Source organism: Pseudomonas rhizosphaerae (assembly GCF_000761155.1).
GTDB classification, from domain to species: Bacteria; Pseudomonadota; Gammaproteobacteria; order Pseudomonadales; family Pseudomonadaceae; genus Aquipseudomonas; species Aquipseudomonas rhizosphaerae.
On the sequence record NZ_CP009533.1, the window covers coordinates 4,087,146 to 4,144,816 of the forward strand.

Sequence of the window (57,671 nt, forward strand, 5' to 3'; positions counted from 1 at the left end):
ATACACGTACGATTCTACGGTCTTGATCAAAACACTCCTCAACGTGGCGAGCACGCAATGGGTATTGCGAGATCATCCATGGCTTTATATCCCATGCAAGTCCTCTTGAGTCAGTGAAGCGTTTGGTTTGAGCATTGAAGCCGTATGATTGTTGCGTAACCAAAATTACCTGGAGACCAAGCGCGGAATCTAAGTTTTTGATTAGATTGCTGACGTTCTCTAATAATTCTATATTTAGGGTATCAAAAACTTTTTCGCTGATATCAAAGAAAGGCCAGTCGCTTGCGTCCACCGCAGTTGAGTCTTTAGTAGTGAGGCCCGCTAATGCTGTAGCGTATTTTCTTATTTCTGTGCTGATTTCTTCTGGGATTTGTGGCTCGCCGTTGTCGTCCAACCTCATTCGGTGTCCGAGATGTGATACGAGTACCCGGAAATGGTCGAGGAGGCTTACATTTTCATCAGTGGTTTTATCTGTTGTCGCCGGTTCGGATAAAACTGCTGTGGCAGGGGGAAGCTCCCATTCCGCTGGAAAATCAAATCCCTCAAAGCGTGCAAACCCCCCGTGGCTTCTTAGTGAAGCTATAATCCCCCGTAGAGCAACAGCGATACCAATACCTACAATTCCAGCTCGAAAAATCTTCCACGCAAAAATTGGAGAGAGTTTTTCTTCTTCATCCATCGACCATATGCTTCTGGCAAGGGTCAAGACCCCACTCAGGTCTCTCCTCAGGCCACTGACTGCTGTAGTCGGTGCAGCAATGACCTCACCTATGCTTAAGGGTAGTTTCGTTAGAACCCTGTCGGCGACCGCACGTAGAAATACCGTGAGCTCTGTGACCTCAATATTTTTCTCATAGCGGACGCGCATTCCCGCAGTTTCGGTTTCAGTGGCAAGCAGATGCATTAGCTGCATCTTTGTACTATCTGAGTCTTCCGGAAAATGCTCCAATAACTCAAGCGCACGTTCAACACTTGCCGGAAGAAAACTTGGGGGCATAACGCGCCGCCCTATTTGTGAGTTAGCAAAGGCACCCCTCAGTTTACGAAGTTGGCTTCGTAGCACGTACTGTGACGGGGCGGCAAGCGTTGTCGCATCCAAAGGTATTTCGGATTCGGAGGAGCTAAATTTAGCAATATCGTCGTGCAGGCCTATGTAATCGCTTAGCGCAACCCCGGCTCGCCACAACTGGGCTTCGTATATCGGTATCTCAATGGTTCTTAGGGCCCGCCCACCGTCTCTTACAAATGCTCGGTTTCCTACTTCTCCTTTCGTTACGCCCTCACAAATTAGGTAGCAGTTCCCAGAGGTCATATCTGTGGCAAGGTATGGCCAAGCGGGTATAAGCTCTAAACCATCATTTTGCCTCTCGTATTCAGCCATTATTACCACAATGGCTCTATATAGTGAGGCTACGTGCTTCAATCCCTGAATAGCGGAAGGGAAACCGGTTGACGGTTTCTCAAATACCTCCAACAAAAGATTTTTCGGGACTTCTGAGTTTGATCGAAGTATGGCGGATTGAGGTTGGGCTTCGGTGTTCCATGTGGGTGTAAGCACAACTACGCCCGCAGAGTTTGCACCAAAAAAGTCTAGAGATGTGGTATTGGTTTTAGTTGAATCTATTTCATAGCACTCAAACGAGCTGATTTTTTTGATTTTGTTTTCTGAGGAGCTATCGATCTGGCAAGCAACTATACGTTGCTGATTGACGCCAGGAAGAGGGGGCATGACTAATAGTTTTTTACCAGCTTCTAGAGGACAAAGTAAGCGCGCTCTATTTGAGAGAATCTGTATTATGCTTTCCCGAGGGACTAATGCAACCAAAATCTGAATTGCTAAGCCGGAGTATCGATTCTCTGTTTTTGAGAAAAACTCAAGATCGCTATCGCTGCCATCGGATGGCAGTAAATACCGGAAGAACTCATAAGAAGCGGCGTGATTAGGTCTGATGCTCTTTTCTATAGATTGGAACTGAGTGACATATGAACTCAATGGGTCGGATCCGCTGGACTGATCCGCGAGCATGAAATCTTCTACTGCGGCATGGAACCAGTTGAAGGGTTGCCAGGAGCGAATATACATTGATCGCTCTGCGTAGGATTTAGTTCTACGAACGGGCATTCCGCACGATTTTGACGCTTTCCATTCGAGGAGATCTAGTCTTTTATCTATCTGGTGCTTAAGCGTAGAGCTGCTTTCAAGAGCATGCAGTTTGAACCGCTCCCCAAGCACGGTTCTAGCTAGGAAAGAGATGCGTTTGTGCCGAACGGTATTTTCTAAAGCAGTTAAACCCGATTGGAGGCTATTTTTATGATCTATAAGCTTTTCCAGTCCCTCAAGTGCGAACAGATTCGGTGCCTCCCATCCGAAACTATCCGGGTTTAACTGCCACCCACACTCCTCAGTACATTCCTTCCAATAGCGATCATAAATTTCCCACGCTAAATCTGCCGCATCGCTTGGATCAATGTCAGCTGAGAGGAGGTCGGATGCTACAACGTACCATATTAGCCTTGCTCCCTTTGCAAGCTCGCTAGAACGTAAATCCATAGCTAGGAAGGACGTTTTCACTGTTTGCAAGATTATTTCTATTGGGCTTTTGTATATCTCCCAATTTGATAGCAGTTGCAGGGCAGATTGTCTATCTGAGGGGGGAGTGCCTGACCAAAACTCCCACCCCGCTTCACCATCGCCAGCCAACGGTGGTTCCCACGCTGGACCAGATGCTTCTAAAGCTCGCCCTTGATTTGCATAATCTGCAAATTCCTCAGCAGACATTGGCGGAATAGCGTCAGCTTTCGCGACCAACGCCAGGTCTAAGCTCCGAGTTTTTTGATCAACTAGCTCTCTCAGTTCCTCAAGAAGTACGGAGCTGCTAGCTAGTAAAACTATGTCATCTACATACCTTGCATACCCTAGATGAGTTTCCCCGTCTACATTGTATTTGTTCATCATTTCCAGTGCCGCGAGATCTACTGGAAACAAAGCCACTGAGCCTAACCATGCTGAGATTACTGGGCCTTGAGGAATACCGCGTAAGGGATCTGATTTATTAATTCTCCCGTTATCAGGGCTAAGGTATGGGTAGCCAAAGAGCATGTCGCATAATTGCTCGACAATTATTGCGGATTTGTCCGCTGCTTCATCCGCAGATGCTTGTATTTTCATCAGTTCAGCAAACGCCGGTGCATTATCAGCGACAGTTTCCAGAGCTTGTTGTATAAATGGTTGAATGCTGTCTCTTACGACGTGTCTGCGGATGCGGTCGTAATATCGACTGACATCGAGGCGGATAACATGCACGTAATTTATAGATTTGGCTTGATTTTTAAGGGACTGCATAAAGTCTCGCCAGCAGTCTAGGAACGGACGAAACATTCCCTGATCTGAAGCTGGCTGCCTGCCCTCAATAACCTCCATATCAATTTGATAGGCGAAACTTAGCGTCTGTTCAAGTATAATAGGTTGGGTGTTATCTGAGGGGGTAGATATTCCTGTCGTAACAGTTTTTCTTTCTTCGCGGTAATAGCGGACAGCTGGTATGCACTGGCTGAATGCTGTAACACCGAGAGCGGAAGCATCCCAGCGTTCTGTAAGTAGCTCATTTAGTAAGTACTGATGCGCTATTAAATCCTCAGGTTGAGGCATCACCTTTAATCTCGGCTCTTCTGCGCCGAAGGACCTCGGCACCCATACGGCCTCGAACGGGTCGATGGGTCCATGTATTTCATTAGCCAATCGTTCAGCGAGCAACACATTGAATGCACTTGCCGCAATATCTAACCGCTCCCATTTTGATTCTTCGCAGGGCAACTCTCCTCTTCGTGAGCCCATATAGGCGAGCAGTCGGGCGTGGTTTAGTCTGGTGCCTGAGTTGGTAAGATAACATTCCGATGGAGCGGCTTCAGTCGCAATGTCGACACTTAAAAAATCAATCCATTCTATTTGAGCCGCCGAGTCAAGATCTGTTCGGCCATTTAAAAAAAGGTCGCTTGATTGGAGATGGGGGTTGGCTACAACTTTCCTGAGTTCAGCACGAGTTTTCTCAAATGACCTGTATTTTCGAGAGCGACTGGCACTGTTCCACTTTAGATTTTCAAGCAGTTCGTCGGCATGCACACCAAACTGATTTGCTAGTACTGCTACTACAGGTCCATAGGTGGAAACATCGATAAGTGACTTGGCCTGCGGCGCGGACAAATTTCTCAAATATTCGTCAGGATCTTTTATGCTTGTGTTTGAATGGTCTGCGCTTGTAAGCTGAGCAGTAGTAGGCCATACAAATACCACGTCGAGATTAGCGCCTAAGAATTTTAGTACAGCCTCGGATGCTCCTCTTAATCCCGCTTCATCGCGATCAAAACAAATACAGATTGTCAAAGAGGCTAGCTTTGAAGGGAGCGTGTCGCTAAGCCCTTTCATAATCTTAATTTGTTCTTTGCTAATTGATGTTCCCATTACTGCTACTGCAGGAAATCCCAAGCTTTCCAATCTTAGAGCGTCAAAAAATCCTTCGCAGATATATAAGCGTAGATCTGTTTCGCCTCGCTTAGCCAATGCTCGTAGAGTGGTTGTAGCTTGCTCTATTCTAAAAATAGCTTTGGATTTTGGAAAGTTTTTTGAGAATAGGTATTTTGCTGGTTGCTCATCTACCGCCCGGGCGGCAAGGCCTAGTAGTTTTTTCTGATCGTCTCTTATCGGGAATACGATTCGATCCCCTGAAAAAAAGTCTATATAGTTGTTGTCGTGGATTGACTGTAGATTTAAATAGTAGTTTTGGAACCCCGAGCTTGGAAGGATTTTGCGTATTAGGTTCGCTTCTTCCAATGTTGCTGCTAATTCACGCTTCGTTCCAAAATCTTTTCTTGAGGAAACCTGTTTAGATAGTGAGTTTTTGTGTGCGTATATGAATCCTGCATCTTCCATCAAAAAAATATCAAGCTTGCGATCAGTCACCCAGTTAGCTAGTCGTTGCTTGTCATTGCTTAACAGGTATAACTTATAAGCTTGCGCAAGCCCTGAGCCTTCTGGCTGCTCAGGCTGCATAGCCTTCTGTTTTCTCGCCCTATTTACAGGGGTGGTAGTAGAGTTTGGTGACAGCCACTCTAATGCACCTTTGAAATCGATATGAAGAACTCCCTTCACCAGATCGATTGCATCTCCATGTTCACCGCAGGCAAAGCAGTGGTAATGCTGTCCAGAATTATCTCTGCTCGTATCAATTAGAAGGGAAGGAGTTTTATCGTCATGGAACGGGCACAGCGTGAGCTTGCGCGTAGCTGATTCGCTCCTAAGCGCCATACCCAATCGCTCTGCCACCTTGTCGATTTCGATCTCAAGCAGCAGTTTCTCAACGTTGATACGGGGCATTCCGATTCCTTTCGCTTTGGACCTGAGGGTGGGCAGAGATGCCGCCATAGCCATCATATCTTCATATCTGTCGGTCGCCCATGTCCCCTTCTATCCCTGATTCCGACCTGAAGGTCTATTGTGGTCCCTGTCCTGCCGATCAAGTCATCGTGGTTTGACCTGGCGGCGAACAGAACTCCGTTGCTTACATCTACCCCCCAGGGGGTAAGGTTAAGCGGGCAGAATCGGTTCACTAAGGAGGAACGATCAATAAATCATGGTCACCGGTGTAGTGGTCAACTGATCCCGGACACTGAATTGAGTTTTTCCTCAGCGACCGCAGGCCCTAGCCCTTCGTTGAACTGATGCGGTCGCCGCCAGTTGTATCGCTCCATCAGGAACCGGCCGATATCCTGTTGCGCTAGCACAGCGCTCATGTAGCCCACCGTCGGTATCCATTCAGTCTTTAGGCTGCGAAATAGCCGTTCCATGGGCGCATTGTCATGGCAGTTACCGCGCCGACTCATGCTCTGTGTGAAGCGGTATCGCCATAGTCTTTGGCGGAAACTTCGGCTGCCATATTGGTTGCCCTGGTCGCTGTGAAACAATACGTTTTGCGGCCTGCCACGCTGCTCGTAAGCCATGTCCAGTGCCTTGATTACCAGGTCGGCGTCGGGCTTGGGTGAGAACGCCCAACCCACAACACGGCGGGCACAAAGGTCGATGACTGCCGCCAGATAGTGCCATCGGCCTCCAGCCCAGACGTATGTGATGTCACCGCACCAGACCTTGTTTGGGGATGCGACGGTGAATCCTCGATCAAGCACGTTCGGAATATTAGGTCGCTCCACGGTCGCCTTTTTATAGGCATGCGAACCGGGCTGTTTGCTGATCAGGTTCATCTCGCGCATCAACTTGCGTACCTTGAATTGCCCGATCTGCATGCCGTCCTCTTTCATCATCAGCATGATGCACCGGCTGCCCGCAGCACTTCGGCTTTGCGTAAACAGCTCGTTCACGCGGCTGCGCAAAAACACCCGCTCGGCATCCGGATACCGACGTTTTCGGCAGTACGCGTAGTAGCAAGATTGAGTGACTTCAAAGACCGAGCACAACAGATCAACCGGCTCTTCTGAGCGGAGTTGATCAACTAACGCGAGTGCTCGTGTTCCTCGGCCATCAAGAGCGCGGTAGCCTTTCTTAAGATGGATTTTTCCCGTTCCAGCCGATTGATCTGAGCTTCCAGTTCTTGGTTTTTTTGCTGCTCGGGTGTCAGTGCTTTGCTAGTCGGTGTGGCACCGCCTCGTTCCTGCTGGAGCTGGTTGACCCACCGGTGCAAGGCCGACTCTACCAACCCAAGCGACTGGGCTGCATCAGCGTGGCTGTAGCCCTGGTCAAGCACCAAGCTGGCAGCTTCGCGCTTGAATTCGGGGGTAAAGGTACGTCGTTGTCTGCTCATCGAACACCTCTGTGTGGCGAGCATTCTCGCCTAAATGGGTGTCCGGCTTCATTAGACCACTACACAAGTGCCGGAAGGGGTTTTGACGAGAGTAGCCATGAGAGGGTGCTCCTAGGCGGCTGGCGAACCAGCACTGTACCTAAATTGTACCCTTGGACCATAGGACTGTATCTGAGATGGTCCCGCTAGAAACGCGAAAGCCGCGCAAAGCGCGGCTCTAAAATCTTGGTGGGCCCAGCAGGACTCGAACCTGCGACCAAGGGATTATGAGTCCCCTGCTCTAACCAACTGAGCTATAGGCCCCAGAAGGCCGCCGATTATAGCGATGGATTGCAGGGAGTGCTATCCGAAAAATCTGTAAGGCGCATACGAAGAAAGGTCGCGGCGAAGCGGTCGGGGGGCAGGGGGAGGCTGACGAGGTAGCCCTGGATCTGCTCGCAGCCTTCGCGGGCGAGGAATTGCTGCTGTGCAGCGGTCTCCACGCCTTCGGCGATGACGGTCAGTTGCATGCTGCGGCCCAGGGCGATGATGGCCCGTACGATGGCGGCATCGTGGGGGTCGTCGGGCAGGCCGCGGACGAAGGACTGGTCGATCTTGAGAATGTCCAGCGGTAGGCGCTTGAGGTAGCTCAGTGACGAGTATCCGGTGCCGAAGTCGTCGATGGCCAGCTGCACGCCCAGGCGCTTGAGCTGGTGCAGCACCACCAAGGCTTCCTCGGTCTGGCTCATGATGAAGTTTTCGGTGATCTCCAGCTGCAACGACTGCGGGCGCAGATCGCTGTCGGCCAGAAGGCTCTCGATGCGCTTGAGCAGGTTGGGTTGGCGCAACTGGGCGCCGGCCAAGTTGACCGACAGCGGACCGAACTCGTGGTACAGCCGTTTCCACTCGCGCATCTGCCGGCAGGCCTGCTCCAGCACCCAGTCGCCGAGCTGCAGGATCATGCCGTTCTCTTCAGCCAGCGGAATGAATTGCTCGGGCGGCACGTCGCCGAAATTGGGGTGCTTCCAGCGGATCAGCGCTTCGGCGCCGACCAGGCGATCCGAGTCGATGCTGAATTTGGGCTGGTAGCTGAGGCTCAGCTCGTCGCGCTCAATGGCTCGGCGCAGCTCGTGTTCCAGGGCGATGCGCGTGGTTGCCTGGGTGGTGAGGTCGCGGGTGTAGCTCTCCACACGGTTGCGGCCCTTGGCCTTGGAGCGGTACATGGCCGCATCGGCGTTCTTCACCAAGGTGGCGACATCGCTGCCGTCCTGGGGGTACAGGCTGGTGCCGATGCTGGCGCTGGTGAAGAACTCATGGTCGCCGGCCTGGAAGGGCGCGGCGAAGCAGGCCAGCACCTTGGCGGCGATATGCTCCGCATCGCTGGCCTGAGCCAGGCCCGGCAGCAGAATGATGAACTCGTCGCCGCCCAGGCGCGCCACGGTGTCGATGTCGCGTACCTGCTCCTTGAGGCGCTGGGCGATGCCCTTGAGCAGCAGATCGCCAACGGGGTGGCCCAGGCTGTCGTTGATGTGCTTGAAGCGGTCGAGGTCCAGGAACAGCACTGCGCCCTGGCCGCCAGTATCGCTCTGGTTGGCCAGGGCGGCGGCCAGCCGGCTTTCGAACAGGGTGCGGTTGGGCAGGCCGGTCAGGGGGTCGTGGTGCGCCTGATAGTCCAGCCGCGCCTGGGCGTGCTTGAGGCTGGAAATGTCGGCGAACACGGCGACGAAATGGGTGATCGCTTCTTCGCTGTTGCGCACCGAGCTGATGGTCAGCCAGCTGGGGTACAGCTCGCCGTTCTTGCGCCGGTTGCAGATCTCGCCCTGCCAATGCCCCTCGGCGGCCAGGCGATGCCACATGGCGATGTAGAACGCACTGTCGTGCTGGCCCGAGGCGAGCAGGCGCGGGGTCTGGCCCAGCACCTCTTGCTCGGAGAAACCGGTGATCTCGGTGAAGGCGCGATTGACCATGCTGATGCGTTGCTGGGTGTCGGTGATCAGCACTCCTTCGGCGGTGCTCTCGAACACCGTCGCCGCCAGCACCAGCTTGTGCTGCATCTGGTGGCGCTCGGTGATGTCCCGGACGATCGTCAGCATGCAGGCGTCGCCACCGATCGGCAACGGACGCACCGACACTTCACACAGAAGCACTTGACCATCGATGCGCCGGACGCGGCAAGCGAAGTCGCGGACGAAGCCTTGGCGCTGAAGCTTTTCCAGCAGGCGCTTGCGCTCATTGGGGTCGGCCCAGATGCCCAGTTCGAGGGTCGAACGATCCAGCGACGTCTTGCTCTTGTGGCCGGTCATGATGCTGAAGCCTTCATTGACCTCGATCAGCAGTCCGTCGCTCTGACGGGTCAGCAACATGCCGTCGGGCGACGCGTGGAACGCCTTGGCGAACTTCTCCTCGGAAATCTGCAGGCGTTGCTGGGTCTGCTTGAGCTCGCTGATGTCGCGCACCACCACGACCATGGCCGCCGTGGTTTCCAGCTGGAGCGGCTCGGCCGAGAGCAGCCCGGTGAAGCGCTGGCCGTTGTCGCGGCGGAAGGTCATCTCGAGGTTGCGCACGCTGCCGCCCTGCAAGCGCTTGAGCAGTCGCGGCGCGACGCCGTCCACGCCCCAGATATCGAGCTCGGCTGCGCGCCGCCCGACCACCTGCGCCGCCTTGAGGCCGATCTGCTCTTCGAAGGCTTCGTTGACCTCCAGCAGGCAGCCGTCGCTGAGCCGTGCGATGACCAGAATGTCGGGGCACTGGCGGAACACCGAAGCGAATTTCTGCTCGGACAGGCGCTGGGCTTCTTCGATCTTCTTGGTTTCGCTGATATCGATCATCAGGCCGCGCATCACTGGGCGCAGGTCGTGCTTGATCAGGCTGACGATGTCGCGCACCCACAGGCTGCGCCCGTCGGCGGTGATTACGCGGTATTCAAGGACATGCCCTACGCCTGCGGCGGTCTGCTCCGCACAATAGTCCCGTGCCCAGCGGGCGTCCTCCGGGTGCAGGATGCTCAGCCAGAAGCCAGGCTCCAGCCAACGTTGCAACGGGTAGCCAAGCAAGGCCTCGGCATGGGGCGAGACATAACTGTAGGTGTAGTCGGTGGTGTCGGCTTCCCAGGCGATGGCAGACAAGCTCTCCACCAGGCCACGATAGTGGTACTCGCTGCTGCGCAGCTCATGCTCCAGGGCGATGCGCTGGGTGATCTCCGACGTCAGGCGACGGTTGATGCGGATCACCACGCCCAGGGCTATCACCAGCATGACCAGGCCTGGCAGACCGTAGAGCAGGATGCTGTACCAGTCGCGGGTAGGCGCAGCCTCGACCGAGGTAGCCTCGCTGGTGGTCAATGCGCGGCCGTTCGTCGAAGCAGCCGACACAGGACGAGCGTCGGCCACATCCGCATGCAATGACGTGCGTTCAGGTTGCCCAGGCGGGTAACCCGCAGGAAGAAGGGTGTCGGCGATGGCTGGCCCGGCGAGCGAAATCAGCAGGACAAGTGCCGGCAGTCGATGCATGGCAGCCTCGTTGGACCAGCGCAAGAAGGGCCAGTGTAGTCGGGCGCGACGGCCATCGGGAAGAGGGGGGACTAACAAACTTTCAGGCCATCGATCCATGATGCAAAACCCCCGACAGGGCCGGGGGTTCTGGTGGTGCTCGTCGATGAAGCTTATTCGTCGAGGAAGGAGCGCAGGTGCTCGCTTCTCGTCGGGTGGCGCAGCTTGCGCAGCGCCTTGGCTTCGATCTGGCGGATACGCTCGCGGGTAACATCGAACTGCTTGCCGACTTCCTCGAGGGTGTGGTCGGTGTTCATGTCGATGCCGAAACGCATGCGCAGCACTTTGGCTTCCCGTGCCGTCAGGCCGCCTAGCACTTCGCGCGTGGCTTCCTTGAGGCTTTCCACGGTGGCCACGTCGATCGGCGACTGCATGGTCGAGTCTTCGATGAAGTCACCCAGATGGGAGTCTTCGTCGTCACCGATCGGCGTCTCCATGGAGATAGGCTCCTTGGCGATCTTCAAGACCTTGCGGATCTTGTCCTCGGGCATCTCCATGCGCTCGCCCAGCTCTTCCGGCGTAGGCTCGCGACCCATCTCCTGCAGCATCTGCCGCGAAATGCGGTTCAGCTTGTTGATGGTCTCGATCATGTGCACCGGAATACGGATGGTGCGCGCCTGGTCGGCGATCGAGCGAGTGATGGCCTGACGAATCCACCAGGTGGCGTACGTCGAGAACTTGTACCCGCGACGGTATTCGAACTTGTCCACCGCCTTCATCAAACCGATGTTGCCTTCCTGGATCAGATCGAGGAATTGCAGGCCACGGTTGGTGTACTTCTTGGCGATCGAGATCACCAGGCGCAGGTTGGCTTCGACCATCTCTTTCTTCGCCCGGCGAGCCTTGGCTTCGCCGATCGACATGCGACGGTTGATGTCCTTGATCTCGGCGATGGTCAGGCCGGTTTCCGCTTCCAGCGTGCTCAGCTTCTGCTGGCAACGCTGAATGTCGGCCTGCAGGCGGCCGATGGCTTCGGCGTACTTCGCCTTGCCGTTGGCCAGGGCATCGCTCCAGGTCTGGTCGACTTCGTTGCCAGGGAACTGGCGCAGGAAGTCGGCACGCGGCATGCGGGCATCGCGAACGCACAGCTGCATGATGGCGCGTTCCTGCTGACGCAGACGCTCCAGCGCACCACGAACACGTTCCACCAGGCCTTCGAACTGCTTGGGCACCAGCTTGATCGGCATGAACAGCTCGGCCAGCAGCAGCATTTCGGCGATGCCCTGCTTGCTGTGACGGCCATGCTTCTTCAAGGCTTTCAAGGTGACGGCGAGTTGATCGGACACCGCGCCGAAGCGCTGTTGGGCCACGACTGGGTCGGGACCGCTCTCGGTCTCTTCCTCGTCGTCGCTGTCGCTCTCTTCCTCTTCGTCATCCTTGGCGTCGGCCTTTTCGGCCGGTTTCTCGACTGGCGGCGGCACCTCGGCCGGCGGCGCAATGCCGTCGTCCGGATCGATGTAGCCACTGAGCACGTCGGACAGGCGGCCACCCTCGGTGGTCACGCGGTCGTATTCGCTGAGGATGTGTTCGACCGTGCCGGGGAAGTGCGCGATTGCGCCCATCACCTCGCGGATACCCTCTTCGATACGCTTGGCGATTTCGATTTCGCCTTCACGCGTGAGCAGCTCGACCGTACCCATTTCGCGCATGTACATGCGCACTGGGTCGGTCGTGCGACCGATGTCGGTCTCGACCGCTGCCAACGCGGCAGCAGCCTCTTCGGCCGCCGCTTCGTCGGTATCGGCTTCGGCCAACAAAAGGGCATCCGCATCCGGAGCACTCTCGAATACGTTGATCCCCATGTCGTTGATCATGCGGATGATGTCTTCCACCTGCTCCGGATCTGAAATATCCTCGGGCAGGTGATCGTTGACCTCCGCGTAAGTCAGGTAACCCTGCTCACGACCACGGGTGATCAACTCTTTGATGCGAGATTGCTGTTGCGCTTTTCCGGACATAACACCCTATCCACTGAAGGTCTTGGCGGGCAAAAAACAAGCCGAGGATTATACCCGAGCTAGGACCTCACGCGCCAGTTGAGGTCGGGGTTTGTGCGTGAACATTGCGGCTGAGAAGCTCGCGCAGTTGATTCTTTTCTTCTGCGCTCAGTTCACTCTGTCTTGATTTTCTGAGCAAATGCTCGAGACAACGCTCGCGTTGGCGAGCGGACAAGCTAGTTATAGTGTCGAAAAACTGTTGTTCAAGGTTATCGGCATCGATCAGCCATTCTTTCTCGGCCAGTGCCCGCAGCAATTTGCCCTGTTCGGTGCCGTGCCAGCGTGCGATCAACTGCAGTGAGCGTAGCTTGGGATTCTTCTGCAGGGCTTCGAGCAGTGCCACCAGCAACTGCGCATGCAGCTGTTCTTCGTCGGCAAAGTGGCTGACGTCCTCGACCTTCTCCGCCAATTGCGGGTAGTGCAGCAAGGTGCGCAGCGCGCTCAGCGTGGGCGGCTCGACCGTTACCGGTGTCCGCGGCTGCGGGCGCGGCTCGAAATCGCGCTTGCCCTTGCCTTTCCACGGCTTGTCTTCCCACTTCTTGCCTTCCCACTTTTTGCCGGGGGACGTAGCCGATGTCCATTGTTGCTGTGGTTCGAAGGCGGGCGGTGCGTGAAAGTCACTGAAGTCCGGTGAATAACCGGGCATCGAACCGTAGTCGGCCATCGGATCATGGCTGGGCATGGGCGCCGCGGGAGCGCTTTGCACCAGTTGGCTGACGGCCTCACCACTCAAACCGGTGATCTGGCTCAGGCGGTTGCGCATCAAGGTACGCAGATTGGCGCCCGGCACCTTGTCGATCAGCGGCGCGGCCAGTGTCGCCATGTGCGCCTTGCCTTCGAGCGAGCGCGGGTCGGCCTCTTCGGTCAGTTGCTGGAAAAAATAATCGGCCAGCGGCTGTGCATGTTGATTGATGCGGGCCCGGAAAGCGTCGGTGCCTTCGGAGCGCACCAGGGTGTCCGGGTCTTCGCCTTCGGGCAGGAACAGGAAACGCGCCTTGCGCCCATCCTGCAGGCTCGGCAACGCGGCCTCCAGCGCGCGCCAGGCAGCGTTGCGGCCTGCCTGGTCGCCGTCGAAGCAGAACAGCACGCTGGGCACCACGCGGAACAGGCGTTTGAGGTGCTCCTCGCTGGTGGCTGTGCCCAGGGTCGCGACGGCGTTGCGCAGGCCTTGCTGGGCCAGGGCGATGACGTCCATGTAGCCCTCGACGACGATGATCTCGTCCAGGTTGCGGTTGTGCTTGCGCGCCTCGTACAGGCCGTACAGTTCCTGGCCCTTGTGGAACACCGGGGTTTCCGGCGAATTCAGGTACTTGGGCTTGTCGTCGCCCAGCACCCGGCCACCGAAGGCGATGACGCGTCCGCGGCTGTCGCGGATGGGAAACATCACACGGTCGCGGAAACGGTCGTAGCGCTTGCCCGAATCGGCGTTTTCCACCAGCAGGCCGGCATCGATCATGGCCTTCTGCTGCAGGCTGTCGCTGCTCAAATGCTTGAACAGGTTGTCCCAGCCGGGCGGTGCGAAGCCCAGGCCGAAATCGCGCGCGATTTCGCCGGACAGGCCGCGGCCCTTGAGGTAGTCGACCGCCGCCCGGCGTTGCGGATGGCCCTTGAGCGCCAGGCGATAAAACTCCGCAGCGGCTTCCAGTAATGGGTACAGCGGCGAGTCGGTGGGCTGGCGCGGTTTGCTGTTGCGCCCGCTGTCTTCGCGCGGCACTTCCATGCCGGCAGCCTTGGCCAGTTCCTCGACGGCCTGGGGAAAGTCCAGGTTGTCGTGGTCCATGATGAAGCCAAGGGCGTTGCCACCGGCGCCGCAGCCGAAACAGTAATAGAACTGCTTGTCGGGGCTGACGCTGAAAGAGGGGGTCTTTTCCTTGTGGAAAGGGCAGCAGGCCGTGTAGTTCTTGCCGGCTTTCTTCATTTGCAGACGCGACTGCACCACATCGACGATGTCGGTGCGGTTGAGCAGGTCGTCGATGAAGCCTTGGGGAATCAGCCCGGCCATGGCGTTCTCTTTATCAGCAGCCCAGGAGCGGAAGTGTACCCATTGGAAATCGGTCTGGCAGGTTTTGTAGCGCAGATTTCTATGTCGGAAACGTCTGTACGTTCAACGGCGCCTGTGGCGGCAGTCGAAGGAAGGCGTGGCCAACGGAATAAGTGTGCTCGTCTGCAGCCTTGCAAGGCTCGTCAGAATGACGTGCACGACCTGGCAATGAAGCCAGTTCTGACGGTTGAGGCGGGGTACTGCGGCAACTGCCGGCAGCCCGGCTTTGGGCCGGGCAAGGCAGAAGCTTGCAACGAATGTCTGTGTATTAGTACAGACGAACGGCGCGGCGCTGTTCGCGCTGGACTTTCTTGGCGTGACGTTTAACAGCGGCTGCTGCCTTGCGCTTACGCTCCGAAGTCGGCTTCTCGTAAAATTCGCGGCTACGAACTTCAGCCAGTACACCGGCTTTTTCGCAGGAGCGCTTGAAACGACGCAGAGCTACGTCGAAGGGTTCGTTCTCTTTAACTTTGACGGCTGGCATCCAGAGCTACCTTCATTCATTACCGGGGTCGACATCTCATGGCAAAAGCGCGCATAAGTACGTCGGTTTTTAAGGGTTGCGGATGTTAACCCTTACCCAGCAGGAATGCAAAGCCTCTGATCGAAAAGCGCTGGTCGGTGCCTTGCTCGACGACTATCATGCGCGCCTTCGAATAGAGCTCCACAAGGCCTGGGCCATGCTAGTACTGGGATTGGAAACGTCCTGCGACGAAACCGGTGTCGCATTATACGACAGTGAACGCGGCCTGCTGGCCGACGCACTGTTCAGCCAGATCGACCTGCACCGCGCCTACGGCGGAGTGGTGCCCGAGCTTGCCTCGCGCGACCACGTCAAGCGCATGCTGCCGCTGATCCGCCAGGTGCTGGCCGAGGCCGACTGCGCGGCGACCGAGATCGACGCCATCGCCTATACGGCCGGCCCCGGCCTGGTCGGGGCGCTGCTGGTCGGCGCGTCCTGTGCGCAGGCACTGGCATTCGCCTGGGACATACCGGCCCTGGGCGTGCACCACATGGAAGGCCATCTGCTGGCACCCATGCTGGAAGAACAGCCGCCGCAGTTTCCGTTCGTCGCCTTGCTGGTGTCCGGCGGCCATACGCAGCTGGTGCAGGTCGATGGCATCGGCCAATACGCTTTGCTCGGTGAAACGCTGGACGATGCGGCCGGAGAAGCTTTCGACAAGACCGCCAAGCTGATCGGTCTGAATTACCCGGGCGGCCCTGAAATAGCTCGCCTGGCCAAACAGGGCGTGGCGGGGCGTTTCACCTTCCCGCGGCCGATGTGCGACCGCCCCGGTCTGGATTTCAGCTTCAGTGGCTTGAAGACCTTCGCCCTCAACACCTGGCAGCAGTGCCGCAGCGCCGGCGACGACGGCGAGCAGACCCGCTGCGACATCTCCCTGGCTTTCGAACAGGCGGTGGTCGATACGTTGACCTACAAGTGCCGTCGAGCCTTGAAGCAGACCGGCCTCAAGCGCCTGGTGATCGCCGGCGGGGTGAGTGCCAACCAATCGTTGCGCCAGGGCTTGGAAAAGATGCTGGGCGAGCTGGGCGGCAATGTCTATTACGCCCGTCCGCAGTTCTGTACCGATAACGGCGCGATGATCGCCTATGCAGGTTGTCAGCGTTTGCTGGCCGGGCAGCAGGAAACTCTGGCCATCAGTGTCCAGGCCCGGTGGCCGATGGAGCAATTGCCGGCGCTGTGAGAGCGCTCGGCCAGCTTGTTCAGAAGTGACGCTCGCGGCCAGCGAACAGATCGCGCAGGTTGCCGCGGTGGCGCCAGATGACCAGAATCGTCAGCACGCTCATTGGCAGCAGGGCGTCCGGCCGCTGCCAGGCCAGCAAGGGCAAGGTCAGTGGGGTGGCGATCAGGGCAGCCAAAGAGCTGGTGCGGGTGAGCCGAAAGGTCAGCGCCCAGGCAATCATCGCCAACAGCGCAGCAGGCGGGTACAGGCCCAGCAACAGGCCCGCCGAGGTGGCCACGCCCTTGCCGCCCTTGAAGCGGAAATACAGCGGGAACAGGTGGCCGACCACCGCGCAGAGCCCGATCCAGGCTTGCTGTGCGAGCGTCATCCCCGCTGCCCCGGCAACCAGTACCGGCAGCAAACCCTTGCACAAGTCGCCGAGCAGAGTGAGGATGGCGAGCTTCTTGCCGGCCAGGCGCAGCATGTTGGTCGCGCCGGCGTTGCCCGAACCGCTCATTCGCGGGTCGGGCGTGCCCGTCGCGCGGCTGAGCACGATTGCGAAGGACAGCGAGCCGAGCAGGTAGGCGCCCAGCGCCAGCAACCAGAACATGCTTATTATTTCCAGATATGGAAATCCTTGATTCTAACGGCGCCTGGCGCCCTTGTCGTGCTGCGGAGTGAAGTGCTTGGACAGAGTGTTTATCGAAGGTCTTGAAGTCGACACGGTGATCGGCGCCTACGATTGGGAACGTGACATTCGTCAGTGCCTGCGCCTTGACCTGGTGTTCGCCTGGGACAACCGTCCGGCCGCGGCGGGCGACGACCTGACCTTGGCACTGGATTACGCCACCGTGTCGCAGCGGGTGCAGGCATTTGCCGCCCAGGCTCGCTTCGAGCTGGTCGAGACCTTCGCCGAGCGCCTTGCCGAGCTGTTGATGAGCGAGTTCGACATTCCCTGGCTGCGGCTCAAGGTCACCAAGCCAGGCGCCGTTGCGGCGGCGCGGGGCGTCGGCGTGGAGATCGAGCGCGGATGTCGCTGAATCGAATCTACCTAGGCCTGGGCAGCAACATTGATCGCGAGCGCCATCTGTGCGCAGGGCTCGATGCGTTGGCCGCCTTCCTCGTGGACATGCGCTGTTCGGCTGTATTCGAAAGTCAGCCAGTGGGCATCAAGAGCGGACCGTTTTTCAATCTGGTGGTCACGGCGCTGACCGACCTGCCGTTGACGGAGCTGGATCGGCGGTTGAAATTCATCGAGGCCGACAATGGCCGCTATGCCCCGGACCGCAAGGGCCTGCCGCTGGATATCGACGTGTTGTTGTACGGCGACCTGGTCGGCAACTTCGACGGGCTGATACTGCCGCGTGCCGAAATCCTGAAAAACGCGTTCGTGTTGTGGCCATTGGCGTTGATTGCGCCGGAGTTGGTGCATCCGGGTGCAGGTGTGAATCTTGGCCGGCTATGGCGCGAGGCGAGTATCGACCAAGTGTTGGCACCTGTCCCCTTCCAATGGCGCGGACAGCAGTTGACGCCTGCCACGCTTTAAATCGCTTGCGCCCTCTTCGCGGGCAGAGACCCGCTCCCACAGGGACGTGTGATCACTTGTGGGAGCGGGTCTCTGCCCGCGAAGAGGCCCGCAAAGCCACCCTCAACCACCCCCATTCAAACCTCCGCCTTGTACTCCTTCAACACCTCCAACCGCGCCCGCTTCAGCGCCTCACCCAGCGCCTGCCCCTTGAACCCCTGGGCAACCAGCGGCTGAACCGCCACCCCCCGCGCCGCCGCGGCCGCGCCGCGCAGATAATCCGCCTGGGGGTACTCCCGCGCCTCGAACCCCAACCGTCCGCGCGCATCCATCTCACACGCCATGATGAAATCCTCGAAGCGCTGGGGACGGCGGTACACGTCGAAATTCTGCAACAGCTCCAGCAACGTCGACGGTTTGAGCTCCAGAGCCCGATGCCCATGGGTGTGGTATTCACCCACCAGCACCGCCAGTTCCTGGCAATCCCTGGGCACCTTGAAGCGCTCGTTGACCGCCTTGATCAGCTTCACGCCGCGCTGCTCGTGAGCGATATGCCGCGGCCACTCGCTGGGTCGCGTGGTGCCCTTGCCCAGATCATGCAGCAGGCACGCCCAGCGCACGGCCAGCGGCTGGTCATGGCGCGCGGCCTGCTCCAGCACGCTCAGGGTATGCACCCCGGTGTCGATCTCCGGGTGATGGGCAGGCGGCTGCGGCACGCCAAAAAGAGCGTCTACCTCGGGCAGCAGTTGCTCCAGCGCTCCACAGTCGCGTAGCACCTGAATGAACACATGAGGGTGCGCCTCCATCAACGCTCGGGAAATCTCTTTCCAGCTGCGTTCGGCCGTCAGGGCCTGCAACTCGCCCGACTCGCTCAGCTGGCGCATCAGTTGCAAGGTCGGTTCGGCCACGCGAAAACCCAGCCCGGCGTAGCGGGCAGCGAAGCGTGCAACCCGCAGTACGCGCAGGGGGTCTTCGATGAAGGCGGGGGAGACGTGCTTGAGCAGGCGGTCGCGCAGGTCCTGCTGACCACCGTAGGGGTCGATGATCCGGCCGTCGTCGTCCTCGGCCATGGCATTGATGGTCAGGTCGCGCCGCGACAGGTCCTGTTCGAGGGTAACGTCGGGGCTGGCGTGGAACACGAAACCGCCGTAGCCGCGGCCACTCTTGCGCTCGGTACGCGCCAGGGCATATTCCTCGCCGGTCTGCGGATGCAGAAACACCGGGAAATCGCTGCCGACCGGCCGGTACCCGTCAGCGAGCATTCGTTCCGCGCTGGCACCCACGACCACGCGATCGATGTCGGTGACAGGTATACCCAGAAGGCGATCGCGCACCGCGCCGCCCACTTCATAGATCTTCATTGCAACACCTCCGATGGCCGCGAAGGATAACACCAAGCCATCGAAGGTTTGCCCAGTGCGCCGGCCTCAGAGGTGCACGACGTTGAGGTCCGCCCGCCCATGGCTGCCGTCCGTGTGCTCGTTGCGCGGCGGCACGTGGTGCGTCTTGACCAGTTGATCGCCCTGCAGCGTCTCCAGATGGATGTCGAAGCCCCACAAACGGTGCAGGTGCTTGAGCACTTCCTCGGTGGATTCACCCAGCGGCTTACGGTCGTGTTGCTGATGGCGCAGGGTCAATGAGCGGTCACCGCGCCGATCGATGCTCCAGATCTGCACGTTGGGCTCGCGGTTGCCCAGGTTGTACTGCGCCGCCAATGTTTCGCGAATCGTGCGGTAGCCGTTTTCGTCGTGGATCGCGGGCACCAGCAGTTCGTCGCGCTGGTCGTCGTCCATGATGCTGAACAGCTTCAGGTCGCGCATCACCTTGGGCGACAGGTACTGCAGGATGAAGCTCTCGTCCTTGAAGCTGCTCATGGCGAACTTGATCGTCGACAGCCAGTCGCTTCCGGCAATGTCGGGAAACCAGTGGCGATCTTCGTCGTCCGGCCGTTCGCACATGCGCCGTATGTCCCGGTACATGGCAAAACCCAGCGCGTAGGGGTTGATGCCGTTGTAATAGGGGCTGTCGAAGCCTGGCTGGAACACCACGCTGGTGTGCGACTGGAGAAACTCCATCATGAAGCCGTCGGTGATTAGGCCCTCGTCGTAGAGGTCGTTCATCAGGGTGTAGTGCCAGAACGTCGCCCAGCCTTCGTTCATCACCTGGGTCTGACGCTGGGGGTAGAAGTACTGGGCGATCTTGCGCACGATGCGCACGATCTCGCGCTGCCACGGCTCGAGCAGCGGCGCGTGTTTCTCGATGAAGTACAGGATGTTCTCCTGCGGCTCGGCCGGGAATCGGGCGTTGTCTTCCTCACGGTTCTTGTCGGCGCCTTTGGGGATGGTGCGCCACAGATCGTTGATCTGGCGCTGCAGGTGCTCTTCGCGATCGGCCTGGCGGCGACGCTCCTCTTCCGCGGAAATCGGATACGGCCGCTTGTAGCGGTCGACGCCGTAGTTCATCAGGGCGTGGCAGGAATCGAGCAGGTCTTCCACGGCATCGATGCCATGGCGTTCCTCGCACTTCATGATGTAGGACTTGGCGAACACCAGGTAATCGATGATCGAGCTGGCGTCGGTCCAGGTGCGGAACAGGTAGTTACCCTTGAAGAAGCTGTTGTGCCCATAGCAGGCGTGGGCTACCACCAATGCCTGCATGCAGATGGTGTTCTCTTCCATCAGGTAGGCGATGCACGGATCGGAGTTGATGACGATTTCGTAGGCCAGCCCCATCTGACCGCGCGTGTAGGATTTCTCGGTGCTGAGAAAGTGTTTGCCGTAGGACCAATGGTGATAGCCCAAAGGCATGCCGACCGAAGCATACGCATCCATCATCTGCTCGGCTGTGATCACCTCGATCTGGTTGGGGTAGGTGTCCAGCGCATAGCGCTCGGCGATGCGGCTGATTTCCCGGTCGTAGGTCTGGATGAGCTCGAACGTCCATTCCGAGCCCGTGGAGATGGGTTGACGCTTCTGCTCTCTGGCGGTCATGTCGCTAACCTGCGCTGGAAAAGTTCACGAAAGACCGGATAGATATCCCCGGCCGACACCAGCTGTTGCTGGGCGAACGTATCGGCGAACGACTCGCTGATGCGTTCGTATTCGTACCACAAGGCCTGATGTTCGCGCGGCGTGATCTCCACATAGGTGTAGTACTGCACGAACGGCATGATCTGCTTGGTGAGGATTTCCCGACAGATGGGCGAGTCGTCGTTCCAGTTGTCGCCGTCCGAGGCCTGGGCGGCATAGATGTTCCATTCGTTTGTCGGGTAGCGCGCCGCCATGATTTCCTGCATCAGTTTCAGCGCGCTGGACACGATGGTGCCGCCGGTTTCGCGGGAATAGAAGAATTCTTCCTCGTCGACTTCCCGAGCGCTGGTGTGATGGCGGATGAACACCACCTCGATCTTGTCGTAATTACGCTTGAGAAACAGGTACAGCAGGATGAAGAAACGCTTGGCGATGTCCTTGGTGGCCTGAGTCATGGAACCGGACACGTCCATCAGGCAGAACATCACGGCCTTGGAACTGGGGTTGGGGTGTTTCACCAGCAGGTTGTATTTCACGTCGAAGGTGTCGAGGAAGGGCACTCGGTGGATGCGGGCGCTGAGCTTCTCGATTTCCCCCATCAGAGCCTGGATATCGCCGAAATTGTCTGGCTCTTCGATCTTCAGGCGTTCGAGCTCGAGCTTGGCTGCTTTGAGCTTGGCGCGGCTGCTGCCCGAGAGTGCGATGCGCCGCGCGTGGGCGGAACGCAAGGTGCGGATGATGTTGATGCGCGAGGGATTGCCCTCGTTGCTGATCCCGGCGCGCACCGTCTTGTAGGTGTCGGTGCCGCTGAGGTTGCGTTTGACCAGGTTGGGCAGTTCGAGGTCCTCGAACATGAATTCGAGGAATTCTTCCTGGGTGATCTGGAAGACGAACTCGTCCATGCCCTCGCCGGAGTTGCCCGCCTTGCCGGGCCCTTTTCCGCCACCACCGCCGCCTTGCGGGCGGGCGATGTGTTCACCGGCCGTGAACTCCTTGTTGCCGGGATGCACGACGGTCTGCTTGCCACCACGGCCGTGGTGCAACACCGGCTCGTCGATGTCGCGACCGGGAATGCTGATCTGCTCGCCGTGTTCCATGTCGGTGATGGAGCGGCGGCCGACCGCTTCTTCCACGGCCTTCTTGATGTGGTCACGGTAACGCCGCAGAAAGCGCTGGCGGTTCACCGTGCTCTTGTTCTTGCCATTGAGGCGTCGGTCGATCACATAGCTCATTAGGCCTCCGGGCAGCCTGGCTGCAAGCCACAAGTCGAGAGCGGCGAGGGTGCCAGGCGATTGCGCATGCCTGAATCCCTCGCTGCCTGAAGCTTACCGCGCGATCACTGCGACTTCCTGACCCGCAGATACCACTCGGACAGCAGGCGCACCTGCTTGTCGGTGTAGCCACGCTCGACCATGCGAGTGACGAAGTCGTTGTGCTTCTGCTGGTCTTCCTTGCTGGCCTTGGCGTTGAAACTGATGACCGGCAGCAGGTCCTCGGTGTTGGAGAACATCTTCTTCTCGATCACCACCCGCAGCTTCTCGTAGCTGAGCCAGGTCGGGTTCTTGCCATTGTTATTGGCTCGTGCGCGCAATACGAAGTTGACGATCTCGTTGCGGAAATCCTTCGGATTGCTGATGCCGGCTGGCTTCTCGATCTTCTCCAGCTCTTCGTTGAGGGCTACCCGGTTGAGGATCTCGCCGGTTTCCGGGTCGCGGTATTCCTGATCCTGAATCCAGAAATCGGCGTACAGCACGTAGCGGTCGAAGATGTTCTGGCCGTACTCGCTGTAGGATTCCAGGTACGCAGTCTGGATCTCTTTGCCAATGAACTCGATGTAGCGCGGCGCCAGGTATTCCTTGAGGAAGCGCAGGTAGCGCTCGCGCACTTCGGCAGGGAATTGTTCCTGCTCGATCTGCTGCTCCAGTACATAGAGCAGGTGCACCGGGTTGGCGGCGATCTCATGCGGGTCGAAGTTGAACACCTTGGACAGGATCTTGAAGGCGAAGCGTGTCGACAGGCCATTCATGCCTTCGTCCACGCCTGCCGTGTCGCGGTATTCCTGGATCGACTTGGCCTTGGGGTCGGTGTCCTTGAGGTTCTCGCCGTCGTACACGCGCATCTTGGAGTAGATATTGGAGTTGTCCGGCTCCTTGAGCCGCGACAGCGTGGTGAACTGGGCCAGCATCTTCAAGGTGTCGGGAGCGCAATGGGCCTTGGACAGCGAGCTGTTGAACAACAGCTTGTCGTAAATCTTGATCTCGTCGCTTACCCGCAGGCAGTAAGGCACCTTGACGATGTAGATCCGGTCGATGAACGCCTCGTTGTTCTTGTTGTTGCGGAAGCTGTGCCACTCCGATTCGTTGGAGTGCGCCAGCAGGATGCCTGAATAGGGAATCGCGCCCAGGCCCTCGGTGCTGTTGTAGTTACCTTCCTGCGTAGCGGTCAGCAGCGGATGGAGCACCTTGATCGGTGCCTTGAACATCTCGACGAATTCCATCAGCCCCTGGTTGGCGCGGCACAGGGCACCGGAATAGCTGTAGGCGTCGGCATCGTTCTGCGGGTATTCCTCCAGCTTGCGGATGTCCACCTTGCCCACCAGCGCGGAGATGTCCTGGTTGTTCTCGTCGCCCGGCTCGGTCTTGGCCACGGCGATCTGGTTGAGGATGGAAGGGTAGAGCTTGACCACGCGGAACTGGCTGATATCGCCACCGAATTCGGCCAGGCGCTTGGTGGCCCAGGGCGACATGATGGTGCTCAGGTAGCGCCGTGGAATGCCGAAGTCTTCCTCCAGGATCTCGCCGTCCTCGGTAGCGTTGAACAGCCCCAAGGGCGACTCGAACACGGGCGAGCCCTTGATCGCGTAGAACGGGACCTTCTCGATCAGCTGCTTGAGCTTCTCGGCGAGCGATGACTTGCCCCCGCCTACCGGGCCGAGCAGGTACAGAATCTGTTTCTTTTCTTCCAATCCCTGCGCGGCGTGGCGGAAGTACGACACGATCTGGTCGATGCACTCCTCCATGCCGTGGAAGTCTTCGAAGGCGGGGTAGCGGCGGATCACCTTGTTGGAAAAGATGCGCGACAGCCTGGAATTGGTCGACGTATCGAGCAATTCGGGCTCCCCTATCGCCATCAGTATCCGTTCAGCGGCGGAGGCGTAGGTGCTACGGTCCTTTTTGCACAGCTCGAGGTACTCCTGTAACGAGAGCTCTTCCTGGCGTGTGGATTCGAAGCGTTGTTGGAAGTGGCTAAAGATACTCATGACGTCACCTCGCTCGATACGTGGAGCCGACGTCGGATCACTCAGTTGATGCTGGCGGTCACCAAACCCCTCGGTGGCCGTATACCCCCCAGAACACCCATGTAGTCTTGACCGATTGACCCGCGCGCCGGTGTACCGGCTCTCCCCTGTTATGGATGGCCTGCACTAAAGGATAGTTGGTTATCGAGGACTTCAAGGGCGGATGCGCAATTAACTGCCGCGCGGCTTTGCGCCAAGGCGGCTAACGCCCCATGGGGCGCGGCGTGGGCGCGCAAAAAAAAAATTTTGCCACGCCTGCACCTTCGTCAGGTATTCACGCTTGGCTGGTTTCGTTCGGAAAGGTGCTGCGCCACAACTCGAAACCGCCATCCAGGCTGTAGACATCGGAGAATCCCTGGCTTACCAGGTAGGCGGCAGCACTCTGGCTGGAGTTGCCGTGGTAGCACACCACGACCAGGGGTTTGTCCAGGTCGGCCGCCGTGATGAAACCGTGCAGCGAGTGGTTGTCCAGGTGCGTGGAGTCGGTGATGTGCGCGGCTGCATACGTCTGCGGGTCACGGATGTCTACCACCACGGCGCCTTGTTCGCGCAGGCTCTGGGCTTGTTGCGGAGGGATGCGTTTGAATTCGGTCATGGGCAGGCTCCTGGGCTGGTCGCCCATTCTAGCGGTTGTCGCTCGGGGGAGGGAAATCCGCCGCGCGGGTCGCTGCGGGCACGTCTGCATCGCCCTTGTCGGTGCACGTGCACGACAGGCGTTCGCCACTGTCGACGTTGAGCAGCGTCATCGCACCGCCCCACACGCAACCGGTGTCGAGGGCGAACACGCCAGGCTCATCGCAACGGCCTTCCAGGGCTGCCCAATGACCGAAGATGATCCTCAGATCGCGGGTCTTGCGTGCCTTGTGCGCGAACCAGGGCGCGTAGCCGGGCAGGGCGGTGTCCGCGCCTTCCTTGCCCTTGAGGTCGAGCTTGCCGTCGGCGGTGCAGAAGCGCATGCGGGTAAAATAGTTGGTGATCACCCGCAGGCGCGCGGCGCCCTGCAGTTCCTTGTCCCACTTGTTCGGCTCGTTGCCGTACATGCCATCCAGATACGGCTGGAACAGGTTGTCGTCACGCAGCGCCGTCTCGACCTCGGCGGCAAGGCGCAAGGCCTTGCGCAGCGACCACTGCGGTGGGATTCCGGCATGTACCAGGACGGCATTGCGTTGCTCGTCGTAGTGCAGCAGTTTCTGCCGGCGCAGCCAATCGAGCAACTGCGGGCCATCGGGTGCATCGAGGATTTCGCGCAGGGTGTCGCCGCGCTTGAGCCGTTCGGCGTTGTTGGCCACTGCCAGCAGGTGCAGGTCGTGGTTGCCCAGTACACACACCAGTGAGTCGCGCATGGCATACAGATAGCGCAGGGTTTCCAGCGAACTCGGCCCCCGGTTGACCAGGTCGCCGACCAACCACAGCGTATCGTTCGCAGGATCGAAGGCGACCCGTTGCAGCAGGCACTTGAGGGGCTCTAGACAGCCCTGCAAATCGCCGACGGCGTACACCGCCATCAGTGCAGCGCGCCTGGCACGGCGAGGCGAAACGGCGCGATCACCGCCTCGAACTGCTTGCCGTCTGCGGCCTGCATCTGATAACTGCCCTGCATGTTGCCTACGGTGGTGGCCATCACCGTACCGCTTGAGTAGGTGTGGCTCGCGCCTGCGGCGATCAGCGGTTGCTGACCGATGACACCGGCGCCACGGACCTCTTCGACCTTGCCGTCGCCATCGGTGATGACCCAATGGCGTGACAGCAGGCGAGCCGGTAGCTGTCCGCTGTTGAGCACGGTCACGGTATAGGCGAAGGCAAAGCGTTGCTGCTCGGGTTGCGACTGTTCTGGCAGGAAGCGGGTCACGACGCTGACGTCGATCTGATAGCGAGGATCGGACATGCAAGGGGCCTTGAAAGCGAGAGCGAATGTAGCCGGCGTCGGCCGGTTCAGGTCAGTCTAGGTCAAATAGAGGGCCTGTGGACCAACGGGTGGTCCACGTTAGAGGTCAGAGTGCGTCGCTTCGTTCGGCCAATTGATCGGCCAGGCGTACGAAAGCCGCCAGGTCGAGCTGCTCGGGCCGCAGGCTGCCGTCGACGCCGGCCGCTTCGATCGCCTCATTGGGCAGCAATGCCTTGAGCGTATTGCGCAAGGTCTTGCGGCGCTGGTTGAAGGCTTCGCGCACCACGCGCTCAAGCAGGCGGTGGTCCTTGGCCGGGTGGGGCAGGGTGGTATGAGGCACCAGTCGCACGATGGCCGAGTCGACCTTGGGCGGCGGGTTGAACGCGCCTGGCCCGACGTTGAACAGGTGTTCGACGCGGCAATGGTACTGGACCATGATCGACAGCCGACCCCAATCACCACCGCCAGGGCCTGCGGCCATGCGCTCGACCACTTCCTTCTGCAGCATGAAATGCATGTCGCGAATCAGGTGGGCGTTGTGCAGCAGGTGGAAGATCAGCGGTGTGGAGATGTTGTACGGCAGGTTGCCGACCACGCGCAGGGTGGCAGGCTCTGCACCCAGGCTTGTGAAGTCGAACTTCAACGCATCGCCCTGATGCAGGCGAAAATTATCCTTGCCGGCGAACTGCTGGTTGAGAATCGGCACCAGGTCCTTGTCCAGTTCCACCACGTCCAGCTGCGCGCCGCTGTCCAGCAGGCCTTCGGTCAGTGCACCCTGGCCCGGTCCGATTTCCAGCAGGTGTTCGCCGGGTTTGGCATGGATGGAGCGCAGGATACGGTCGATGACGCCGGCGTCATGCAGGAAGTTCTGACCAAAGCGCTTGCGCGCCCGGTGTTGGTATTGCTCGGTCATTAAAATGTCTCGGCCATTCGATAGGCAGTGTCGAGGGCAACGCGCAGGCTGCCGGTGTCGATCTTGCCGGTACCGGCCAGGTCGAGGGCGGTGCCGTGGTCCACGGAGGTGCGGATGATCGGCAACCCGAGGGTGACGTTGACCGCCGCGCCAAAGCCTTTGTACTTGAGTACGGGCAGGCCCTGGTCGTGATACATCGCCAGCACCGCGTCGCAATGCTGCAGGTATTTGGGAGTGAAGAGCGTATCGGCGGGCAGCGGCCCGCGCAGATCCATGCCTTCGGCGCGCAGGCGCTCCAGGGTAGGCTCGATGATGTCTATTTCTTCGCGACCCAGATGGCCACTCTCGCCGGCATGTGGGTTGAGCCCGCAGACCAGAATGCGCGGGCGAGCCAGGCCGAACTTGCGCTGCAGATCAGCATGCAGGATGCGCGTGACGCGCTCCAGGCGCTCGGCGGTGACCGCATCGGCCACCTCGCGCAGCGGCAGGTGAGTGGTCACCAGTGCCACCCGCAGGTCGCCGGTGGCCAGCATCATTACCACTTGTTCGGTGGCCGTGAGGTCGGCAAGAAATTCGGTGTGTCCGGAAAATGCGATTCCGCCGTCGTTGATGACGCCCTTGTGTACCGGTGCGGTGATCATGCCGGCGAACAGACCGTCGAGGCAGCCCTGTGCCGCACGGATCAGGGTTTGCAGCACGAACGCGGCATTGGCCGTATCCAGCTGGCCTGTGCGTACAGGCGCGCCCAGCGGCGTGTCCCATACGTACAGGCTGCCCGCTGGCGCGGGATGGTCGGGGAGGGCGTCGGCATCGACTTCCAGCAAACTGACGGCCAGCCCCAATTGCGCGGCCCGCTCGACGAGCAGGTCACGGCTGGTGATGGCAATCAAGGGATGTGGCTGGGGTTGCGCGGCGAGCAGCAGGCACAGGTCTGGACCTATGCCCGCCGGCTCGCCGGGCGTCAATGCGAAACGCTTGGGTGTCACTGTGCAGCCTGGTCGGCGCCAGGCAGCTTGATTTCAACGTAGGCTTCGTCGCGGATCTGGCGCATCCAGGTCTGCAGCTCTTCGTCATACTTGCGGTTGCGCAACACGGTCATCGCCTGCTGATCGCGGGCCTGCTCGGTGTTGTCGGTCGCGCGGCGGCCGAGTACCTGCAGAACGTGCCAGCCGAACTGCGTCTGGAATGGACGCGAGACCGATTCCACCGGCGTCGAGGCCATGGTTTCGCGGAACTCGGGCACCAGCGACTGCGGGTTGACCCAGTTCAGGTCACCACCGTTGAGTGCCGAGCCTGGATCTTCCGAGAAATTCTTCGCCAAGGTGGCGAAGTCTTCGCCGTTCTCGATGCGCTCATACAGTTTGCGCGCCAGCTCTTCGGTCTGGGCCGGACTGCGAATCTCGCTCGGCTTCAGCAGAATATGACGTACGTGCACTTCGTCGACGGTTTGAGTCGCACCACCGCGTTTGTCCAGCACCTTGAGGATGATGAAGCCCACGGGCGTGCGCACCGGCTGCGTGACATCCCCAACCGGCATGCTGCTGAGCATGCGGTCGAAAGGTGCCGGCAACTGCGCCGGCTTGCGCCAGCCCATGTCACCGCCCTCCAGGGCGTTCTCGCTCGACGAACTGGCAATCGCCAGCTTGTTGAAGTCGGCACCCTGCTTGAGCTGGCGATAGATGTCTTCGGCTTTGCTGGCCGCCGCCTGAATGGCCGCTGCACTTGCGCTTTCCGGAACCTGGATCTGGATGTTGGCCAGGTGCAGTTCTTCGGACAGCTGCATCTTGCCCAGGTCCGAGGCGAGGAAGTTCTTCACTTCCTGCTCCGACACCTGAATGCGCTCGGCCACGCGCCGCTGACGTACGCGGCTGATGATCATCTCGCGCTTCACCTGCTCGCGCGCATCGTCATACGACAGGCCGTCGCGCGCCAGGGCGGCACGGAACTGCTCGGTCGACATGTTGTTGCGCTGGGCGATGGTGGCAATGGCACCGTTGAGTTCTTCGTCGGTGATGCGAATGCCGGAGCGCTCGCCGATCTGCAATTGCAGGTTCTCGACGATCAGGCGCTCCAGCACCTGCTGTTCCAGGACGCTGGCTGGAGGCACGCCACCACTGCCGCCACGCTTGGCGATGGTTTGCTGCACTTCCTTGACGCGCTGGTCGAGCTGGCTTTGCATGACCACGTCGTTGTCGACGATGGCCACGACGCGGTCCAGCTGTTGCACCGCGGCGTGCGCCGTGGTGCTCAGCAGCATGGCGCCCAGCACGACTGGGCGCAGCAGATCACATAGCTTGGTCTTCACGTTCACGATAACCTTGAATGCCCTTGTCGAGGAAACCCTCGACCTTATTGCCTACCACGCCACCGAGGCCCTTCAGCACGATTTGCAGGAAGACGCCATGGTCGCCTTTTTCGTTCTGCGGGGCGGCCTGGCTGTATTCGTCGTAGTCAACCCAGTAGCGGTTGATCAGACGCATCTTCCAGCAGCAGTTGTCGTATTCGAAACCACCAAAGGCTTCCAGCGTGCGGTTGCGGTTGTAGTCGAACTGCCAGCGGCTGATGACGCTCCACTGCGGCACGATCGGCCACATGACCGAGAAGTCATGCTGCTGGATCTTGTAGTAGTCCTTCACGTAGTTCGGATCGCCCGGCTGACCGTAGTCGCCACCGAAGGTCCAGCGACCGGTCGCCGAATCGTAGTGGACGGTGTCGTCGCGGTAGCGATAGCCCAGGTTGACCACCTTATTGGGGTTGTCTTCAGGCTGGTAATGGAACATCGCGCTGCCCGAACGAGTGCTGCGGCTGTCCGGATCCCAGTTGAAGTCCGAGCTGAAGCGCCAGTCGCGGTTGAAGCGGTATTCGTATTCCAGCGCGTACGGTGAAACGTTGGCCTGGGCATCGTCGCGGGTCTTGAAGTCGACGCCCGGCAGCTGCACTTCACGATCCTTGAAGTACACAGCCTGGCCGACGCTCACACGCTGACGCTCGAAGCCGTTTTCTTCGATCCAGCGGCTGGTCACGCCCAGCGACAGCTTGTTCTCGTCGCCCACGCGGTCGGAACCGGTGAAGCGGTTTTCGCGGAACAGCGAGCCGTAGCTGAAAGTGGTTTCCGAGGTGTCGAACACCGGAATGTCGGTCTGGTCTTCCTCGGGTACATAGAGGTAGAACAGGCGCGGCTCCAGGGTCTGGCGGAAGTTGGTGCCGAACATCTGCGTGTCGCGATCGAAATACAAGCCGCTGTCGATGCTGGCGATCGGTACGCCGCGGTTCTGCGAGCTGCCGTATTTCTCGTCGGCCAGCAGGCTGTTCTTGCCCTGGCTGTCCAGGTCCAGATCGTACTGGGTGTACTTGTACTTGAGCGACGGACGCACGAAGCCCCAGTTCCAGTTCAGCGGCAGCGCCACGCCCGGTTCCAGGTTCAGGCGGTTGCCGTTGGCACGCGCCAGGCCCAGAACGTTGTTGTCGATGCGACGCTCGCCGAAGCCGTCTTCATTGATGAACGTACCGGTGCGCAGATCACGTTCGAAACGAACGATCTCGCTGTTGTAGGTAAAGTCCAGACCACCCGGATGGTAGGGCAGCGCACCGGTGAAGGTGATCTGCGGCATGCGGTTGTACGGGGTGATGTCGGCCACGGTCGCCAGCTTGTACGCCTGGGCGTTCAAACGGGCGGTGTAGGTATCGCCACGATAGGTCAGGGCACCCTGCTGGTTGATCCAGTCGGTGCGCTCGACGCCGATCTGGTCGGACTGCAGGTCCTGGAAGTAGTAAGGATCGCTGATGTCGGTGTAGTCGACTTCAGTGGTCAGGCGCGAATCCAGGCCACCCTTGTGCTGCCAGTTGACCATCCAGCGCGTCTTGTCGTAGTCGGACTGCAGACGGCGATCGTCATTCTCGTCGTTGAGGTACGCACCGCCGAACTGGCCTTCGCTGGTCTTGGTCAGGTAGCGGAATTCGCCTTCCATCATCACGCCGCGCTTGGCCATGTAGCGCGGGTACAACGTGGCGTCGTAGTTGGGCGCCAGGTTGAAGTAGTACGGGGTGACGAGGGTGAAACCGCTGTCGCTGTCGGTGGCGAAGGACGGCGGGAGGAAGCCGGACTGGCGACGGTCGTCGATCGGGAAGTAGATATACGGCGTGTACAGCACCGGAATATCCTTCACACGAAGGGTGACGTTGGTCGCGGTGCCGAAGCCAGTGGCCGGGTTCAGCGTGATGTTGTTGCCCTTGAGCTGCCAGGCGTTGCTGTCCGGCTCGCAAGTGGTGTAGGTACCGTCCTTGAGGCGGATGATCGCGTTCTCGGCGCGCTTGGCGTACAGCGCGTTGCCGCGGATACGCGACTTGTGCAGCACATACTCGGCGTTGTCGACCTGCGCTTCGCCGGTGTCGAGCTGGACCTGGGCGTGGTCGCCCACCACCAGTGCGCCGTTGTCGCGCAGCTTGACGTTGCCGTTGAGCTCGCCGCGGTTCTCGGCCTGATGCAGGCTGGCCTCGTCGGCCTCGATCTGCATGCTGCCCTGGCGCATCACCACGTCACCGGCCAGCGAAGCAACTTGCTCCTCGGTCTGGTAGCGCGAAGCCTTAGCGCCGATGAAGGTCGGTGCCTCGCTCTTGGGCGTGTTGTCGTTCATGCCCGGGCGCACCGGCTCGATGTACGCACCGGAACAGTACGGTCCGGTTTCGGCCAACTGGGCGGCGGTCAGCTTGCTGCGCGGCACCCAGTCGAGATGGCTGTAGTCGGGGCTGCGCGAGCTCAGGCCGCGGCCCTTGCTCTGCGTGACCGCCACCGGCCCGACGGTTTTCTCTTCGCGCGAAGAGGCACCGCTGCCATCGCTGGCCACTGCGGCACCATCGTGCACGGGACGCGGCGGCAACTGCGCGGCGGGAGCCTTGGGGTTGCAGTCCCAGGCACCGGCAGCGGAGACTTGGCAGTCGAATTGCTCAGCAGCAAAGACGAACTGGGTGGCCATGGGTTGCATCACCAGCAAACCGCCAGTGACCAGCAACGGAAATTTTTTACGAAACGCGGGGGATTTCAATGCCATCTTATTAGTCCGGGCTTCCTGCGTGCCATCTTGCCCGCGGGGGGGCCGCACGCCTCTCGATGGTCTGAAAAAGATGCTGGATAATAAAGCATGACCCGCTTGACGGCTAGCGCCGTCGGAGACCCTTGCAATGCCTGATCAAGATGTACGCCTGCAACACCTCAAAACATGGCTCGACGAGCAGCTGGAGAACCTCTTCCAGGCGCAAGGATGGGGCGCCGTACCCCCGGCCACGTTGACCGCGGCCAGTAGCGATGCCAGTTTTCGTCGATACTTCCGCTGGCAGGGCCAGGGTCGCAGTTTTATCGTCATGGACGCGCCGCCGCCCCAGGAAAACTGCGCGCCGTTCGTGAAAATCGACGAATTGCTGGCAAGCGCCGGCCTCAATGTGCCGCAGATTCATGCCCAGGATCTGGATCGCGGTTTCCTGCTGTTGAGTGATCTGGGCCATCAGACTTACCTGGACGTGATCGACGCGGACAATGCCGACGCACTGTTCGCCGATGCCATCGACGCCTTGCTGGCGCTGCAGAAACTGCCGTCCAGCGGCGACCTGCCCAGCTATGACGTAGCCCTGTTGCGGCGCGAGCTCGAGCTGTTTCCGCAGTGGTACGTTGGCAAGGCATTGGGCAAGCAGCTGGATGCCGAGCAACTGGCCGCCTGGCAACGCGTGAGCACGCGCCTGATCGACAGCGCCCTGGCGCAACCCAAGGTGCTGGTGCATCGCGACTACATGCCGCGCAACCTGATGCGCAGCGAGCCCAATCCGGGCGTGCTGGACTTCCAGGATGCGGTCTACGGCCCGGTCACCTACGACATCACCTGCCTGTTCAAGGATGCCTTTCTCAGCTGGCCCGAGGCGCGGGTGCAGGCGTGGCTGCGTCGCTACTGGGAGCAAGCGAGCGAGCAGGGTGTACCGGTGCAGCTGGACTTTGCCGAGTTCTGCCGTGCCAGCGACCTGATGGGCGTACAGCGTCATCTAAAAGTGATCGGCATTTTCGCCCGTATCTGCCATCGTGACGGCAAACCCCGTTACCTGGCCGACGCACCGCGTTTCTTCTCCTATATAGAAACGGTTCTGGCGCGGCGCCCCGAGCTGGCTGAACTGGGTCAATTGTTCAAGAGCCTTGGAGTGTCCTCATGAAAGCCATGATCCTGGCGGCAGGCAAGGGCGAGCGCATGCGCCCGCTGACCCTGACCACGCCAAAACCGTTGCTGGCCGTCGGTGGCAAGCGGTTGATCGAGTACCACCTGTTGGCCTTGGCCCAGGCCGGCTTCAGCGAAGTGGTGATCAACCACGCTTGGCTGGGCCAGCAGATCGAAGACTACCTGGGCGACGGTGCGCGCTACGGTGTGGCCATCGAGTATTCGCGCGAGACCGAACCCCTGGAAACCGGCGGTGGCATCCGCCACGCATTGCCGCTGCTGGGCGATGCACCGTTCCTGGTGGTCAATGGCGACATTTGGACCGACTACGATTTCAGCCAGTTGCGCGGCCCATTGGCGGGTCAGGCCCACCTGGTGCTGGTCGATAACCCGGCCCATCACCCCGACGGCGACTTCACCCTGTTCGAAGGCCAGGTGCGCGACCAGCCCGGATTGACCTACAGCGGCATTGCCGTGCTCGACCCTGCGCTGTTCGACGGCCACGGCGAAGCCGCCTTCAAGCTCGCACCGCTGTTGCGCCGCGCAATGGACGTAGGACAGGTCACCGGCGAGCAGCACTTGGGTCAATGGGTCGACGTGGGCACCACGCAACGGCTCAGCGATCTCGATCGACTATTGGCCGAGCGAGGTTGATATGTTGTGGCCCACCACGGTAGTCGGCGCGGCAGCAGGTTATGCCGTCGCTGACATTCCAGGGGCGCTGCTGGGCCTGGTGCTCGGTCAGGCGCTGGATCGACACCTCAGGTTGCAGACCTGGGGTGAGCTGAAGGACAGGCTCAAGGGCAAGTCGGTGCTGCGCGACCAAGAGCTGTTGTTCGTGCTCCTGGGCCGAGTGGCCAAGGCCGAAGGGCAGGTGCTGGCGGCGCATATCCAGCAGGCGCGCCTGGAGATGCGCTCGCTGAACCTCAACGAACAGGCACGTCGACGCGCCATCGGTGCGTTCAACCGAGGCAAGGCAGGCGGCGATCAGCTGCGCGGCCACTTGCTGCGCCTCAAGCATCAACCCAATTCGGCCGAGGGTGTGTTGCGTGCCTGTTGGCGGATGGTCTGGGCCGATGGTCAGGCCGGGACCGCCGAGCGCGAGCTGGTGGTCACCTGGGGCAAGTGGCTGGGCTGGTCTTCGGCGCGTGTGCAGGGGCTGGGGCAGGACTACGAGCCGCGTCACAAGCCAGTGGCCAAGCGTGGCGGCGCCTACGAGGAAGCGATGCGCCTGCTCGGCGTTTCGTCGACCACCGAACCCGACCAGATCAAGCGCGCCTACCGGCGTCTGCTGAGCCGTCATCATCCCGACAAGCTGGTGGGCGGCGGTGCGACTCCGGCGCAGATTCGCGAAGCGACCGACCGTACCCGCGAGCTGCACAACGCCTACAGCCTGATCCGCGAGCGCCGCGACCTGCGTTAGCAGGCGGATCGGGCAGCGATCGCGCAGTCGCCTACTGCGCGCTCAATGCGCCCTTGACCCGCCTGAACAGTTGCTCGGCCTGTGCGGCCTTGTCCGGCAGCGACTTGAGCGACACCTGGGAATACGTCACACCTTTGTGCCGCTTGCTTGCCTGCAGGCGCAGTTGCGCGGCGGCCGCTGCCGCCTGACGATCGCTGTAGAAAATATCCGTAGTCGGTACCTTGAGCAGCGCGGCCAGTTCGTCGATCTGCTGGGGCGCGTTGTCCGGTGTGCGGGTATCCACCAGCATCAGCTTCTGGACGTGCGCCGGCTGCCGCTCGGCCATGTAGCGGGTCGCCCAGTAGGCGCCGCTGCCGTGCCCCAGCAGCACGATGCTGCGTGAATTGTGCTGCTGGGCGAACGCGATACCCGCCTCGATGCGCGCGAAGATGCGCTCGGCGTCTACCTGCATCGGGTCTTGCAACTGAACTTCAGTGCTGGCCGTGTCGGCATCCTGCGCAGTGGCCTTTTCTACCCCTGCTCCGGCATCCGGCGGCGTCGCCTGAGTTTCAGTGGTCACCGGCAGCGGCGGCTTCTCCGCTGGCCGGGCCGAAGGCATCTGGCTGACCAAGTCTGGCAGGCTGAGGCTCAGGCTGTTGAACGCGGCATCCGGCAGCTTGCGCCGCAACGGCCCCACACCCTGGGGCCAGTCGGCGCTTTCCCCCGCGCCCGGCACGATGATCACTGTGCCCTGAGCATCCGCGGTATTGGCCGGGCGCCACAACGACAGGAACTCGTCGCTGCCAGCCTGCAACTGCTGCTGTTCGCTGGCGGGCAACTGACGTTCCAGTGCTTGCGCATCTTCCACGCTTCGCTCCAGCAAAGGCTGGCGAACATCCGCGGCCTCCTTGGCAGGCGCGGCCTCTTCGGCCAGGGCAACGCCGTGCAGGGGAACGAGCAGTGCCAGGCAGACAGCGCTTAGTCGAACAACTTTCATCGGTGCTTCCCTTTCAAATGCTTTGCGTCCGAATGAATGATTCGCTTCCTTGATACCGGTGAGGGTAGGGCTGCCATCAACGCAATCTGACAGGTGATCCCGTTCTCGCGGATAATCTCCAGGCCGGTCGAAATCCGAAGCCTAAAGCTTAGTGCCATTCACGCAAAGGTCGTTCATACCGAAATGTGCTCACTGCTGCGCCGCCTTTCCCTGCTGGGCTGGTTGTGCCTGCCACTGCTCGTGCACGGCGCTTCTGCCGTGCCCAGCCCGAAACTGCCTCTCGATGCCGAGCAGAGCCACTGGCTGGACGCCCACCGCACCTTGCGTGTAGGGCTGGTGCTGCAACAGCCCTATGCGCAACTGGACCGTCGCCTGGGTCAGTTGTCCGGCGTCAATGTCGACCTGATGAACTGGCTGGCCAACGCCATGCAAGCGCAGTTGACCTGGCGCAACTACACCGACCAGGCGGCCCTGGAGCAGGGCTTGCGCGCGGGCGAAGTGGACCTGGCGCCGGGTCTGGCGCAAACGCCTGCGGGATTGAAGCTGTGGCAGTTTTCCGACCCCTACCTGCGCGTGCCGCAGTTGTTGGTCGGCGAGCGTAACGGCGAGATCGCGATCGACCTGGAGAAACTGTCCCCCATCGACCGGGTGGCCGTGCGTATGCCTGGCGCCGTGGCCGACTATCTGCGCAACACCTACAGCGACCTCAACCTGCAAGGAGTGCCACTGGAGCGCCAAGCCTTGCAGTTGCTGCTCAGCCAGCAGGCACGCTATGCCGTGGTGGACGAGGCGCAGTGGGGTCGACTGTCCCGCGAGGCCGAGTTCGACAGCTTGATGGTGGTCGGCGACATCGGCTATCCCCAACTGCTGCGGGTGGCAACCCGGCGTGACTGGCCGCAGTTGGCGCACATCGTCACCGCAGCGTTGGAGTCCTTGCCCGCCAGGGACCTGGAACGGCTGCACGAGCGTTGGTTGCAGCCCCAGTCTGCACGCCTGAGCGAGTCCCGGGGGTTCTGGCAGAACCTGTGTCTGCTGCTGGCGCTGATCGCAGTGGTCAGCGTCGTCTCGCTGATCTGGCAGCGCCGCCAGGTCCATGCCCTGGAACGGCAACTGCTGGCAGCCCGAGAAGACCTGGCACAACGTACGGCGAGCGAGGAGGCCTTGCGGGTCAATCAGTTTTCCATCGAACAAAGCACCGTCGGCATTCTCTGGGTGAACTGGGACAGCCATGTGCGCTACGCCAACCGTGCCGCCGAGCGCATGCTCGGCTACGGCACCGGCGCCGTGGTGGACAAGCCCCTGGTCGACTTCGAACCGGGCCTGAGCATGGATCGCTGGCTGAACCTGTGGCGGCTGGCGCGGACCAGCGAAGACGCTGCGCAAACCTTCGAAACCCAGTGCGTGCGGGCCGACGGCAGTATCCTGCCCACCGACGTCTCGCTGAGCTTCCTGCGCTTTCGCGAAGCCGAATACCTGGTGGTCTACCTCACCGACGTCACCGAACGGCGCCGCGCCCTGGCTGCGCTGCAACACAGCGAAGCCCAGCTGCGCGAGCTATCGGCGCATCTGGAAACTGTGCGCGAAGAAGAAAAGGCGCGCATTGCTCGGGAAGTTCATGACGAGCTGGGGCAGATACTTACGGTGCTGAAACTGGAAACATCCATGTGCGAACTCGCCTACGCCGACCTCGACAGCGGGCTGCGCGAGCGCCTCAACAGCATGAAGCGCCTGATCGCCCAGCTGTTCCAGCAGGTGCGCGACGTCGCCACCGCCTTGCGTCCACCGATCCTGGACGCTGGCATTGCCTCGGCCATCGAATGGCAAGCCCATCGCTTCGAAGAACGCACCCAGATCCCCTGCCTGGTCAGCGTCCCGGAGCAACTGCCCGCGCTGGACGACGCCAAGGCAGTCGGTCTTTTCCGCATCCTGCAAGAGGCGCTGACCAATGTCATTCGCCACGCCCAGGCGCATACTGTGCAAATTGACCTGAGCCAGACAGGGCATGACCTGCACCTGTCGATCGTCGACGACGGTTGCGGCTTCGACCCGGCGCGGGTGAGCCCGCTGTCGTTTGGCCTGGTCGGCATGCGTGAACGGGTGCTGATGCTCGGGGGGCGGCTCGAACTGAGCAGCCAACTGGGGGAGGGCACGGCCCTGACCGTCACCGTGCCGTTGACTGAGACTGAGACTGAGACTGTGCCGTCGAATGACCGTACCGTCGAACCGATTTCCGGAGAGTAGCCCGATGATTCGAGTGCTGGTGGCCGAAGACCACACCATCGTGCGTGAAGGCATCAAGCAATTGCTTGCCCTGGCCAAGGACCTGGTGGTGGCAGGCGAGGCGGGCAACGGCGAGCAGTTGCTGGACATCTTGCGCTGCACGCCTTGCGACGTGGTCCTGCTGGACATCTCCATGCCCGGCGTCAACGGTCTGGAGGCCATTCCACGGATCCGCGCCTTGAGCCATCCGCCGGCCATTCTGGTGTTGTCCATGCACGACGAGGCGCAGATGGCCGCTCGCGCATTGAAGGTCGGCGCGGCCGGTTACGCCACCAAGGACAGCGATCCGGCTCTGCTGCTGACCGCCATCCGTCGAGTGGCAGCGGGCGGACGCTACATCGACCCAGCCTTGGCTGACCGCATGGTTTTCGAAGTCGGCCTCACCGATGCCCGCCCACTCCATGCCTCGCTGTCAGAGCGCGAGTTCTCGGTGTTCGAGCGCCTGGCCCAAGGCGCCAACGTCAATGACATCGCCCAGCAGTTGGCGCTGAGCAGCAAGACCATCAGCACCCACAAGGCGCGCCTCATGCACAAGCTCAACGTGGCTTCGCTGGCCGAGCTGGTGAAGTACGCCATGGAGCACAAGCTGGTCTGAAAACGACCACCAAACCCAGGTTCCTGCCATCCAGCCGCTCTAATGCATCTTGCCCATGCTCAAGGGCGACATCTGTGTAGGGCAATCCCTACCCACAATCTTCCACATTGCCCATGGAAATCTCTCCCAGCCCCCGATTTGCAAGGGCTGCAGCCTTCTCTAGGCTTGCACCCACGGCAGTCATTCAACGAAGGTGTGGGCATGAGCGAGGCAAGCGCAAAGTCGGACGAGATCCTGGTCAGCTTCCGTGGCGTGCAAAAAAGCTATGACGGTGAAAACCTCATCGTCAAAGACCTCAATCTGGACATCCGCAAGGGCGAGTTCCTCACGCTGCTCGGCCCGTCCGGTTCCGGCAAGACCACCAGCCTGATGATGCTGGCGGGGTTCGAAACCCCTACTGCAGGTGAAATCCAGCTGGCCGGCCGCTCGATCAACCATGTGCCGCCGCACAAACGCGACATCGGCATGGTGTTCCAGAACTACGCGTTGTTTCCGCACATGACCGTGGCGGAAAACCTGGCCTTCCCGCTGTCCGTGCGCGGTCTGAGCAAGACCGACATCAGCGAGCGGGTCAAACGCGTGCTCGGCATGGTCCAGCTCGATGCGTTCGCCCAGCGCTATCCGGCGCAATTGTCCGGCGGCCAGCAGCAGCGCGTGGCGCTGGCCCGCGCCCTGGTCTTCGAACCGCAACTGGTGCTCATGGACGAACCCCTGGGTGCGCTGGACAAGCAACTGCGCGAGCACATGCAGATGGAGATCAAGCACCTGCACCAGCGCCTGGGCGTGACCGTGGTGTACGTGACCCACGATCAGGGCGAAGCCCTGACCATGTCCGACCGCGTGGCCGTGTTCCATCAAGGCGAGATCCAGCAGATCGCCCCGCCGCGTGCGCTCTACGAAGAGCCGAAGAACACTTTCGTCGCCAACTTCATCGGCGAGAACAACCGTATCAACGGACGCCTGCTCAGCCGTGATGGCGAGCGTTGCATCGTCGAGCTGCCACGCGGGGAAAAGGTCGAGGCGCTGGCGATCAATGTCGGCCAGGTGGGCGCCCCGGTGACCTTGTCCATTCGTCCCGAGCGGGTTCGCCTCAACGGCCACAGCGGCGAGTGCATCAATCGTTTCTCGGGGCGCGTGGCCGAATTCATCTACCTGGGCGACCACGTACGTGTCCGCCTCGAGGTATGTGGCAAGACCGATTTCTTCGTCAAGCAGCCCATCGCCCAGCTCGACCCGGCCTTGGCCGTGGGCGATGTGGTGCCGCTGGGCTGGCCCCTGGAGCATGCCCGCGCTCTGGACCCGTTATTGGAGCAGTGAAGGCTTCATCGCAAAAGGTGTATCGCAGAAGTTGTTGCAACCGTACGCAAACGATCAGAGGCGAACCCATCGCCCCGCGCTTGACCCACATGCACTTGGAGAGACGATTAAATGCTCAAGCACTTGAAATTGACCGGGCTTGCACTCGGCCTGTTCTGGGCCGGCCAAGCGCTGGCCGCTACCGACCTGACCGTGGTGTCCTTCGGCGGGGCCAACAAGGCTGCCCAGGTCAAGGCGTTCTACGAACCGTGGGAAAAGGCCGGTTCCGGCAAGATCATCGCCGGTGAATACAACGGCGAAATGGCCAAGGTCAAAGCCATGGTCGACACCAAGAGCGTGTCCTGGGACTTGGTGGAAGTCGAGTCGCCCGAGCTGTCCCGCGGTTGCGACGAAGGCATGTTCGAAGAGCTCGATCCGGCCCTGTTCGGCAAGCAGGACGACTTCGTCAAAGGCGCCATCCAACCCTGCGGCGTCGGCTTCTTCGTCTGGTCCACCGTGCTGGCGTACAACGCCGACAAACTCAAGACCGCACCGTCCAGCTGGGCAGATTTCTGGAACACCAAAGAGTTTCCCGGCAAGCGTGGCCTGCGCAAGGGCGCCAAGTACACCCTGGAATTCGCCCTGATGGCCGACGGCGTCGCACCCAAGGACGTGTACTCGGTGCTCGCCACCAAGGCCGGCCAGGACCGCGCCTTCAAGAAGCTCGATGAGCTCAAACCCAGTATCCAGTGGTGGGAAGCCGGTGCCCAGCCACCGCAATACCTGGCCTCGGGCGACGTGGTCATGAGTTCGGCCTACAACGGGCGCATCGCTGCAGTGCAGAAGGAGAGCAACCTGAAAGTGGTCTGGAACGGCGGCATCTACGACTTCGACGCCTGGGCCATTCCCAAAGGTGCCAAGAATGTCGAGGCCGCCAAGAAGTTCATCGCCTGGTCGGTCGCGCCACAGCAGCAGAAGACCTATTCGGAGAACATCGCCTACGGCCCTGCCAACACCCAGGCCGTACCGCTGCTGAACAAGGACATTCTCAAGGACATGCCGACCACGCCGGATAACATCGTCAATCAGGTGCAGATCGATGTGAGCTTCTGGGCCGATAACGGCGAGCAACTCGAGCAACGCTTCAATGCATGGGCGGCCAAGTAATACGCGTCACGGCACCCTGGGCGCGCCTGCCGGGCGCGCCTCTTTCGACCTGAATGATTCGCGGAGTTGACCATGGCCGTCGCAGTGCCTCTCAAACAGGACGCCAGCCTCACCCTGAAACAGCGCCTGTCCCGGGCCGAACGACTCAACCGCTGGAAAGCCCAGGCGTTGATCGCACCCCTGGTGCTGTTCCTGCTGCTGGTTTTCCTGGTGCCCATCGCGGCGCTCTTGTACAAAAGCGTCGGCAACCCCGAGGTGGTCGAAGGCATGCCGCGTACCGTGGCCGCCGTCACCGCCTGGGACGGCAAAGGCTTGCCCGATGAGCCGGTGTATCGCTCGCTGGCCGAGGACCTTGCCGAGTCACGCAAGAATCAAAGCCTGGGCGATCTGTCCAAGCGCCTGAACATGGAACTGGCCGGCTACCGCAGCCTGCTGGCGAAAACCGCTCGCGCCTTGCCGTTCCAGACCGAGCCGGCTTCCTACAAGGAAGCGCTGCAGGCACTCGACGAGCGCTGGGGCGACCCGGCCTATTGGCAGGCGATCCGCCGCAACACCAGCGCCGTCACCCCGTTCTACCTGCTGGCCGCAGTCGATCACCGCATCGATGATCTGGGCGAGGTGGCACCTGCCACGCCGGATCAGGCCATCTACCTGGACATCTTCGCCCGCACGTTCTGGATGGGCCTGGTGATCACCGCCATCTGCCTCGCGCTGGCCTACCCCTTGGCCTACCTGCTGGCCAACCTGCCGACCCGGCAGAGCAATCTGTTGATGATTCTGGTGCTGCTGCCGTTCTGGACATCCATCCTGGTGCGCGTCGCTGCATGGATCGTGCTGCTGCAATCGGGCGGCCTGATCAACAGCGCATTGATGGCCATGGGCATCATCGATAAGCCGCTGGAACTGGTGTTCAATCGCGCCGGCGTTTACATCTCCATGGTGCACATCCTGCTGCCGTTCATGATCCTGCCCATCTACAGCGTGATGAAGGGCATTTCGCCCACCTACATGCGCGCTGCCATTTCCCTGGGCTGTCATCCGTTCGCCAGCTTCTGGCGTGTGTACTTTCCGCAGACCTACGCCGGTGTCGGTGCTGGCTGCCTGCTGGTCTTCATTCTCGCCATCGGCTACTACATCACGCCGGCGCTGCTCGGCAGCCCCAACGACCAGATGGTCAGCTACTTCGTGGCCTTCTACACCAACACCAGCATCAACTGGGGCATGGCGACCGCTCTGGGCGGCTTGCTGCTACTGGCCACCGTGGTGTTGTACCTGATCTATAGCTGGCTGGTCGGCGCCAGCCGCCTGCGCCTGAGCTGAGGAGTACTGTCATGACGAGCCCTTACCTTTCGCCCATCGAGCGCGTGTGGTTCTACAGCCTGCGCATCCTCTGCGGCCTGATCCTGCTGTTCCTGATCCTGCCGGTGCTGGTGATCATCCCGCTGTCGTTCAACTCGGGCAGCTTCCTGGTGTATCCGCTGCAGGGCTTTTCGCTGCACTGGTACCAGGATTTCTTCGGTTCGGCAGAATGGATGCGCGCGTTGCGCAACAGCGTGATCATCGCCCCGGCGGCCACGGTGGTTGCCATGATTTTCGGCACCCTGGCGGCCATCGGTCTGACCCGCGGCAATTTTCCCGGCAAATCCCTGGTGATGGCCTTGGTCATCTCGCCGATGGTGGTGCCGGTGGTGATCATCGGCGTGGCCAGCTATCTGTTCTTCGCCCCGCTGGGCATGGGCAACAGTTTTCTCTCGCTGATCGTCGTGCACGCGGTGCTGGGCGTACCCTTCGTGATCATCACCGTGTCGGCGACGCTGCAGGGGTTCAACCACAACCTGGTACGGGCCGCGGCCAGCCTCGGTGCCTCGCCGGTGACCACGTTCCGCCGGGTGACCCTGCCGTTGATTGCCCCCGGCGTGATTTCCGGCGCGCTGTTCGCCTTCGCCACCTCGTTCGATGAGGTAGTGGTGACCCTGTTCCTGGCGGGCCCAGAGCAGGCCACCTTGCCCCGGCAGATGTTCAGCGGCATCCGCGAAAACCTCAGCCCGACCATCGCCGCCGCCGCGACCCTGCTGATCGTCTTCTCGGTGTTGTTGCTGCTGGTGCTGGAATGGTTGCGCGGGCGCAGCGAAAAACTGCGTACCGCTGCGGTTTGACAGGGCTTGTTCGCCCGCTCATCCCAGCTGAGCTACAATGCGCGCCACCGTGATTCCAGCCTGAATAGGTGCGCCATGCAGCCCTTCGCAATTGCCCCGTCCATCCTCTCTGCGGATTTCGCCCGCCTGGGTGAGGAAGTCGATAACGTGCTCGCCGCCGGCGCCGATATCGTCCACTTCGACGTGATGGACAACCACTACGTCCCCAACCTCACCATCGGCCCGATGGTCTGCGCGGCGCTGCGCAAGTACGGCGTCAGCGCGCCCATCGATGTCCACCTGATGGTCAGCCCCGTCGACCGCATCATCGGCGACTTCATCGAGGCAGGTGCCAGCTACATCACCTTCCATCCCGAAGCGACCCAGCACATCGACCGCTCGCTGCAACTGATCCGCGAAGGCGGCTGCAAGGCCGGCCTGGTGTTCAACCCGGCCACCCCGCTGAACCTGCTCGAATACGTCATGGACAAGGTCGACATGATCCTGTTGATGAGCGTCAACCCTGGTTTCGGCGGCCAGAAGTTCATTCCCGGCACCCTGAACAAACTGCGCGAAGCGCGCGCCCTGATCGACGCCAGCGGGCGCGACATCCGCCTGGAAATCGACGGCGGCGTCAACGTGGCCAACATTCGCGAGATTGCTGCAGCCGGTGCCGACACCTTCGTTGCCGGCTCGGCCATCTTCAATGCGCCCGACTACCGCAATGTGATCGAGCAAATGCGCACGGAATTGACGCTGGCCCGCTCATGAGCGCCCTGGAGCGGCTGTTTCCCGGCAACCTGCCGCGCCTGGTGATGTTCGACCTGGACGGCACCCTGGTGGATTCGGTACCCGACCTGGCTGCCGCCGTCGACACCATGCTGGCCCAAATGGGCCGCGAGCCGGCTGGAATTGAAGCGGTGCGCGAGTGGATCGGCAACGGTGCCCGCGTGCTGGTTCGCCGCGCCCTTGCAGGTAGCTTCGATCACGCGCACATCGACGAGGCGCAAACCGAGCACGCCCTGGAGCTGTTCTCGGCGGCCTACGCCGCACACCACGCCTTGACCCAGGTGTACCCGGGCGTGCACGAAACCCTCAAGTGGCTGCACAAGAAGCGCGTGAAGATGGCCCTGATCACCAACAAGCCGGAACGCTTCGTCGCGCCCCTGCTGGATCAGATGGGCCTGGGGCGCTACTTCAAGTGGATCATCGGCGGCGACACCTTGCCCCAGCAGAAGCCCGATCCGGCAGCCTTGCTGTTCGTCATGAAAATGGCCAAGGTCAAGGCGCAGCACGCCTTGTTCATCGGCGACTCGCGCAGCGACGTGCAAGCCGCCAAGGCCGCCGGCGTGACCTGTATCGCGCTTAGCTACGGCTACAACCATGGCCGGCCGATCGCCGAGGAATCACCGGCGCTGGTCATCGACGATCTGCGCGCGCTGATGCCTGGTTGCTTCGATCCGGCCACTGGGATAACGTTGGCCCACGGCAACTCCCCCGCTCATAGAGATTCCATCGTGGTGGTCACTCGCAAACTCTGGATGAAAGTCATCAAGGCCCTGGCCCGCTGGCGTTGGCGCGCCTGACTTTCCTGCTCCAGCGTTTGCCCACAGACCGTTCGACCCCTCCATCACGAGGCTGAATCATGACCCGCGAAGAATTCCTGCGCCTGGCTGCCGAAGGCTACAACCGTATCCCGATGGCCCACGAAACCCTGGCCGACTTCGACACCCCGCTGTCCATCTACCTGAAACTCGCCGACCAGCCCAATTCATATCTGCTGGAATCGGTGCAGGGCGGCGAGAAGTGGGGCCGTTACTCGATCATCGGCCTGCCGTGCCGTACCGTCCTGCGCGTCCACGGCTACCATGCCAGCGTGACCTGTGACGGCATCGAGATCGAAGCCTGCGAAGTCGAAGACCCCCTGGCCTTCGTCGAGACCTTCAAGGCGCGCTACAACGTGCCGACCATCGCTGGCCTGCCACGCTTCAACGGCGGCCTGGTGGGCTATTTCGGCTACGACTGCGTGCGCTACGTCGAGAAACGCCTGGGCCAGTGTCCGAATCCGGATCCGCTGGGCGTTCCGGACATCCTGCTGATGGTCTCCGACGCCGTGGTGGTGTTCGACAATCTGGCGGGCAAGATGCACGCCATCGTCCTGGCCGATCCAGCCCAGGCGGATGCCTACGAGCAGGCCCGCGGCCAGCTCGACGCCTTGATGGAACGCCTGCGTCAGCCCATCGCCCCGCGCCGCGGGCTGGACTTCAATCGCCCGCAGGCTGGTGACCCGGTGTTTCGTTCCAGTTTCACCCAGTCCGACTACGAAGCCGCTGTCGACACCATCAAGGAGTACATCCTGGCGGGCGACGTCATGCAGGTGGTGCCGTCGCAGCGCATGTCCATCGACTTCAAGGCCGCGCCGATCGATCTGTACCGCGCGCTGCGCTGCTTCAATCCAACGCCCTACATGTACTTCTTCAACTTCGGCGATTTCCACGTGGTCGGCAGCTCGCCCGAGGTGCTGGTGCGGGTCGAGGACGACCTGATCACCGTACGGCCAATCGCCGGAACGCGCCCACGTGGCGCGACCGAAGAAGCCGACCATGCGCTGGAAGTCGACCTGCTGTCGGATGACAAGGAAATCGCCGAGCACTTGATGCTGATCGACCTGGGCCGCAACGACGTGGGCCGGGTATCGGAGGTCGGTTCGGTGAAGCTGACCGAAAAGATGGTCATCGAACGTTACTCCAACGTGATGCACATCGTGTCCAACGTGACCGGCCATCTCAAGCAGGGCCTGACTGCCATGGACGCGCTGCGCGCGATCCTGCCGGCAGGCACCTTGTCCGGTGCGCCGAAGATCCGCGCCATGGAAATCATCGACGAGCTGGAACCGGTCAAACGCGGTGTCTACGGCGGTGCGGTCGGCTACTTCGCCTGGAACGGCAACATGGACACCGCGATCGCCATCCGCACTGCGGTCATCAAGAACGGCGAGCTGCACGTGCAGGCCGGCGGCGGCATCGTGGCCGACTCGGTGCCGGCCCTGGAATGGGAAGAGACGCTGAACAAGCGTCGCGCCATGTTCAAGGCCGTGGCCCTAGCCGAGCAAGCGCCAGACTGATACCGGACCCGGCAAGCCAGTGTCCACCGGTTGCAGCCAACCGGTGGTCCGTCAGCAGATTCGAGAGGTTAAGCCCCATGCTGCTCATGATCGACAATTACGACTCCTTTACCTACAACGTCGTCCAGTACCTGGGCGAGCTCGGCGCCGACGTCAAGGTCATCCGCAACGATGAACTGACCATCGCCGAAATCGAAGCCCTGGCGCCGGAACGCATCGTCGTCTCGCCCGGCCCCTGCACACCCAACGAAGCCGGTGTCTCCCTCGACGTGATCCGGCACTTCGCCGGCAAGCTGCCCATCCTTGGCGTCTGCCTGGGCCACCAGTCGATCGGCCAGGCGTTCGGCGGCGACGTGGTACGCGCTCGCCAAGTCATGCACGGCAAGACCAGCCCGATCACCCACACCGACCTGGGCGTATTCGAAGGCCTCAACCATCCGTTGACGGTCACCCGCTATCACTCCCTGGTGGTCAAGGCTCAGACCTTGCCCGAGTGCCTGGAACTGACGGCCTGGACCACCCGCGAAGACGGCACGGTAGACGAGATCATGGGCCTGCGGCACAAGACCCTGAACGTCGAGGGTGTGCAGTTCCATCCCGAATCGATCCTGACCGAGCAAGGCCACGAGCTGTTCGCCAACTTTCTCAAGCAGACCGGCGGCAGCCGCCAGGGCTAAGGAATTTCCATGGATATCAAAAGCGCGCTGACCCGTATCGTCAGCCAGCTGGACCTCACCACCGAGGAAATGCGCGCGGTAATGCTCGACATCATGACCGGCCAATGCAGCGAAGCGCAGATTGGCGCCTTCATGATGGGCATGCGCATGAAAAGCGAGACCATCGACGAGATCGTCGGCGCCGTGACGGCGATGCGCGAACTGGCGAGCAAGGTCGAACTGCGCACCCTGGACAAGGTGGTCGACATCGTCGGCACCGGTGGTGATGGCGCCAACATCTTCAACGTGTCCACCGCCTCGGCGCTGGTGATCGCGGCGGCTGGCTGCACCGTGGCCAAGCATGGCAATCGCGCAGTGTCGGGCAAGAGCGGCAGTGCCGACTTGCTCGAAGCTGCCGGCGTCTACCTCAATCTGGACGCCACTCAGGTGGCCCGTTGCATCGACAGCGTCGGCATCGGCTTCATGTTCGCCCAGGCCCATCACAGCGCCATGAAGCACGCGGCCATTCCGCGCCGCGACCTGGGACTGCGAACCCTGTTCAACATGCTCGGCCCGCTGACCAACCCTGCTGGCGTCAAGCATCAGGTAGTCGGGGTGTTCACCCAGGCCCTGTGCCGTCCGCTCGCCGAAGTGCTGGCGCGCCTGGGCAGCAAGCATGTACTGGTGGTGCACTCGCGCGACGGCCTGGACGAATTCAGCCTGGCCGCGCCGACCTTCGTCGCCGAACTCAAGGATGGCGAGGTGACCGAGTACTGGGTCGAGCCTGAAGATCTGGGCATCAGGAGCCAAAGCTTGCACGGGCTCGTGGTCGACAGCCCGGCGGCTTCCCTGGAACTGATTCGCGACGCACTGGGGCGGCGCAAGACCGAGCAAGGCGAAAAGGCTGCCGAAATGATCGTGCTCAACGCCGGCGCAGCGCTGTACGCAGCCGACGTGGCGAGCAGCCTGAAAGAAGGCGTGGCCATGGCCCACGATGCCTTGCACACTGGCCTGGCCCGTGAAAAGCTCGAGGAACTGGGTGCCTTCACCGCCGTATTCAAGCAGGAGAACGAAGCATGAGCGTGCCTACGGTTCTTGAGAACATACTCGCGCGCAAAGCCCAGGAAGTGGCCGAGCGTCGCGAGCGAGTCGGCCTGGCCGAACTCGAGCGCCTTGCCGCCGCAGCCGATGCGCCGCGTGGTTTTGCCCAGGCCTTGATCGCCCAGGCCGCCTCGAAGCGCCCGGCAGTCATTGCCGAGGTCAAGAAAGCCTCGCCCAGCAAGGGGGTCATCCGCGAACACTTCGTGCCCGCCGACATCGCCAGCAGCTATCAGAAGGGCGGGGCTACCTGCCTGTCGGTGCTGACCGACATCGACTATTTCCAGGGTGCCGACCTGTACCTGCAGCAGGCCCGCAGTGCTTGCCAGCTGCCGGTCATCCGCAAGGACTTCATGATCGACCCCTATCAGGTGGTCGAGGCACGTGCATTGGGTGCCGACTGCATCCTGCTGATCGTTTCGGCGCTGCAGGATACGCAGATGGCCGAGCTCGCCGCTGTGGCCAAAGGCGTCGGCCTCGACGTGCTGGTCGAAGTCCACGACGGCGATGAGCTGGAGCGCGCACTGAAAACCCTGGACACCCCGCTGGTCGGCGTCAACAACCGCAACCTGCACACCTTCGACGTCAGCCTGGAAACCACACTCGATCTGCTGCCGCGTATCCCGCGCGATCGCCTGGTGATCACCGAGAGCGGCATCTTCAACCGTGCCGATGTTCAGCTCATGGAAATCAACGGGGTCTACTCGTTCTTGGTCGGCGAAGCGTTCATGCGCGCCGAAGATCCAGGCACGGAGCTACAGCGCCTGTTCTTCCCCTGATCCAACGGCCGTCTTGGCCTTCACTACGCACGAGTCTCGCCCCATGCTTCAGCATTTGCCTACGGAACAGGGTTTGCGCGCCGAGCAGGATCTGCTGGGCAGTGTCTGCAGGGGTGAGCAGGCGTGGGGCCTGCTGTTCTGGTGCCCCACCGACCGCACCCTGGTCATGCCGCGACGCATGAGCCGCCTCGAGGGCTTCGAACAGGCCAGCCTGGCATCGGCCGCCAGCGGCTGGCCGGTGTTGCTGCGCGAGACCGGCGGCGAACCGGTGCCACAATCGCCATCGACCATCAACGTCGCCCTGGTGTATGTCGCCCCGCAGCATGAAGGCGATCAGCACCGTATCGAAACGGCCTACCGCCGGCTGTGCCAGCCCTTGCTCGATGCCCTCGAACGACTCGGTGGCAGCGCGTCGTTGGGTGAAATAGAAGGGGCCTTCTGCGACGGCCGCTTCAACGTCAATCTCGACGGGCGCAAATGGGTGGGCACGGCGCAACGCTGGCGCCAGGGCCTGAGCGGTACGCGCCCAGTGGTATTGGTGCACGGGGCGATGTTGATGGAGGATGAGCGCGAAGCCATGGCGGCCACCGTCAATCTGTTCAATCAACGGTGCGGTCTGGAAGACCGGGTCAAGGCCGCCAGCCATATCGCGCTGCACGAGCGCCACCCTGCTCCAGACCTGATCGACGAGCTGTACGCTGTCTATACTCGGATGCTGACGGCCCTGGTCTGAACCCTCGCTGTCAGCGCGTGCCGAACACCACCATGGTCTTGCCTTTCACATGGACCACGCTGCGTTCTTCCAGATCCTTGAGCACGCGGCCGACCATCTCCCGGGAGCAGCCCACGATCCGGCCGATTTCCTGACGGGTGATCTTGATCTGCATGCCGTCGGGATGGGTCATGGCGTCGGGCTGCTTGCACAGATCGAGCAGGCACCGAGCCACCCGTCCGGTCACGTCGAAGAACGCCAGGTCGCCGACCTTGCGCGTCGTGTCGCGCAGGCGCTGCGCCATCTGCCCACCCACGGCGTAGAGCATGTCCGGGTCCTGTTGGGCCAACTCGCGAAACGCGGAATAGCTGATCTGCACGACTTCGCATTCGGTCTTGGCGCGCACCCGCGCATTATGTGGCTGCGTGCCGCTGGCTGACTGAAACAGCCCCAGCTCACCGAAGAAATCGCCGGCATTAAGGTAGGCAATTACCAACTCCCGACCTTCCTCCGCTTCGATCACCACCGTCGCCGAGCCTTTGAGAATCAGCGAAAGCGTGTCATCCCGCGCACCGGCGGCGATCAAGGTGGTCTTGGCGGCAAACCGATAACGCTGACCCTGCGCGAGCAGCTTTTCGAGGTTCTTGATCTTGTGCGCGGCAGCGGTCATGGCTTGGTTCCGGAAAGGGCAATCGATCTTGCATAGATCACGGCGATACGCCAGTACATTGGCGTCAGCTTATCAGACACCTAGTGGGGTCACACGCCATTTAGACTGCCGGACTTGCGATTCGAGCGCCAGGGTCTCGCGAATTGTTACAGGTGGGCTGTGTTAAGCTCACCCGCTTTATGAACACGGGAGTCCGGAAAGATGAAGGCGCGTATTCAGTGGGCCGGCGAGGCCATGTTTCTGGGCGAATCGGGCAGCGGCCATGTCGTGGTCATGGACGGACCTCCCGAAAGCGGCGGTCGCAACCTGGGCGTGCGCCCGATGGAAATGCTGCTGCTGGGCCTGGGTGGCTGCAGCAACTATGACGTCGTCAGCATTCTCAAGAAATCGCGCCAACCCATCGAAAGCTGCGAAGCCTTCCTGGAAGCCGAACGCGCCACCGAAGACCCCAAGGTCTTCACCAAGATCCACCTGCACTTCGTGGTCAAGGGCCGCGGTTTGAAAGAAGCCCAGGTCAAACGTGCAGTGGAACTGTCGGCCGAGAAGTATTGCTCCGCATCCATCATGCTGGGTCGCGCTGGCGTGGACATCACCCATGACTACGAAATCGTCGAACTGGGCTGACTTCAAGAACAAATGAAAAGGGCGCTCATCGAGCGCCCCTGTCCTACCTGCCGCACACTTTCAAATGCGGTAGGTGCTCTTGGTCATGACCTTGGCCAGCAAACTCATGCCAAAGCGCAGCGGTGCCGGAAACCGCGCCCCGCCAGCGTCAAGCGCCGATTCGGCATGGGCTTGTTCATCACTGCGCATCTGCGCCAGGATCGCCCGCGACTTGGCGTCCTCGGCAGGCAGCTGCAGCAGGTGTTCGTCCAGGTGCTTGACCACCTGGTGCTCGGTCGCCGCCACGAAGCCCAGGCTCACTCGGTCGCTGATGATGCCTGCCGCCGCACCGATGCCGAACGACATCCCGTAGAACAGCGGATTGAGCACGCTGGTGTGGCTGCCCAATTGCCGAATGCGCTGTTCGCACCAGGCCAGGTGGTCCACTTCCTCTTCTGCCGCATGCTCCATGGCCTTGCGCACCTGAGGCAGCTTCGCGGTCAGCGCCTGGCCCTGGTACAGCGCCTGCGCGCAGACCTCGCCGGTGTGGTTGATGCGCATCAGCCCAGCCACGTGCCGGCTCTGTTGCTTGTCCATCGTCACCTCGGGCTGGACCACGGCTGGCGACGGTCGCGACGGATGACCGCTGAACGGCAGCAGGGTGCGCATGGCCGTGTCGGCCTGCAGCAGCAATCGATCGATGGGCGAGTAGTGACGCTGGGTTGCCATGGGGCACCTCCGTTGAAAACCTGGCCTGCATGTTGGCGTACAAGCACGGCGCCTGGCCATGTCTTGCACGAAGATCGCTTAACCGGGCGGCCAGTTCATCTGGCGCTGCCCCAGCACATGCATGTGTATGTGGTAGACGGTCTGACCGCCCAGTTCGTTGCAGTTCATGACCACCCGGAAGCCTTCCTCGCAACCCAGCTCCTTGGCCAGCCGCTGGGCGGTGAACAGGATATGTCCAGCCAGGCCCTTGTCGTCTTCGGTCAAGTCATTGAGCGTGCGGATGGCTTTTTTCGGGATGACCAGAAAATGCACCGGCGCCTGTGGCGCGATATCGTGGAAGGCCAGTACCTGGTCGTCCTCGTAGATGATCCTGGCCGGAATCTCCCGGTTGATGATCTTGGTAAACAAAGTATCCACAATGCATCTCCATGGCAGTCGAAGGTTCAGTGTACTGAGGCTTGTGCCCAGCGCCCAGCCTTGCGGGCCTCAATGAGGGGCAAAGGCTTTGTTGACCCGTCCGCTCACGATGCGCGTCAGCCAGCGCGAACCTACGCGCGCCGCCCTGGCCAGCCACGCATTGCGCCGTCCGGGCACGATCACCGCACGATTGCGGTCCAGCGCCCGCACCGTGTGCAGCGCCACCTGCTCGGCATCCAGCACCAGGGAGCTGTCCGTCAGGCGCGGAATCCGCCGCTGGCTCGAGCGTACCGGCCCGGGGCACAGCACCGAAACCTTGACCCCGGTCTGCTTGAGTTCCTCGCGCAGCCCTTCGGAAAAATGCAGCACGTAGGCCTTGCTGGCTGCATAGCTGCTCATCCACGGGCCGGGCTGGAACGCGGCCAACGAGGCAACGTTGAGAATCTGCCCGCCACCCTGCACGGCCATGGCATTACCCAGGGCGTGACAGAGGCGGGTGAGGGCCAGAATGTTCAGTTCGATAAGGTCTTGTTCCTGGCTCCAGTCCTGGGCCAGGAAGTGTCCATAGGAGCGCACGGCCGCGCAGTTCACCAACAGGTCGATCTGGCGTTCGCTCTCTTCCAGTTCGAGCAGGAAGCCCGACAAGCGCAGGGGTTCGCCCAGGTCGCAGGCCCGAAACAATACTTCCACACCAAAGCGCTGGGTCAATTCAGCGGCAATGATTTCCAACTGGTCACGCTGGCGCGCCACCAGAAGCAGGCTGCGGCCACGCCTGGCCAGGGCTTCGGCCATGGCCAGGCCCAGGCCTGCCGACGCGCCTGTGATCATGGCATAACGGGTCATCTCATTCTCCATACCCCCGCCAGGCAAGCTGGCGCGGTTTCATATGGACAGTCTACAGGGCGCACCCGCTTTGAGCGCGCTGCGTGTGCAGGCCTCAGAACGGCTTGACCACCACCAGGATCACCACAGCCAGCAGGATCAGCACTGGAATTTCGTTGAACCAGCGGTAGTACACATGGCTGCGTTTGTTCTCGCCACGTGCGAAGCGCTTCATCTGCGCGCCGCACACGTGATGGTAGCCGGTCAGCAATATGACCAGGGTCAGCTTGGCATGCATCCACCCCTGGCTCATCCAGCCCGGCGACAGTGCAATCAGCCAGATACCGAAGACGAACGTGGCGATCATCGCCGGGGTCATGATGCCGCGGTAAAGCTTGCGCTCCATGACGGCAAAGCGTTCGCGGCTGACGGTGTCCTCGCTCTGCGCGTGGTAGACGAACAAGCGAGGCAGGTAGAACAACCCGGCAAACCAGCAGACAACGCTGACGATATGCAGAGCCTTGATCCATAGATAAAGCATTTTCGGTCTTCTCAGGTTCACGGTAGCGTCGATAGTAGAGTCTGTCGGCGTTCGCGTCATCTCAACGGTTGTGACTCAAGCCCCAGGCCCCTATCATCGAAGGCTTTCCAGTCGCATCGTGAAGAGGGCAGTGTATGGTCAAGGTCGGTATCGTCGGCGGCACGGGTTACACCGGAGTCGAACTGCTACGTCTGCTGGCGCAGCATCCGCAGGCGCAGGTAGAGGTCATCACCTCCCGATCCGAGGCTGGCCTGCCGGTTGCCGACCTGTACCCCAACCTGCGCGGTCACTACGACGGCCTGGCGTTCAGCGTCCCGGACATCAAGACCCTGGGTGCCTGCGACGTAGTGTTCTTCGCCACGCCCCACGGTGTCGCCCACGCCCTGGCCGGCGAGCTGCTGGCGGCGGGTACCAAGGTCATCGACCTGTCCGCCGACTTCCGCCTGCAGGATGCCGATGAATGGGCCAAGTGGTACGGTCAGCCGCACGGTGCGCCCGAGCTGCTGGCCGATGCCGTCTATGGCTTGCCCGAGGTCAACCGCGAGCAGATCCGCCAGGCGCGCCTGATCGCCGTGCCAGGCTGCTATCCGACGGCCACCCAGCTGGGCTTCCTGCCGCTGCTCGAGGCTGGACTGGCCGACAACACGCGTCTGATCGCCGACTGCAAGTCGGGCGTCAGTGGCGCGGGTCGCGGCGCCAGCGTAGGTTCACTGTTCTGCGAAGCTGGCGAAAGCATGAAGGCCTATGCGGTCAAGGGGCACCGTCACCTTCCCGAAATCACCCAAGGCCTGCGTCGCGCCGCCGGTGGCGAGGTGGGTCTGACCTTCGTCCCCCACCTCACGCCCATGATCCGCGGCATCCACTCCACACTGTATGCCACGGTCGTCGACAAAACGGTCGATCTGCAGGCCCTGTATGAAGCGCGCTACGCCGATGAACCCTTCGTCGACGTCATGCCGGCCGGCAGCCACCCCGAAACCCGCAGCGTGCGCGGCGCCAACGTCTGCCGCATCGCCGTGCACCGCCCCCAGGGTGGCGACCTGGTGGTCGTGCTTTCGGTCATCGACAACCTGGTCAAAGGCGCGTCGGGCCAAGCCGTGCAGAACATGAACATCCTGTTCGGTCTGGACGAACGCTTCGGTCTGTCCCACGCCGGCATGCTGCCCTGACCATTTCCGCAGCATCGCCCAGAGGCCCGCATTGCGGGCCTCTTTGCTTTAGCCACTGGCTAATTCTTGACCATTTTCGTAGGAGAAGAGGATAATGCCGCCATTGAGCATTATGACGGCGTACGCCGGGAGAACTTCTACATGAGCGTCGAATCCTTTACCCCCATGGCTTTGCAATTCACCCAAGGGGCTGCCATCAAGGTCAAGACCCTGGTCGATGAAGAGGGTAACGATCGCCTCAAGCTGCGCGTCTTCGTCACCGGCGGCGGCTGCTCGGGCTTCCAGTATGGCTTCACCTTCGATGAAGACGTTGCCGAAGACGACACCATCGTCGAGCGCGAAGGCGTCAGCCTGGTGGTCGATCCCATGAGCTTCCAATACCTGGCCGGCGCACAGGTCGATTACCAGGAAGGTCTGGAAGGTTCGCGGTTCGTCATCAACAACCCCAACGCCAGTACCACCTGCGGCTGCGGTCAGTCCTTCTCGATCTGACCAACCGTCCATGAAAAACGCCGTGCAAATGCACGGCGTTTTCATTTCAGGTTTCACGTTTCAGGCAGGGTAGATAGCGCCCAACACGCGCAAGCCGCGTGCGCCGGTCACGCTTGGCCGATTGGCCGCAATGCCTTGCAGGCAGCAATCGGCCAGCCAGGCGAACGCCATGGCTTCGACCCAGTCTGGATCCACACCCGCAGTCGCGGTACTGCCGACCTGCGTGCTCGGTAACAAAGCCGCCAGTCGCGTCATCAAGGCCTGGTTGTGAGCACCGCCACCGCACACGAGCAGCGCGTGAGTGGTCGGCTGGGCAACGCGCAGCGAGTGCACGATGCTTTGTGCAGTCAACTCGAGCAGCGTTGCCTGAATGTCAGCATCGTCGAGCGCAGGCAGCGCGGCGAGGTGTCGCTGCAGCCAGCCCAGGTTGAACACCTCGCGACCGGTACTTTTTGGCCCGCTGCCAGCGAAGAAAGGATCGCTCAGCAGGACGTTCAACAAGTCCGGTTGGAGCGTGCCGGACGCTGCCCAAGCACCCGCCCGATCGTAATCCTGGCCACGCTTGAGGTGAATCCAGGCATCCATCAGCACATTGCCAGGTCCGCAGTCGAAGCCACTGACCGGCTGATTTCCACCGATCAGGCTGAGATTGCTGAACCCGCCCACGTTGAGCACTGCACGCGCCTCACCTTCGGCACCGAACAGCGCCTCATGGAAGGCCGGTACCAGCGGTGCACCTTGGCCACCCGCCGCCACATCGCGGCGGCGGAAATCGCCCACGACAGTGATCTGCGTCAGCTCTGCCAGCAGGGCAGGGTTGCCAATCTGTACGGTGAAACCACGTGCAGGCTCGTGCCTCACGGTTTGCCCATGGCTGCCGATGGCACGAATGTCCTTGGCGGCGAGCTGCTGTCCCGCCAGCAGCGTCGAGATGCCCTCGGCTGCCAGTGCTACCCACTGGTTTTCTGCCAGGGCGGCCTTGGCGATTTCATCCGGTCCGCTGGCGCACAGCTCCAAGAGCTGCTGGCGCAGTGTCGCAGGCATGGGTACGTAGTGTGTCGCGACAAGCCGAGTGGATAGATCCTGCTCGATCAGGGCAATGTCCAGTCCATCCAGGCTGGTGCCAGACATCACCCCAAGGTAGTACGCCATGACTCAGCGCTTGCTCGCCAGCAGGGTCGTACGCTCCACATCCATCTTCGCCATCAATGGCTGGCTCAGCTGGTTGAAGCGCTGTTTCTCGGCCTTGGCAATCGGATCGGCCATCGGCAACTTCTGACCCAGTGGATCGACGTGTACACCGTTGACCTGGAACTCGTAGTGCAAGTGCGGCCCGGTGGACAGGCCGGTGGTGCCGATATAGCCAATCACCTGACCCTGCTTGACGCTGCCGCCGGTCTTGATGCCTTTGGCGAAGCCCTGCATGTGCCCGTACAGCGTGGTGTAGCTGTTGCCGTGCTGGATGATGACGGTGTTGCCGTAGCCGCCACGACGACCGGCCAGGGTGACCTTGCCATCACCGGCAGCCTTGATCGGCGTACCGCGCGGCGCTGCATAGTCCACGCCTTTGTGCGCGCGGATCTTGTTCAGGATCGGGTGCTTGCGGCCCATCGAAAACCGCGAGCTGATGCGGGCGAAATCCACCGGTGTGCGGATGAACGCCTTGCGCATGCTGTTGCCATCGGCCGTGTAGTAATTGCTGTTGCCCTGCTTGTTGGTATAGCGAACTGCGGTATAGGTCTTGCCGCGGTTGGTGAAGCGCGCGGCAAGGATGCCGCCGGTACCGATCACCTTGCCATTGAGTACGCGCTGCTCGTAGATGATGTCGAACTCGTCGCCCTGGCGGATATCCTGGGCGAAGTCCACGTCGTAGCCAAAGATGCTGGCCATGTCCATGGTCTGGCTGTGCGACAGCCCTGCGCGTGCCGCGGACTGCGACAAGGAGTTCTTGATGACGCCATGTGCATAGGCCTCACGTGTGACCGGCTTGCTGGTTTCACGCTCGAAGGCAAAGCCAGTGCTGGCCTTGGTCAGCCTGATCGTATCCAGATCGCTGACCTTGCTGTGCAGGCTGAGCAATTCGCCTTCCGGCGACAGCTCGAATTCCAGCAGTTGCCCGCGCTTGAGCTGGGTGAACTGCTTGGCCTTCTTGTCGCTGCCTACCACTTCAGCCACGGTCGAAGCGGGCAGGCCCACTTTCTCGAACAGGGTGGAAAGCGTATCGCCTTTGGCTACCACAACCTGGCGATGCCCAGGCTCTTTCTTGGCAGCAGCGACTTCCTTGGCAGTGGTTACTTCCTTGGTGGCTGCGATCGGGGTTGCAGGCGTCACCGTTGGCTGTGCGGCTTGCTCAATGTCTGTCGAGGCGGAGGTTTCGATTTGGGCGAAAGGAGCGGGGGCAGCCTGTTCGGCGACTGGAGCGATGGGAGCGTCCTGTTCGGCGTCCTTGAGCTGCTCCATGGGGGCCGGCATGTCGAGGCTCGTGGTGGTGCGTTTTGCTTCTACGTCGCTGGAAGGAAACACCAGCAAGGCAAGGCTGAGGAGGGCGGCTATGCCGCTGGCAGCCACGAGGTGGCTCTTCGGATAAAGCGGCGGCGCTTTAGGCGGTTGCTTGGTCATAGGTGATTTTTTGACTTTTAAAGATGGAAAGATGAGATGAATGACATGATGAAGATGAAATAACTGTATAAAATATAACCAAAACCCCTCCAAAGCAAGCTCGCAGACGTTTGCTTGGCGCCAATGAGTCACATCTGTGCTCGCGCCTTGTATTTGACCCGTGATCTTGTATCGTTGGCCCCTTTGAATCTGAGCGTTGTAGGACCCTATATGAAGTCTGTTGAAGAGCAGCTGGCGCTGATCAAGCGCGGCACTGAAGAGGTGCTGGTCGAATCCGAACTGGTCGAGAAGCTCAAGCGCGGTCAGCCTCTGCGTATCAAGGCAGGCTTCGATCCCACCGCTCCGGATCTGCACCTGGGTCATACCGTGCTGATCAACAAGCTGCGGCAGTTCCAGGAACTGGGTCACCAGGTCATCTTCCTTATAGGCGACTTCACCGGCTCCATCGGTGACCCCAGCGGCAAA

General features: G+C 60.9%; 48 protein-coding genes, 1 tRNA gene and 1 pseudogene (2 of these 50 cut by a window edge). 23 read left to right on the forward strand and 27 right to left on the reverse strand.

From position 1 onward, the window contains the following. The 7 genes and pseudogenes from LT40_RS21435 to rpsU all read right to left on the reverse strand — a co-directional run. Window positions 1–5,371, reverse strand: partial view of a CHC2 zinc finger domain-containing protein gene (locus LT40_RS21435; protein ID WP_158497453.1) — the 5' portion only. The gene continues 2,123 nt to the left of window position 1, outside the view; only the first 5,371 of its 7,494 coding nucleotides appear in the window; it begins with the start codon at window positions 5,369–5,371; its stop codon lies beyond the left edge, outside the window. A 275-nt stretch (window positions 5,372–5,646) separates the two neighbouring features. Then, window positions 5,647–6,809 (reverse strand): IS3 family transposase gene (locus tag LT40_RS21440; protein WP_148308581.1). Its coding sequence is split into 2 segments (ribosomal slippage): window positions 5,647–6,557 and window positions 6,557–6,809, totalling 1,164 coding nucleotides; the frame shifts between segments, so codons are not numbered across the junction. 226 nt (window positions 6,810–7,035) lie between these two features. Beyond that, window positions 7,036–7,112 (reverse strand) — tRNA-Ile (locus LT40_RS18000). Between the two features lie 14 nt (window positions 7,113–7,126). Beyond that, window positions 7,127–10,081 (reverse strand): annotated as a pseudogene (locus LT40_RS18005) (sensor domain-containing protein); the annotation flags it as partial. Between the two features lie 368 nt (window positions 10,082–10,449). Next, a complete protein-coding gene (gene rpoD, locus LT40_RS18010; RefSeq protein ID WP_043192455.1) occupies window positions 10,450–12,294 on the reverse strand; it encodes an RNA polymerase sigma factor RpoD in 1,845 nt (614 codons plus the stop codon). 67 nt (window positions 12,295–12,361) lie between these two features. Then, window positions 12,362–14,335, reverse strand: coding sequence for a DNA primase (dnaG, locus tag LT40_RS18015; protein WP_043192456.1), 1,974 nt, complete (start codon window positions 14,333–14,335; stop codon window positions 12,362–12,364). Window positions 14,336–14,642: 307 nt separating this feature from the next. Next, a complete protein-coding gene (gene rpsU, locus LT40_RS18020; protein WP_002551877.1) occupies window positions 14,643–14,858 on the reverse strand; it encodes a 30S ribosomal protein S21 in 216 nt (71 codons plus the stop codon). 196 nt (window positions 14,859–15,054) lie between these two features. Here rpsU and tsaD point away from each other — a divergent pair, with 196 nt between their 5' ends. Continuing rightward, window positions 15,055–16,080 carry a tRNA (adenosine(37)-N6)-threonylcarbamoyltransferase complex transferase subunit TsaD gene (tsaD, locus tag LT40_RS18025; protein ID WP_043192457.1) on the forward strand — a complete coding sequence of 342 codons (1,026 nt, stop codon included), beginning with the start codon at window positions 15,055–15,057 and terminating at the stop codon, window positions 16,078–16,080. 19 nt (window positions 16,081–16,099) lie between these two features. Here tsaD and plsY read toward each other — a convergent pair whose 3' ends face one another. Further along, window positions 16,100–16,669, reverse strand: a complete 570-nt coding sequence (gene plsY / locus LT40_RS18030; protein ID WP_043192458.1) for a glycerol-3-phosphate 1-O-acyltransferase PlsY — start codon at window positions 16,667–16,669, stop codon at window positions 16,100–16,102. Between the two features lie 76 nt (window positions 16,670–16,745). Between plsY and folB the strand changes: the two genes are divergently transcribed. Further along, complete coding sequence (gene folB / locus LT40_RS18035) at window positions 16,746–17,099, forward strand: dihydroneopterin aldolase (protein WP_043192459.1); 354 nt, start codon at window positions 16,746–16,748, stop codon at window positions 17,097–17,099. Beyond that, the gene (gene folK, locus LT40_RS18040) at window positions 17,090–17,605 is read left to right on the forward strand and encodes a 2-amino-4-hydroxy-6-hydroxymethyldihydropteridine diphosphokinase (protein ID WP_043192460.1); all 516 of its coding nucleotides are present in this window, start codon (window positions 17,090–17,092) and stop codon (window positions 17,603–17,605) included. The genes folB and folK overlap by 10 nt, the downstream gene beginning before the upstream one ends. A gap of 116 nt (window positions 17,606–17,721) precedes the next feature. Here folK and LT40_RS18045 read toward each other — a convergent pair whose 3' ends face one another. The 11 genes from LT40_RS18045 to LT40_RS18095 all read right to left on the reverse strand — a co-directional run bounded on the left by LT40_RS18045 (window position 17,722) and on the right by LT40_RS18095 (window position 31,757). Next, window positions 17,722–18,945 carry a multifunctional CCA addition/repair protein gene (locus LT40_RS18045; protein WP_043192461.1) on the reverse strand — a complete coding sequence of 408 codons (1,224 nt, stop codon included), beginning with the start codon at window positions 18,943–18,945 and terminating at the stop codon, window positions 17,722–17,724. A gap of 66 nt (window positions 18,946–19,011) precedes the next feature. Further along, complete coding sequence (locus LT40_RS18050; protein WP_043192462.1) at window positions 19,012–20,574, reverse strand: SpoVR family protein; 1,563 nt, start codon at window positions 20,572–20,574, stop codon at window positions 19,012–19,014. Next, the gene (locus LT40_RS18055; RefSeq protein ID WP_043192463.1) at window positions 20,571–21,845 is read right to left on the reverse strand and encodes a YeaH/YhbH family protein; all 1,275 of its coding nucleotides are present in this window, start codon (window positions 21,843–21,845) and stop codon (window positions 20,571–20,573) included. The genes LT40_RS18050 and LT40_RS18055 overlap by 4 nt, the downstream gene beginning before the upstream one ends. Window positions 21,846–21,949: 104 nt before the next feature. Beyond that, window positions 21,950–23,872 carry a PrkA family serine protein kinase gene (locus LT40_RS18060; protein ID WP_043192464.1) on the reverse strand — a complete coding sequence of 641 codons (1,923 nt, stop codon included), beginning with the start codon at window positions 23,870–23,872 and terminating at the stop codon, window positions 21,950–21,952. 313 nt (window positions 23,873–24,185) lie between these two features. Next, complete coding sequence (glpE, locus tag LT40_RS18065; RefSeq protein ID WP_043192465.1) at window positions 24,186–24,506, reverse strand: thiosulfate sulfurtransferase GlpE; 321 nt, start codon at window positions 24,504–24,506, stop codon at window positions 24,186–24,188. Window positions 24,507–24,534: 28 nt separating this feature from the next. Next, complete coding sequence (locus tag LT40_RS18070; protein WP_043192466.1) at window positions 24,535–25,416, reverse strand: symmetrical bis(5'-nucleosyl)-tetraphosphatase; 882 nt, start codon at window positions 25,414–25,416, stop codon at window positions 24,535–24,537. Further along, entirely contained in the window at window positions 25,416–25,796 is a 381-nt protein-coding gene (gene apaG / locus LT40_RS18075; protein WP_043192467.1) for a Co2+/Mg2+ efflux protein ApaG, read from the reverse strand. Before apaG ends, LT40_RS18070 begins: the two co-directional genes overlap by 1 nt. Window positions 25,797–25,902: 106 nt before the next feature. Continuing rightward, the gene (rsmA, locus tag LT40_RS18080; RefSeq protein WP_043192468.1) at window positions 25,903–26,709 is read right to left on the reverse strand and encodes a 16S rRNA (adenine(1518)-N(6)/adenine(1519)-N(6))-dimethyltransferase RsmA; all 807 of its coding nucleotides are present in this window, start codon (window positions 26,707–26,709) and stop codon (window positions 25,903–25,905) included. Beyond that, complete coding sequence (gene pdxA / locus LT40_RS18085) at window positions 26,709–27,695, reverse strand: 4-hydroxythreonine-4-phosphate dehydrogenase PdxA (RefSeq protein WP_043192470.1); 987 nt, start codon at window positions 27,693–27,695, stop codon at window positions 26,709–26,711. The genes rsmA and pdxA overlap by 1 nt, the downstream gene beginning before the upstream one ends. Next, window positions 27,692–29,020 carry a peptidylprolyl isomerase SurA gene (gene surA, locus LT40_RS18090; protein WP_193385564.1) on the reverse strand — a complete coding sequence of 443 codons (1,329 nt, stop codon included), beginning with the start codon at window positions 29,018–29,020 and terminating at the stop codon, window positions 27,692–27,694. Before surA ends, pdxA begins: the two co-directional genes overlap by 4 nt. Next, a complete protein-coding gene (locus LT40_RS18095; protein ID WP_043192472.1) occupies window positions 28,995–31,757 on the reverse strand; it encodes an LPS-assembly protein LptD in 2,763 nt (920 codons plus the stop codon). Before LT40_RS18095 ends, surA begins: the two co-directional genes overlap by 26 nt. Window positions 31,758–31,887: 130 nt before the next feature. Here LT40_RS18095 and LT40_RS18100 point away from each other — a divergent pair, with 130 nt between their 5' ends. From LT40_RS18100 to LT40_RS18110, 3 genes are read left to right on the forward strand one after another with little or no spacing between them, the layout of a single operon-like run. Beyond that, the gene (locus tag LT40_RS18100; RefSeq protein WP_043192473.1) at window positions 31,888–32,901 is read left to right on the forward strand and encodes an aminoglycoside phosphotransferase family protein; all 1,014 of its coding nucleotides are present in this window, start codon (window positions 31,888–31,890) and stop codon (window positions 32,899–32,901) included. Then, window positions 32,898–33,557, forward strand: a complete 660-nt coding sequence (gene murU, locus LT40_RS18105; protein ID WP_043192474.1) for an N-acetylmuramate alpha-1-phosphate uridylyltransferase MurU — start codon at window positions 32,898–32,900, stop codon at window positions 33,555–33,557. The genes LT40_RS18100 and murU overlap by 4 nt, the downstream gene beginning before the upstream one ends. A 1-nt stretch (window position 33,558) precedes the next feature. Beyond that, window positions 33,559–34,326, forward strand: coding sequence for a DnaJ domain-containing protein (locus tag LT40_RS18110; protein WP_043192475.1), 768 nt, complete (start codon window positions 33,559–33,561; stop codon window positions 34,324–34,326). 31 nt (window positions 34,327–34,357) lie between these two features. On the opposite strand, the gene LT40_RS18115 is transcribed toward LT40_RS18110, so the two are convergent. Further along, window positions 34,358–35,302: an alpha/beta hydrolase family protein gene (locus LT40_RS18115; protein ID WP_043192476.1), complete on the reverse strand. Its 945-nt coding sequence runs from the start codon at window positions 35,300–35,302 to the stop codon at window positions 34,358–34,360. Between the two features lie 183 nt (window positions 35,303–35,485). Here LT40_RS18115 and LT40_RS18120 point away from each other — a divergent pair, with 183 nt between their 5' ends. From LT40_RS18120 to LT40_RS18180, 13 genes are all read left to right on the forward strand, one after another. Continuing rightward, entirely contained in the window at window positions 35,486–37,543 is a 2,058-nt protein-coding gene (locus LT40_RS18120) for a sensor histidine kinase (protein WP_052393468.1), read from the forward strand. 4 nt (window positions 37,544–37,547) lie between these two features. Continuing rightward, the gene (locus tag LT40_RS18125; protein ID WP_043192477.1) at window positions 37,548–38,177 is read left to right on the forward strand and encodes a response regulator; all 630 of its coding nucleotides are present in this window, start codon (window positions 37,548–37,550) and stop codon (window positions 38,175–38,177) included. A gap of 201 nt (window positions 38,178–38,378) precedes the next feature. Further along, window positions 38,379–39,494, forward strand: a complete 1,116-nt coding sequence (locus tag LT40_RS18130) for an ABC transporter ATP-binding protein (RefSeq protein WP_043192479.1) — start codon at window positions 38,379–38,381, stop codon at window positions 39,492–39,494. A gap of 111 nt (window positions 39,495–39,605) precedes the next feature. Further along, window positions 39,606–40,640: an ABC transporter substrate-binding protein gene (locus LT40_RS18135; RefSeq protein ID WP_043192480.1), complete on the forward strand. Its 1,035-nt coding sequence runs from the start codon at window positions 39,606–39,608 to the stop codon at window positions 40,638–40,640. Between the two features lie 72 nt (window positions 40,641–40,712). Further along, window positions 40,713–41,960 (forward strand): ABC transporter permease, encoded by a 1,248-nt coding sequence (locus LT40_RS18140; protein WP_043192481.1) that lies wholly within the window; start codon window positions 40,713–40,715, stop codon window positions 41,958–41,960. Between the two features lie 11 nt (window positions 41,961–41,971). Beyond that, window positions 41,972–42,796 (forward strand): ABC transporter permease, encoded by an 825-nt coding sequence (locus tag LT40_RS18145; protein ID WP_043192482.1) that lies wholly within the window; start codon window positions 41,972–41,974, stop codon window positions 42,794–42,796. Between the two features lie 75 nt (window positions 42,797–42,871). After that, on the forward strand, window positions 42,872–43,546 hold the full coding sequence (gene rpe, locus LT40_RS18150) for a ribulose-phosphate 3-epimerase (RefSeq protein WP_043192483.1): 675 nt from the start codon (window positions 42,872–42,874) through the stop codon (window positions 43,544–43,546). Further along, the gene (locus LT40_RS18155; RefSeq protein ID WP_043192484.1) at window positions 43,543–44,361 is read left to right on the forward strand and encodes a phosphoglycolate phosphatase; all 819 of its coding nucleotides are present in this window, start codon (window positions 43,543–43,545) and stop codon (window positions 44,359–44,361) included. The genes rpe and LT40_RS18155 overlap by 4 nt, the downstream gene beginning before the upstream one ends. A 59-nt stretch (window positions 44,362–44,420) precedes the next feature. Then, window positions 44,421–45,899 (forward strand): anthranilate synthase component I, encoded by a 1,479-nt coding sequence (gene trpE / locus LT40_RS18160; protein WP_043192485.1) that lies wholly within the window; start codon window positions 44,421–44,423, stop codon window positions 45,897–45,899. Between the two features lie 77 nt (window positions 45,900–45,976). Beyond that, complete coding sequence (locus LT40_RS18165) at window positions 45,977–46,576, forward strand: aminodeoxychorismate/anthranilate synthase component II (protein ID WP_043192486.1); 600 nt, start codon at window positions 45,977–45,979, stop codon at window positions 46,574–46,576. Window positions 46,577–46,585: 9 nt separating this feature from the next. After that, window positions 46,586–47,635, forward strand: coding sequence for an anthranilate phosphoribosyltransferase (gene trpD, locus LT40_RS18170; RefSeq protein ID WP_043192488.1), 1,050 nt, complete (start codon window positions 46,586–46,588; stop codon window positions 47,633–47,635). Further along, entirely contained in the window at window positions 47,632–48,432 is an 801-nt protein-coding gene (trpC, locus tag LT40_RS18175; protein WP_043192489.1) for an indole-3-glycerol phosphate synthase TrpC, read from the forward strand. Before trpD ends, trpC begins: the two co-directional genes overlap by 4 nt. 43 nt (window positions 48,433–48,475) lie before the next feature. Then, entirely contained in the window at window positions 48,476–49,165 is a 690-nt protein-coding gene (locus LT40_RS18180) for a lipoate--protein ligase family protein (protein WP_043192491.1), read from the forward strand. 10 nt (window positions 49,166–49,175) lie between these two features. Here the strand turns inward: LT40_RS18180 and crp are convergent, their stop codons facing one another. After that, window positions 49,176–49,814, reverse strand: coding sequence for a cAMP-activated global transcriptional regulator CRP (crp, locus tag LT40_RS18185; protein ID WP_043192493.1), 639 nt, complete (start codon window positions 49,812–49,814; stop codon window positions 49,176–49,178). 201 nt (window positions 49,815–50,015) lie between these two features. On the opposite strand from crp, the gene LT40_RS18190 reads away from it, so the two are divergent. Beyond that, window positions 50,016–50,438, forward strand: a complete 423-nt coding sequence (locus tag LT40_RS18190) for an OsmC family protein (RefSeq protein WP_043192495.1) — start codon at window positions 50,016–50,018, stop codon at window positions 50,436–50,438. A gap of 60 nt (window positions 50,439–50,498) precedes the next feature. Here the strand turns inward: LT40_RS18190 and coq7 are convergent, their stop codons facing one another. From coq7 to hemJ, 4 genes are all read right to left on the reverse strand, one after another. Beyond that, window positions 50,499–51,146 (reverse strand): 2-polyprenyl-3-methyl-6-methoxy-1,4-benzoquinone monooxygenase, encoded by a 648-nt coding sequence (gene coq7 / locus LT40_RS18195; protein WP_043192497.1) that lies wholly within the window; start codon window positions 51,144–51,146, stop codon window positions 50,499–50,501. 78 nt (window positions 51,147–51,224) lie between these two features. Continuing rightward, window positions 51,225–51,563 carry a histidine triad nucleotide-binding protein gene (locus tag LT40_RS18200; RefSeq protein WP_043192498.1) on the reverse strand — a complete coding sequence of 113 codons (339 nt, stop codon included), beginning with the start codon at window positions 51,561–51,563 and terminating at the stop codon, window positions 51,225–51,227. A 69-nt stretch (window positions 51,564–51,632) separates the two neighbouring features. Continuing rightward, on the reverse strand, window positions 51,633–52,406 hold the full coding sequence (locus tag LT40_RS18205; RefSeq protein ID WP_043192499.1) for an SDR family NAD(P)-dependent oxidoreductase: 774 nt from the start codon (window positions 52,404–52,406) through the stop codon (window positions 51,633–51,635). A 94-nt stretch (window positions 52,407–52,500) separates the two neighbouring features. After that, window positions 52,501–52,926, reverse strand: coding sequence for a protoporphyrinogen oxidase HemJ (gene hemJ / locus LT40_RS18210; RefSeq protein WP_043192500.1), 426 nt, complete (start codon window positions 52,924–52,926; stop codon window positions 52,501–52,503). A gap of 134 nt (window positions 52,927–53,060) precedes the next feature. On the opposite strand from hemJ, the gene argC reads away from it, so the two are divergent. Further along, window positions 53,061–54,095 carry an N-acetyl-gamma-glutamyl-phosphate reductase gene (argC, locus tag LT40_RS18215; RefSeq protein ID WP_043192501.1) on the forward strand — a complete coding sequence of 345 codons (1,035 nt, stop codon included), beginning with the start codon at window positions 53,061–53,063 and terminating at the stop codon, window positions 54,093–54,095. Between the two features lie 141 nt (window positions 54,096–54,236). Continuing rightward, complete coding sequence (erpA, locus tag LT40_RS18220) at window positions 54,237–54,587, forward strand: iron-sulfur cluster insertion protein ErpA (protein ID WP_043192502.1); 351 nt, start codon at window positions 54,237–54,239, stop codon at window positions 54,585–54,587. 60 nt (window positions 54,588–54,647) lie between these two features. Here erpA and LT40_RS18225 read toward each other — a convergent pair whose 3' ends face one another. Then, window positions 54,648–55,739, reverse strand: a complete 1,092-nt coding sequence (locus LT40_RS18225; protein ID WP_043192503.1) for an anhydro-N-acetylmuramic acid kinase — start codon at window positions 55,737–55,739, stop codon at window positions 54,648–54,650. Between the two features lie 3 nt (window positions 55,740–55,742). Continuing rightward, window positions 55,743–57,206, reverse strand: a complete 1,464-nt coding sequence (locus tag LT40_RS18230; protein ID WP_043192505.1) for a peptidoglycan DD-metalloendopeptidase family protein — start codon at window positions 57,204–57,206, stop codon at window positions 55,743–55,745. Window positions 57,207–57,416: 210 nt separating this feature from the next. Between LT40_RS18230 and tyrS the strand changes: the two genes are divergently transcribed. Then, a protein-coding gene (tyrS, locus tag LT40_RS18235) for a tyrosine--tRNA ligase (protein ID WP_043192507.1) crosses the window boundary here: on the forward strand, window positions 57,417–57,671 show its start. It continues 945 nt past the right edge of the window; 255 of the gene's 1,200 nt are visible here — the first part of the coding sequence; it begins with the start codon at window positions 57,417–57,419; its stop codon lies beyond the right edge, outside the window.

Excerpts from the sequence above, each read along its gene's own strand:
- rpoD (WP_043192455.1), bottom strand. The coding sequence starts at position 12,294 with ATGTCCGGAAAAGCGCAACAGCAATCTCGCATCAAAGAGTTGATCACC.
- dnaG (WP_043192456.1), bottom strand. The coding sequence starts at position 14,335 with ATGGCCGGGCTGATTCCCCAAGGCTTCATCGACGACCTGCTCAACCGC.
- rpsU (WP_002551877.1), bottom strand. The coding sequence starts at position 14,858 with ATGCCAGCCGTCAAAGTTAAAGAGAACGAACCCTTCGACGTAGCTCTG.
- tsaD (WP_043192457.1), top strand. The coding sequence starts at position 15,055 with ATGCTAGTACTGGGATTGGAAACGTCCTGCGACGAAACCGGTGTCGCA.
- plsY (WP_043192458.1), bottom strand. The coding sequence starts at position 16,669 with ATGTTCTGGTTGCTGGCGCTGGGCGCCTACCTGCTCGGCTCGCTGTCC.
- folK (WP_043192460.1), top strand. The coding sequence starts at position 17,090 with ATGTCGCTGAATCGAATCTACCTAGGCCTGGGCAGCAACATTGATCGC.
- LT40_RS18045 (WP_043192461.1), bottom strand. The coding sequence starts at position 18,945 with ATGAAGATCTATGAAGTGGGCGGCGCGGTGCGCGATCGCCTTCTGGGT.
- LT40_RS18050 (WP_043192462.1), bottom strand. The coding sequence starts at position 20,574 with ATGACCGCCAGAGAGCAGAAGCGTCAACCCATCTCCACGGGCTCGGAA.
- LT40_RS18055 (WP_043192463.1), bottom strand. The coding sequence starts at position 21,845 with ATGAGCTATGTGATCGACCGACGCCTCAATGGCAAGAACAAGAGCACG.
- LT40_RS18060 (WP_043192464.1), bottom strand. The coding sequence starts at position 23,872 with ATGAGTATCTTTAGCCACTTCCAACAACGCTTCGAATCCACACGCCAG.
- glpE (WP_043192465.1), bottom strand. The coding sequence starts at position 24,506 with ATGACCGAATTCAAACGCATCCCTCCGCAACAAGCCCAGAGCCTGCGC.
- LT40_RS18070 (WP_043192466.1), bottom strand. The coding sequence starts at position 25,416 with ATGGCGGTGTACGCCGTCGGCGATTTGCAGGGCTGTCTAGAGCCCCTC.
- apaG (WP_043192467.1), bottom strand. The coding sequence starts at position 25,796 with ATGTCCGATCCTCGCTATCAGATCGACGTCAGCGTCGTGACCCGCTTC.
- rsmA (WP_043192468.1), bottom strand. The coding sequence starts at position 26,709 with ATGACCGAGCAATACCAACACCGGGCGCGCAAGCGCTTTGGTCAGAAC.
- LT40_RS18095 (WP_043192472.1), bottom strand. The coding sequence starts at position 31,757 with ATGGCATTGAAATCCCCCGCGTTTCGTAAAAAATTTCCGTTGCTGGTC.
- LT40_RS18100 (WP_043192473.1), top strand. The coding sequence starts at position 31,888 with ATGCCTGATCAAGATGTACGCCTGCAACACCTCAAAACATGGCTCGAC.
- murU (WP_043192474.1), top strand. The coding sequence starts at position 32,898 with ATGAAAGCCATGATCCTGGCGGCAGGCAAGGGCGAGCGCATGCGCCCG.
- LT40_RS18110 (WP_043192475.1), top strand. The coding sequence starts at position 33,559 with ATGTTGTGGCCCACCACGGTAGTCGGCGCGGCAGCAGGTTATGCCGTC.
- LT40_RS18115 (WP_043192476.1), bottom strand. The coding sequence starts at position 35,302 with ATGAAAGTTGTTCGACTAAGCGCTGTCTGCCTGGCACTGCTCGTTCCC.
- LT40_RS18120 (WP_052393468.1), top strand. The coding sequence starts at position 35,486 with ATGTGCTCACTGCTGCGCCGCCTTTCCCTGCTGGGCTGGTTGTGCCTG.
- LT40_RS18125 (WP_043192477.1), top strand. The coding sequence starts at position 37,548 with ATGATTCGAGTGCTGGTGGCCGAAGACCACACCATCGTGCGTGAAGGC.
- LT40_RS18130 (WP_043192479.1), top strand. The coding sequence starts at position 38,379 with ATGAGCGAGGCAAGCGCAAAGTCGGACGAGATCCTGGTCAGCTTCCGT.
- LT40_RS18135 (WP_043192480.1), top strand. The coding sequence starts at position 39,606 with ATGCTCAAGCACTTGAAATTGACCGGGCTTGCACTCGGCCTGTTCTGG.
- LT40_RS18140 (WP_043192481.1), top strand. The coding sequence starts at position 40,713 with ATGGCCGTCGCAGTGCCTCTCAAACAGGACGCCAGCCTCACCCTGAAA.
- LT40_RS18145 (WP_043192482.1), top strand. The coding sequence starts at position 41,972 with ATGACGAGCCCTTACCTTTCGCCCATCGAGCGCGTGTGGTTCTACAGC.
- rpe (WP_043192483.1), top strand. The coding sequence starts at position 42,872 with ATGCAGCCCTTCGCAATTGCCCCGTCCATCCTCTCTGCGGATTTCGCC.
- LT40_RS18155 (WP_043192484.1), top strand. The coding sequence starts at position 43,543 with ATGAGCGCCCTGGAGCGGCTGTTTCCCGGCAACCTGCCGCGCCTGGTG.
- trpE (WP_043192485.1), top strand. The coding sequence starts at position 44,421 with ATGACCCGCGAAGAATTCCTGCGCCTGGCTGCCGAAGGCTACAACCGT.
- LT40_RS18165 (WP_043192486.1), top strand. The coding sequence starts at position 45,977 with ATGCTGCTCATGATCGACAATTACGACTCCTTTACCTACAACGTCGTC.
- trpD (WP_043192488.1), top strand. The coding sequence starts at position 46,586 with ATGGATATCAAAAGCGCGCTGACCCGTATCGTCAGCCAGCTGGACCTC.
- trpC (WP_043192489.1), top strand. The coding sequence starts at position 47,632 with ATGAGCGTGCCTACGGTTCTTGAGAACATACTCGCGCGCAAAGCCCAG.
- LT40_RS18180 (WP_043192491.1), top strand. The coding sequence starts at position 48,476 with ATGCTTCAGCATTTGCCTACGGAACAGGGTTTGCGCGCCGAGCAGGAT.
- crp (WP_043192493.1), bottom strand. The coding sequence starts at position 49,814 with ATGACCGCTGCCGCGCACAAGATCAAGAACCTCGAAAAGCTGCTCGCG.
- LT40_RS18190 (WP_043192495.1), top strand. The coding sequence starts at position 50,016 with ATGAAGGCGCGTATTCAGTGGGCCGGCGAGGCCATGTTTCTGGGCGAA.
- coq7 (WP_043192497.1), bottom strand. The coding sequence starts at position 51,146 with ATGGCAACCCAGCGTCACTACTCGCCCATCGATCGATTGCTGCTGCAG.
- LT40_RS18205 (WP_043192499.1), bottom strand. The coding sequence starts at position 52,406 with ATGACCCGTTATGCCATGATCACAGGCGCGTCGGCAGGCCTGGGCCTG.
- hemJ (WP_043192500.1), bottom strand. The coding sequence starts at position 52,926 with ATGCTTTATCTATGGATCAAGGCTCTGCATATCGTCAGCGTTGTCTGC.
- argC (WP_043192501.1), top strand. The coding sequence starts at position 53,061 with ATGGTCAAGGTCGGTATCGTCGGCGGCACGGGTTACACCGGAGTCGAA.
- erpA (WP_043192502.1), top strand. The coding sequence starts at position 54,237 with ATGAGCGTCGAATCCTTTACCCCCATGGCTTTGCAATTCACCCAAGGG.
- LT40_RS18225 (WP_043192503.1), bottom strand. The coding sequence starts at position 55,739 with ATGGCGTACTACCTTGGGGTGATGTCTGGCACCAGCCTGGATGGACTG.
- LT40_RS18230 (WP_043192505.1), bottom strand. The coding sequence starts at position 57,206 with ATGACCAAGCAACCGCCTAAAGCGCCGCCGCTTTATCCGAAGAGCCAC.